At 71.1% G+C, this 57,671-nt stretch carries 38 protein-coding genes and 1 pseudogene (1 of these 39 running past the window's edge); 19 read left to right on the top strand and 20 right to left on the bottom strand.

The annotated features are described in order from the left end of the window. Nucleotides 1-917, bottom strand: the 5' portion of a protein-coding gene (locus VGZ32_RS09435; RefSeq protein ID WP_326885516.1) for a thaumatin family protein. The gene continues 10 nt to the left of window position 1, outside the view; the window shows 917 of its 927 coding nt (coding positions 1-917); the start codon lies at nucleotides 915-917; its stop codon lies beyond the left edge, outside the window. Between the two features lie 242 nt (nucleotides 918-1,159). On the opposite strand from VGZ32_RS09435, the gene VGZ32_RS09430 reads away from it, so the two are divergent. Further along, entirely contained in the window at nucleotides 1,160-3,085 is a 1,926-nt protein-coding gene (locus VGZ32_RS09430; RefSeq protein ID WP_326885515.1) for a sigma-70 family RNA polymerase sigma factor, read from the top strand. A gap of 55 nt (nucleotides 3,086-3,140) precedes the next feature. Here VGZ32_RS09430 and map read toward each other — a convergent pair whose 3' ends face one another. From map to VGZ32_RS28670, 3 genes and pseudogenes are all read right to left on the bottom strand, one after another. Then, a complete protein-coding gene (map, locus tag VGZ32_RS09425) occupies nucleotides 3,141-3,908 on the bottom strand; it encodes a type I methionyl aminopeptidase (RefSeq protein ID WP_326885514.1) in 768 nt (255 codons plus the stop codon). A 63-nt stretch (nucleotides 3,909-3,971) separates the two neighbouring features. Next, nucleotides 3,972-4,157, bottom strand: coding sequence for a hypothetical protein (locus tag VGZ32_RS28675; protein WP_349263545.1), 186 nt, complete (start codon nucleotides 4,155-4,157; stop codon nucleotides 3,972-3,974). Nucleotides 4,158-4,465: 308 nt separating this feature from the next. Beyond that, a pseudogene (locus VGZ32_RS28670) lies at nucleotides 4,466-4,645 on the bottom strand (PhzF family phenazine biosynthesis protein); the annotation flags it as partial. A gap of 158 nt (nucleotides 4,646-4,803) precedes the next feature. Here VGZ32_RS28670 and VGZ32_RS09415 point away from each other — a divergent pair. After that, nucleotides 4,804-7,959, top strand: a complete 3,156-nt coding sequence (locus tag VGZ32_RS09415) for a sacsin N-terminal ATP-binding-like domain-containing protein (RefSeq protein ID WP_326885512.1) — start codon at nucleotides 4,804-4,806, stop codon at nucleotides 7,957-7,959. Here the strand turns inward: VGZ32_RS09415 and VGZ32_RS09410 are convergent. After that, complete coding sequence (locus VGZ32_RS09410) at nucleotides 7,956-10,352, bottom strand: FUSC family protein (protein ID WP_326885511.1); 2,397 nt, start codon at nucleotides 10,350-10,352, stop codon at nucleotides 7,956-7,958. The genes VGZ32_RS09415 and VGZ32_RS09410 overlap by 4 nt on opposite strands. 106 nt (nucleotides 10,353-10,458) lie before the next feature. Next, the gene (locus VGZ32_RS09405) at nucleotides 10,459-10,656 is read right to left on the bottom strand and encodes a hypothetical protein (protein ID WP_326885510.1); all 198 of its coding nucleotides are present in this window, start codon (nucleotides 10,654-10,656) and stop codon (nucleotides 10,459-10,461) included. A gap of 333 nt (nucleotides 10,657-10,989) precedes the next feature. Between VGZ32_RS09405 and VGZ32_RS09400 the strand changes: the two genes are divergently transcribed. The 4 genes from VGZ32_RS09400 (at nucleotide 10,990) to ccrA (ending at nucleotide 19,606) form a co-directional block, all read left to right on the top strand. Then, nucleotides 10,990-12,798: a fatty acyl-AMP ligase gene (locus VGZ32_RS09400; RefSeq protein ID WP_326885509.1), complete on the top strand. Its 1,809-nt coding sequence runs from the start codon at nucleotides 10,990-10,992 to the stop codon at nucleotides 12,796-12,798. Continuing rightward, nucleotides 12,795-17,183: a type I polyketide synthase gene (locus VGZ32_RS09395; protein ID WP_326885508.1), complete on the top strand. Its 4,389-nt coding sequence runs from the start codon at nucleotides 12,795-12,797 to the stop codon at nucleotides 17,181-17,183. Before VGZ32_RS09400 ends, VGZ32_RS09395 begins: the two co-directional genes overlap by 4 nt. Nucleotides 17,184-17,377: 194 nt before the next feature. Next, a complete protein-coding gene (locus tag VGZ32_RS09390) occupies nucleotides 17,378-18,232 on the top strand; it encodes an alpha/beta hydrolase family protein (protein WP_326885507.1) in 855 nt (284 codons plus the stop codon). A gap of 27 nt (nucleotides 18,233-18,259) precedes the next feature. Further along, nucleotides 18,260-19,606 (top strand): crotonyl-CoA carboxylase/reductase, encoded by a 1,347-nt coding sequence (gene ccrA, locus VGZ32_RS09385; protein ID WP_326885506.1) that lies wholly within the window; start codon nucleotides 18,260-18,262, stop codon nucleotides 19,604-19,606. A 311-nt stretch (nucleotides 19,607-19,917) separates the two neighbouring features. Here ccrA and VGZ32_RS09380 read toward each other — a convergent pair whose 3' ends face one another. Beyond that, complete coding sequence (locus VGZ32_RS09380) at nucleotides 19,918-20,907, bottom strand: zinc-dependent alcohol dehydrogenase family protein (protein WP_349263547.1); 990 nt, start codon at nucleotides 20,905-20,907, stop codon at nucleotides 19,918-19,920. A 238-nt stretch (nucleotides 20,908-21,145) separates the two neighbouring features. On the opposite strand from VGZ32_RS09380, the gene VGZ32_RS09375 reads away from it, so the two are divergent. The 4 genes from VGZ32_RS09375 to VGZ32_RS09360 all read left to right on the top strand — a co-directional run bounded on the left by VGZ32_RS09375 (nucleotide 21,146) and on the right by VGZ32_RS09360 (nucleotide 25,722). After that, on the top strand, nucleotides 21,146-21,886 hold the full coding sequence (locus VGZ32_RS09375; protein ID WP_326885504.1) for a polyprenol monophosphomannose synthase: 741 nt from the start codon (nucleotides 21,146-21,148) through the stop codon (nucleotides 21,884-21,886). A gap of 156 nt (nucleotides 21,887-22,042) precedes the next feature. Further along, entirely contained in the window at nucleotides 22,043-22,717 is a 675-nt protein-coding gene (locus VGZ32_RS09370; RefSeq protein ID WP_326885503.1) for a response regulator transcription factor, read from the top strand. Further along, nucleotides 22,714-24,093 carry a HAMP domain-containing sensor histidine kinase gene (locus VGZ32_RS09365; protein ID WP_326885502.1) on the top strand — a complete coding sequence of 460 codons (1,380 nt, stop codon included), beginning with the start codon at nucleotides 22,714-22,716 and terminating at the stop codon, nucleotides 24,091-24,093. Before VGZ32_RS09370 ends, VGZ32_RS09365 begins: the two co-directional genes overlap by 4 nt. Nucleotides 24,094-24,237: 144 nt before the next feature. After that, on the top strand, nucleotides 24,238-25,722 hold the full coding sequence (locus VGZ32_RS09360) for an FAD-dependent oxidoreductase (protein ID WP_326885501.1): 1,485 nt from the start codon (nucleotides 24,238-24,240) through the stop codon (nucleotides 25,720-25,722). A gap of 277 nt (nucleotides 25,723-25,999) precedes the next feature. Here VGZ32_RS09360 and VGZ32_RS09355 read toward each other — a convergent pair whose 3' ends face one another. Genes VGZ32_RS09355 through VGZ32_RS09320 form a run of 8 tightly spaced genes read right to left on the bottom strand, consistent with a single transcriptional unit; the run spans nucleotide 26,000 to nucleotide 35,968 of the window. Beyond that, nucleotides 26,000-27,247: a glycosyltransferase family 4 protein gene (locus VGZ32_RS09355; RefSeq protein WP_326885500.1), complete on the bottom strand. Its 1,248-nt coding sequence runs from the start codon at nucleotides 27,245-27,247 to the stop codon at nucleotides 26,000-26,002. Next, entirely contained in the window at nucleotides 27,247-28,623 is a 1,377-nt protein-coding gene (locus tag VGZ32_RS09350) for a lipopolysaccharide biosynthesis protein (RefSeq protein WP_326885499.1), read from the bottom strand. Before VGZ32_RS09350 ends, VGZ32_RS09355 begins: the two co-directional genes overlap by 1 nt. Further along, nucleotides 28,616-29,428, bottom strand: coding sequence for a hypothetical protein (locus VGZ32_RS09345; protein WP_326885498.1), 813 nt, complete (start codon nucleotides 29,426-29,428; stop codon nucleotides 28,616-28,618). Before VGZ32_RS09345 ends, VGZ32_RS09350 begins: the two co-directional genes overlap by 8 nt. Further along, nucleotides 29,425-31,476 (bottom strand): hypothetical protein, encoded by a 2,052-nt coding sequence (locus VGZ32_RS09340; protein ID WP_326885497.1) that lies wholly within the window; start codon nucleotides 31,474-31,476, stop codon nucleotides 29,425-29,427. Before VGZ32_RS09340 ends, VGZ32_RS09345 begins: the two co-directional genes overlap by 4 nt. Then, the gene (locus tag VGZ32_RS09335; protein WP_326885496.1) at nucleotides 31,473-32,591 is read right to left on the bottom strand and encodes a glycosyltransferase family 4 protein; all 1,119 of its coding nucleotides are present in this window, start codon (nucleotides 32,589-32,591) and stop codon (nucleotides 31,473-31,475) included. The genes VGZ32_RS09340 and VGZ32_RS09335 overlap by 4 nt, the downstream gene beginning before the upstream one ends. Then, nucleotides 32,588-33,778: a glycosyltransferase family 4 protein gene (locus VGZ32_RS09330; protein WP_326885495.1), complete on the bottom strand. Its 1,191-nt coding sequence runs from the start codon at nucleotides 33,776-33,778 to the stop codon at nucleotides 32,588-32,590. The genes VGZ32_RS09335 and VGZ32_RS09330 overlap by 4 nt, the downstream gene beginning before the upstream one ends. Then, nucleotides 33,765-35,081: a GNAT family N-acetyltransferase gene (locus VGZ32_RS09325; protein WP_326885494.1), complete on the bottom strand. Its 1,317-nt coding sequence runs from the start codon at nucleotides 35,079-35,081 to the stop codon at nucleotides 33,765-33,767. The genes VGZ32_RS09330 and VGZ32_RS09325 overlap by 14 nt, the downstream gene beginning before the upstream one ends. Continuing rightward, complete coding sequence (locus tag VGZ32_RS09320; RefSeq protein WP_326885493.1) at nucleotides 35,081-35,968, bottom strand: glycosyltransferase family 2 protein; 888 nt, start codon at nucleotides 35,966-35,968, stop codon at nucleotides 35,081-35,083. Before VGZ32_RS09320 ends, VGZ32_RS09325 begins: the two co-directional genes overlap by 1 nt. 389 nt (nucleotides 35,969-36,357) lie before the next feature. Between VGZ32_RS09320 and VGZ32_RS09315 the strand changes: the two genes are divergently transcribed. After that, on the top strand, nucleotides 36,358-37,935 hold the full coding sequence (locus VGZ32_RS09315) for a hypothetical protein (RefSeq protein ID WP_326885492.1): 1,578 nt from the start codon (nucleotides 36,358-36,360) through the stop codon (nucleotides 37,933-37,935). Here the strand turns inward: VGZ32_RS09315 and VGZ32_RS09310 are convergent. Both VGZ32_RS09310 and VGZ32_RS09305 read right to left on the bottom strand, forming a co-directional pair. Continuing rightward, on the bottom strand, nucleotides 37,932-39,122 hold the full coding sequence (locus VGZ32_RS09310; RefSeq protein ID WP_326885491.1) for a glycosyltransferase: 1,191 nt from the start codon (nucleotides 39,120-39,122) through the stop codon (nucleotides 37,932-37,934). The two genes, VGZ32_RS09315 and VGZ32_RS09310, sit on opposite strands and share 4 nt — an antisense overlap. A 50-nt stretch (nucleotides 39,123-39,172) precedes the next feature. Then, nucleotides 39,173-39,835, bottom strand: a complete 663-nt coding sequence (locus VGZ32_RS09305) for a hypothetical protein (RefSeq protein WP_326885490.1) — start codon at nucleotides 39,833-39,835, stop codon at nucleotides 39,173-39,175. Nucleotides 39,836-40,050: 215 nt separating this feature from the next. Here VGZ32_RS09305 and VGZ32_RS09300 point away from each other — a divergent pair, with 215 nt between their 5' ends. Genes VGZ32_RS09300 through VGZ32_RS09290 form a run of 3 tightly spaced genes read left to right on the top strand, consistent with a single transcriptional unit; the run spans nucleotide 40,051 to nucleotide 44,802 of the window. After that, complete coding sequence (locus VGZ32_RS09300) at nucleotides 40,051-40,863, top strand: hypothetical protein (RefSeq protein ID WP_326885489.1); 813 nt, start codon at nucleotides 40,051-40,053, stop codon at nucleotides 40,861-40,863. 49 nt (nucleotides 40,864-40,912) lie between these two features. Next, nucleotides 40,913-43,939 carry an oligosaccharide flippase family protein gene (locus tag VGZ32_RS09295; protein WP_326885488.1) on the top strand — a complete coding sequence of 1,009 codons (3,027 nt, stop codon included), beginning with the start codon at nucleotides 40,913-40,915 and terminating at the stop codon, nucleotides 43,937-43,939. A 14-nt stretch (nucleotides 43,940-43,953) separates the two neighbouring features. Next, nucleotides 43,954-44,802: a glycosyltransferase family 2 protein gene (locus VGZ32_RS09290; RefSeq protein ID WP_326885487.1), complete on the top strand. Its 849-nt coding sequence runs from the start codon at nucleotides 43,954-43,956 to the stop codon at nucleotides 44,800-44,802. A gap of 83 nt (nucleotides 44,803-44,885) precedes the next feature. Here VGZ32_RS09290 and VGZ32_RS09285 read toward each other — a convergent pair whose 3' ends face one another. Together VGZ32_RS09285 and VGZ32_RS09280 are read right to left on the bottom strand one after the other, a co-directional pair. Next, nucleotides 44,886-45,932, bottom strand: coding sequence for a glycosyltransferase family 2 protein (locus VGZ32_RS09285; RefSeq protein WP_326885486.1), 1,047 nt, complete (start codon nucleotides 45,930-45,932; stop codon nucleotides 44,886-44,888). After that, nucleotides 45,929-49,657: a DUF4082 domain-containing protein gene (locus VGZ32_RS09280; RefSeq protein WP_326885485.1), complete on the bottom strand. Its 3,729-nt coding sequence runs from the start codon at nucleotides 49,655-49,657 to the stop codon at nucleotides 45,929-45,931. Before VGZ32_RS09280 ends, VGZ32_RS09285 begins: the two co-directional genes overlap by 4 nt. 212 nt (nucleotides 49,658-49,869) lie before the next feature. On the opposite strand from VGZ32_RS09280, the gene VGZ32_RS09275 reads away from it, so the two are divergent. After that, nucleotides 49,870-50,757, top strand: a complete 888-nt coding sequence (locus tag VGZ32_RS09275; RefSeq protein ID WP_326885484.1) for a glycosyltransferase — start codon at nucleotides 49,870-49,872, stop codon at nucleotides 50,755-50,757. 27 nt (nucleotides 50,758-50,784) lie between these two features. Here the strand turns inward: VGZ32_RS09275 and VGZ32_RS09270 are convergent, their stop codons facing one another. Next, nucleotides 50,785-52,482 (bottom strand): serine/threonine-protein kinase, encoded by a 1,698-nt coding sequence (locus tag VGZ32_RS09270; protein ID WP_414642520.1) that lies wholly within the window; start codon nucleotides 52,480-52,482, stop codon nucleotides 50,785-50,787. A gap of 75 nt (nucleotides 52,483-52,557) precedes the next feature. Between VGZ32_RS09270 and VGZ32_RS09265 the strand changes: the two genes are divergently transcribed. The 4 genes from VGZ32_RS09265 to VGZ32_RS09250 form a co-directional block, all read left to right on the top strand. Further along, nucleotides 52,558-53,712, top strand: coding sequence for a Xaa-Pro peptidase family protein (locus tag VGZ32_RS09265; RefSeq protein WP_326885482.1), 1,155 nt, complete (start codon nucleotides 52,558-52,560; stop codon nucleotides 53,710-53,712). A 263-nt stretch (nucleotides 53,713-53,975) separates the two neighbouring features. After that, nucleotides 53,976-56,252 (top strand): HelD family protein, encoded by a 2,277-nt coding sequence (locus VGZ32_RS09260; RefSeq protein ID WP_349263546.1) that lies wholly within the window; start codon nucleotides 53,976-53,978, stop codon nucleotides 56,250-56,252. 287 nt (nucleotides 56,253-56,539) lie between these two features. Beyond that, the gene (locus tag VGZ32_RS09255; RefSeq protein ID WP_326885480.1) at nucleotides 56,540-57,196 is read left to right on the top strand and encodes an ATP-dependent Clp protease proteolytic subunit; all 657 of its coding nucleotides are present in this window, start codon (nucleotides 56,540-56,542) and stop codon (nucleotides 57,194-57,196) included. Between the two features lie 2 nt (nucleotides 57,197-57,198). Then, on the top strand, nucleotides 57,199-57,671 hold a 473-nt coding region (locus tag VGZ32_RS09250; RefSeq protein ID WP_326885479.1), incomplete at its 3' end, for an ATP-dependent Clp protease proteolytic subunit.

Here is a 57,671-nt window from a genome sequence, read left to right as displayed (position 1 = left end):
AGCCCGAATGTGATGCGATAGTCGCATTCACCGCGGCACGCCATCGTCGCAGAGTCGTCATAAGCGTACGAATATGCGTACGGCTCGGCGCTCTTGAACACCGCCGCGTAGTCGACCGGCCACCTCGACGGCACGCAGTTCGCCCGCCCGGCCCACGCTCCGCGGCAGCAGTAGGCGTCCGTGTTGAACGCCGCGCACGCCGTCCGGCACGCGACCACCGCGCCGCCCGCCGTTACCTGCATCGCTCCGGGGCACGCCACCGGCTTCGTGCAGCCGCCGGAAGAGCAGCCGGTCGGGCTGAGCGGATCGCGCGTCGCGGTGTGCGAGATGTTGATGAACATGGGCAGGTTCGAGCCGTCGACCATGCTCACGTCGTAGAAGTCCATGCCGTCCCAGGCGTTCAGGTTGATCTCGGCCAGGGTGGCCGGGATGGCGCCGCTCCCGGTGCACTGGAACCGGCCGCCGCAGTCGCCCGTCTGGCAGGTGCCCGCGCCGGACGCGTCGAATGAGCATCCGGTCCGGCCCCAGATCCGCCCGCCCCAACCGTCCGGAACGGCGAACGCGACGCTGGCGCCCGGGGCCAGGACCCAGCCGGTCGTCGGCAGCGGATGCTGCGAGTTCTGGTTTGCCGCGACCCAGACAGTCTGACTCAGGGTGTTGACAATGGTGAAGAGGCGCTGGCCGGCCGCGACTGGTGGTGTGGTGCTCGGCGCAGTCTGAGTTTTGCTGGGCGAAGCCGCGCTTGGCGAAGGCGAGGCTGATGGCGAAGTGGACGCTGACGGTGAGGCGGACGGCGGCGGGGTTGGCGATGCCGAAGCCGATGCGGGGGTGGAGACAGCGGCGCTCGTGCTCTTCGCGTCGCCGGGTTCGTACAGCATCCAGACCGCCACGAATGCGATGACTATCAGGCCGATCAACGCTGCGGCTCGTGTTCGCGTGAAGCGCGCGAATCCGTGCGCCTGCCGCGCAGTGCGTCTGCCTCGTCCCATTTTCACCTTTCCGGCTGGTTCGAGTTCTGCCTTGGTGTCCCGGAGACGGCGCCGGGGGCGCCGGATTACGGAAATCCGTGCGACGATCGCGCCGGATTTCTGTAATCCGGGCCGCCACCCGGCGTCTCCGTGTACGCCCGGACAACCGAAACCGACGAGAGTGGGACCGCATGAGCACCGCAGGCCGCCGCGCCCCCGACCCACGGATGGTCATCGCCGCGCGCGACGGAGACGCGCAGGCGCTCGAGACCCTGGTCGCGGGCGCCCTCCCGCTCGTCTACAACATCGTGGGGCGCGCCCTGGACGGCCACGCCGACGTCGACGACGTGGTGCAGGAGACCCTGCTGCGCGTCGTGCGGGGCTTGAGCGAACTGCGCGACCCGGAGGCATTCCGGTCCTGGCTCGTCGCGATCGCCGTGCGCCAGGTGCGCGACCTCGAGCAGGACCGCCGCAAAGCCCGCAGCCGCACCACGGTCCTGGACACCACCCGCGAGCCGGCCGACCCCGACGCGGACTTCGTCGCGGCAGGGATGAGCGCGCTGCACACTACGGCGCGGCGGCGCGTGGTCGAGCAGGCCGCGCGGTGGCTCGACCCGGACGACCGCGCCTTGCTCGCCTTGTGGTGGCTGGAGGAGATCGGCGAGCTGGACCGGGCCGACGTGGCCGCGGCACTTGGGATCTCCGGCCGGCACACCGCCGTGCGGGTGCTGCGGATGAAGGAGCAGATGCAGATCTCCTGCATGGTCGTCAGGGCCATGAAAGCGGAGCCCGGCTGCCACGAGCTGCGCGAGATCACCGTGAGCTGGAACGGGACGCCGAGTCCGCTGTGGCGCAAGCGGGTTGCCCGACATGTGCGCGAGTGCGGCACCTGCTGGAAGGTGGTCGGCGACCTGCTGCCGGTCGAGCGCGTCGTACGGGCTCTGCCTTTCCTGCCGCTGCCCGCCGACATGGCGCAGCGCTGGACCGCGTTGGGCAGGCACGCGGCTATGTCCTCTCCGTCGGGACTGAACGGCACCGCGGTGAACGGTACTGCTGTCCATAGCAAAGGACTGAACGGCGCGCAGCAGGCGCGGGCGGTCTCCCGCGCGCGGCCCCGCGGACTGTTCGCGCATCTCGCGCACGGCGGACTGGTCCCGGTTTCGGTGTCCACGGCCGTCGTCGTGGCAGCCGTCGGCGCATTCGTCGCGGTGCGGCAGTCCACACCCGCGGCGCCCTCCGCTGCGGTTGCGACGCCGCGCCCCGACGCGAGTCCGTCGGCGTCGCCGTCGGCATCTCCGACTCCGACTCCGACTCCGTCACCTTCGCCGTCGCACTCCGCCTCGCCGTCCTCCGTGCCTGCCGCGCCCGTGGTGAAGCAGGTCTCGTCGACGAGGAAGGGCGTGGGCGTGTGGACCTTCAACGGTGTCGACGCCGCGCTTTCTGAGTCGGGGGCCGGGTGGTACTACACCTGGTCCACGCAGCACTCCGGGATCTCCGGAGCCTCCACGTTCGTCCCGATGATCTGGGGTCCGGGTTCGGTGACTGCCTCCGCCCTCGCTCAAGCCAAGAGCGAGGGTCCGGATCTGCTGGGCTTCAACGAGCCCGACATGGCGTCGCAGTCGAACATGTCGGTGAGTCAGGCCCTTTCACTCTGGCCGCAACTCATGTCCACCGGCGACACCCTGGGCAGCCCCGCGGTCGCCACCGGCGCGGCCACCCCGGGCGGCTGGCTCGACCAGTTCATGAGCGGGGCTAAGGCGCGCGGTTACCGGGTCGACTTCATCTGCCTGCACTGGTACGGCTCGGACTTTGTCACCTCGGACGCGGTCAGCCAGCTCGAGTCCTACATCCAGGCCGTTTACAACCGCTACCACCTGCCGATCTGGCTGACCGAATACGCGCTGATCGACTTCTCGCACGGGGCCCCGGCCTTCCCGACCGACCAGCAGCAGGCCGCGTTCGTCACCGCGTCGACGCAGATGCTCAGCAGCCTGTCGTACATGCAGCGCTACGCCTGGTTCGCCCTGCCCGCCTCGGACACCGCCGCCAGCAGCGGCCTGTTCCGCAGCGGCCCGGTCGCGACCGCCGCCGGGCGCGCGTTCGAGGCGGCGAGCTGAGCGGCGTCAGGGTTCGGTGCTTTACGGCCCGGTGTCTATAGCTCAGTCCTGTGTCTTATAGCTCAGTGAGGACCAGCGGACCGTCGGCGGTGACCGCGACCGTGTGCTCGACGTGCGCGGCTCGGCTGCCGTCGGCGGAGCGCAGGGTCCAGCCGTCGGGATCGACCCGGTACCGGTCGTCGCCGCCGGCCATGAACCAGGGTTCGATCGCGATCACCAGGCCGGGCCGCAGCGTCAGGCCGCGCCCGGGCCGCCCCTCGTTCGGCACCGACGGGTCCTCGTGCATGGTGTGGCCGACGCCGTGGCCGCCGAAGTCGGTGTTGAGCCCGTAGCCGCCGGCCCGCCCGACCGCGCCGATCGCCGCCGAGACGTCCCCGACCTTCGCTCCCGGTTGGGCCGCGGCTATTCCGGCGCGCAGCGCGTCCTGCGCCGTCGAGATCAGCTTTACGTCCGCCGGATCGGCCTGGCCCACGCAGAACGAGATCGCGGCGTCGCCGGTCCAGCCGTCGAGGGTCGCGCCGAAGTCCACGCTGAGCAGGTCGCCGTCGGCGAGCTGATACTCGGTCGGGATGCCGTGCAGCGCGGCGTCGTTGACCGAGGCGCAGATCACCGCTGGGAACGGCACGGATGCGAAGCGGGGCTGGTAGTTGAGGAACGGCGAGCTCGCGCCCGCGTCGCGCAGCACCTCGCGCGCCACCTCGTCTAGTTCGGACAGCGACACGCCGACGGCCGCCCGTGCGCGCACTGCCGCCAGCGCGCGCGCCACGACCCGGCCGGCTGCGCGCATGGCCTGTATCTCGGAGGGTGTCTTGAGTTCGACCACGGCTGCCGTCCTTATGCGTCGGAGTGCGCGAGATCAGCCTAACCGCGCTCCCTGGAAGGCGCGTCAGGCAGCCAGCGTGACGGACCGCTGCCCGTCTGCTACGACGCGGCCACCGATCTCCGACCATCCGGTCTGTTCGGCCGGCCGCGCGGTGATCACCGAGCCGCGCCCCTGACGGATGGTGATCGGCCGTCCGTGAAACTGCGCCAGGTGTACGGCCGCTGAGCCGGTCGCCTCGTCCTCCGGCACCCCGAACGCGGGGGCGAAGTTGCGGGCTCGCACCACCCCGGCCGGTTCGTCGATCCACGACCAGAACTGGTGAGCTCGATACCGGGCCCCGGCGGCACCGGCAGCGCCTCCACCGCAGCCGGGCTTTCCAGCCGCACCAGATCCCACTGCTGCGCGTCGGCCACCGAGCAGCGCGCCCACGTCAGCGAGTCGCGCTCCCAGACGGCTACCTCGTCCGCCAACCGGGGCCGCAGCACCTCAGGCGGTCGGCCGAGTTCCCGCGCCAGAACCCACGCGGTGCCCACGACCGGATGCCCGGCCAGCCGCAGCTCCCGGACCGGGGTGAAGATCCGGATTGTTCGGGCGGCCAGGTCGTCCACGAACACCGTCTCGCTGAACCCGAGTTGCGCGGTGAGCTGCGTGCCCACCTCGGACGGGAGGTGCGCCGCATCGAAGACGACCCCGAGCGGGTTGCCGAAGGCACCGTAGGCGTCGGCGAAAACGCGCACCACGCGTACGTCGAGGGTTGTCACGGCACCACTCCCGGTGGCTCGCGTCCGTCGTTCGGACGATCCGCCACCACGGTAATCGGTAACGCCCTGCGGGTCGGTACCCTTTCCCGGGCAGCCGTCTGGTTGCCTGGCACCGCCGAATGGAGTCCGCTGCCGTGACTGACGACCGGTTCGACACCGCCGCGATCCGGGCGCGGGTGCTCGACTCCTGGGCGGCCGCTCCGGTCCGCTTCCGCGAGGACGCGAATCTCGAGGAGGATCTGGTCCTCGGCGCGTACCGGGACCGGATCGTGATCGAGCTGGCGCAGAACGCCGCCGACGCCGCGACCCGCGCCGGCCGCCCGGGGCGGCTGCGGCTGACCCTGGACACCACCGGACCGCTCGGCGTCACCCTCCGGGTCGCGAACACCGGGGCGCCGCTGGACGCCGGGGGAGTGGTCGGCCTGTCCACCCTGCGTGCTTCGACGAAGCGCGACGAATGGGACGGACCCGACGCGGGCCCGGTCGGCAGATTCGGCGTCGGATTCGCCGCCGTGCTCGCGGTCAGCGACGAGCCGGCGCTGCTCTCCCGGCACGGCTCGGTGCGCTTTTCTGCGTCGCAAGCGCGTGACGCGGTGGCCGGGGCGGCCGAGCAGAACATTGAGCTAGGCGAGGAACTGCGCCGCCGCGAGGGCCGGGTACCGGTGCTGCGGCTGCCCTTCCCGGCCGACGGCCTTCCGCCGCAGGGTTATGACACGGTCGTCGAGCTGCCGCTGCGCGACAGCGCCGCCGAGGCGACCGTGCGCCGGCTGCTGACAGAGATCGACGACGCCCTGCTGCTGTCGCTGCCGCAGCTGGCCGAGATCGTCGTCGAGGTCGACGGCTCCGTGCGTACCCTGACATCCCGGCGCGGCGGCCCGGACGAGTGGACCGTCGTCGACGGCGACCACGCCACCACCTGGCGCCTTGCCCGCGCACACGGCGACATCGACCCGCTGCTGCTGGCGAACCGCCCGGTCGAGGAGCGCACCCGGCCTTTCTGGTCCATCACCTGGGCGGTGCCGGTCGGCGCCGACGGTGAGCCGCGGCGGCCGCGCACCGAACCGGTCGTGCACGCCCCTACACCGACCGACGAGCCGCTCGGCCTTCCCGCGCTGCTGATCGCGACCTTCCCGCTGGAGCCGACCCGCCGCCACGTCGCCCCCGGCGAACTTCAGGAGTTCCTGCTGGACAAGGCGGCCGATGCCTACGGCGAGCTGATCGAGCGCTGGCCCACGCGCACCCCCGGGCTGCTGCGCCTCGTCCCCGGCCGCCTGGCCGAAGGCGCGCTCGACGCCGGGCTGCGCGAACGCGTCGCCCAGCGCCTGCCCCTCATCCCGTTCCTGCCCGCAGCCGACGCCGCGCAGAGCCCGCTGCGCCCGCGCGACGCCACCGTCATCGTGCCCTGCGACGAGGCGCTGGTCGCCGCGGTCGTCGACGTGCTGCCCGGCTTGCTCCCAGCCGGTTGGGAAGCGGACCCGCTCGCCCTGTCGGCGCTCGGAATCCGCCGGATCGAGCTGGCCGAACTCGTCGAAACGCTCGCCGCGCTCGGCCGCGAACCGGCCTGGTGGGGGCGGCTGTTCGCGGCGCTGGACCAGGTGGCGGGCTACGACCCGGGCGTGCGCGAGGCACTGGCCGCCGTGCCGGTGCCGCTCGCCGACGGCCGGACCGTGCGCGGCGCGGTCGGCGCGCTGCTGCCGGACTCGGCACTCGGCGAAGACCGGCTCGCCGCCCTGCGGCCGCTCGGCCTTCGCGTCGTGCACCCGGCGGCCCTGTTCCCCGGCTCCGGGCCGTACGCGCTGCTCGAACGGCTCGGAGCCCGTCCGGCCCGTCCGCGCGCGATCCTCGCCGATCCGGCCGTGCGCGCCGCGGTCACCGCGAGCCGCGACGCACTCGCCCAAGCGGACGCGGACGGCTTCGACACCCCGAGAGCGCTGGCCGAGGCGGTGCTGACACTCGTGCGCGCCGCCGAGCCCGGCCCGGACGACCGGTTCGACCTCGGCGACCTCCAACTGCCCGACGACAACGGCGGCCACACCCCGGCCCGCGAACTGCTGCTGCCGGCCTCGCCGCTCGCGGACATCGTGCGGCCCGGATCCTTCGGCCGGGTGGACCAGGAATGGGTGCGCCGCTGGGGCCCGGAGACGCTGCGCGCGGTCGGCGTCCTCGACTCGTTCACGGTGGTCCGCGCCGCCGACGTGATCCTCGACTCCGGCCCGGACGAGCAGGTGTTCGACCTCGATGGATTCGAGGACTGGCTCGACGATCTACGGGACCTGCTGCCGTTGCCGGCCCGGGACGCCCCGCCCGTGGCGCCCGAACTGATCGCGGTACGGGACCTCGACCTCGTCGCGCCCGACCGGTGGGCCGAGGCTCTTGACCTGCTGGCCGGGCCCGCGCTGCGCGCCGCCGTGGTCTCCCCGATCAGAGTGCTGACAGGGGACGGCGAGCATCTGGAGGTGCCGTCGTACACGTCGTGGTGGCTGAGCCGCCGTGAGGTCCTGGGCGGGCGCCGCCCCGGCGAGCTGGCCACGGGCGCGGGGCTGCTGCGAGGGCTTTACGACGCCGCGGCGGAGGTCGAGGGCGCCGCGGGTCTGGACCCGGAGTTCCTCACCGGGCTCGGGGTGCGCAGCACCCTCGAGGCGCTGCTGGCCACACCCGGCGGCCCGGACGAACTGCTGGACCGCCTCGCGGACCCGGACCGCGAGGTGACCGCCGTTCAACTGGTCGAGCTCTACGCCGCGCTCGCCGCCGTGCCGAGCGACCGCCTCGCCCCGCCCGTGGAAGTGCGGGCCCTGGAATTCCGGGCGCCGCAGGACGCGGAGGTGCCGGAAGAGCCCGGGGCGCCGGAGCCGGTCGTCGTGGAGGCCGGGGACGCCGTCGTGCTCGACGCCCCCGACCTGCTCCCGCTGTTCGTCGACCGGCCGGTGATCGTGGTGCCGCACCGGTTCGCCGCCACGCTGGCCGACCTGCTCGACGTCGATCTCGCCTCGGAAGCCGTCGAGGGGCGGGTGACCTCGGAGGGCGAGCCGGAAGAGGTGCCCGAGGTCGTCAGGGACCTGATGCCATGGGTGCCGGAGACCTACGTCGAGCACGACGAACTCGTGCTCGACGACGAGGTCGAGGTCCAGTGGCGGGTGCAGGACGGCGTCGTGCACGCCTCCACCTTCGACGGCCTGGCCCGCGCGCTCGCCTGGGCGGCCGGCCGCTGGGACCGGCGCCACCTGATCGCCGCGCTGCTGGCCGAGCCGGAGCGGGCCGGGGAACTGGCCGTCGAGGCGTACTTCGACTAACGAGCTTCGGCCAGCACGCGGCGCGGCGGGCGACCTGCGGTGCGGTCGGTCGCCACGAGGGCCGACTGGACCAAGATCCGCTCCAGCCGGCGCACGGCGTCGAGATGGTCCCCGGTCCAGATCATCCGCACCGCCGTCGCCGTGGCCTGACCGTCCTCATCCCGGAGGTCCCGCTCGACCGCGCGCACCAGGCGGACGTCCGAGTCTTCGTCCCGGGCCTGCGCCGCCGGCACCGCGCCGTGCCCGTCCAGGCTCTCGGCCAGGTCGTCGTACCAGTCGCGGACCGTCTCGGCGTGTCTGAGCAGTTCGATCCGGGCCTCCGCGCGGTCGTCGAACGCGTGGTCGTCGCGGTCCCACAGGTCGCGCACCGCGTCGGCGGCGAGCCGCAGCCCGGCCACGCCGGTGACAAGCCGGGTGACCTCGGCGAGCGGCAGCGCCTTCGAGCCCCGCTCGGCCAGGTAGTTGCGGAACGTGTCGTCCATCCGCCGAGCGGCGGCCGCGGCGCGCACCGCCTGCTGGGCGGCAGCGTCTGCCGACGAGATTCCGTTCGCGCCGTTGCCCTTCGACCCGTTCCGCGGCGCAGTCGAGTCGCACTGCAGCACGGCGAAGTCCACCGAGGCGGCGAGATAGCGCGCGCTGTCCCCGTACGCCTCGGCCATCGCCTTGCTCAGCGCCGCCGCAGCGCCGCGTGGCCAGAACAGCAGCCCCACCACGAGGCTGACCGCGCACCCGAGCACGATGTCCTCGATCCGCAGCAGACCGACCTTCCATCCGATCGGCTGGATGATGTTGAACAGGATCACCAGCACGACGGTGAATCCGGCCTGACCGGCGGCGAACGAGATCGCGGCCGGCGCCACCCCGGCGACCAGGATCGCGAGCGGAAGGAGAAACCACAGCAGGTTCGTGTCGGAGCCGATGGGCACCAGCAGCGCCGACCCGACCGCGACGCCCACCGTCGTTCCGACCACGGCACGCAGCACGTTCTGCCCGGTGTTCAGTGCGCTTGAGCGCAGCACGGACAACGTGCCGAGCACGACCCAGAACGAGTGCTGCACGCCGCTCAGCTCCGCCACGAGTACGGCGAGCGCGAGGCCGACCGCGCCGCGCACGCTGTTGCGCAGCCACACCGAATGCGGGTCGAAATGCGCCAGCGCGCGCTCGTGGGCTGCGGACAGCGTGCCCGGCAGCGCCGCCCCCGGCAGACTCGGCACCGGACTGCGGCCCAGCAACCGGCCGATGAAGGTGCGCTGCTCCGCCCGCGCCGCCTCGTCGATGTTCCGCCCGATCAGGGACACCAGGAAGCTCAGTTCCTGCGTTCGGAAGCTTGGGTCGAGCGCGTCGATGACCTCGTCGACGTGGTCTTCCGCCATCGCCGCGACGCTGTCCGTCTCGGCGGGGAGGCTGGGCAGCTCGCTGCTCGCGTTGCGCTCAAGGGCGGCCAGCGCGGTGCGCAGGTCCGCCAACGCCGACTCCAGGGCCTGGGTGCTGCCGTGCGGGTTCTCCAGCAGATCCGCGCCGAGGTCGAGGACCGCGGCCGCGGCCTTCTTCGCCGCGCACGCGGGCTTGTTCACGGGCCTGCCCTGCTTCGGCTTGCGGCCCTCGAACAGGACGACGCTGAGCCAATTGAGTTGATCGACCAGCCGGATGACCGCGCGGGCCGAGGTGCTTAGGCCGGTCGGGCGATAGGGCGTGGCGAGAAAGAGCCGGTGCAGCTCGTTGACCGCCTGGTCCGCGGCTATGACGGCATCGCTGTGCGCCGCGAACTCCTTGCCCTGCTTCGCGGCCATCAGGTAGGCGACCTCTGAGTGCAGCCGCGCGGCCAGCGCCCGGCTCGTGGCCGCGGCCTTTGCGCGCAGCGGATCGTAGGCGGGCGCGGGCCAGAGCACCGTGATCGCCACCATCGCCGCGGCCGACGCCAGCGCCCAGCCCTCGAGCCGGTCCGGGATCGCGGCGGGCTTCGCGCTCAGCGACACCGGCAGGATGAAGGAGAGCAGAAGCGCCGTGGTCGCCCCGGCCAGCACCGAGCTGACGACGCCGATGAACAGCACGCCGAAGCCGACCACGCCCATCGCCACGGCCGCGAGCCAGTGGTTGCGCGAGGCGAGGGTGGCGACGGTGACGAAGATCGCGCCGACGACGACCAGCGACGCCTGGGCCCGCAGCCGGTCGCGCATGGTCCCGCCGAAGTCGACGAGCAGGAGCATCGCGAAGGAGCCGAAGGCCGCGAAGGTCGCCAGCTCGGGATTCTTGAACACCTTGTCGCCGAGCGCGAACATCGCGGGCATCACGATCGCGGTCCGGCCGGCGCGGCGCAAGGCCATCAGGCCGCGGTCGTGCGTGGTGAGCCAGTGCCACACCTGCCGCCACGGGAGTGCTAGGGGACGCGTCATGATGTAAGGAGTACCCGATCACGCGTCCCGTGAGAAGTTGAGCGGGCAAGTGTCTCGGCTCACATGAGCTGTAATTTCACACAGGCGGCAGGCCGATGGAGATCGGTCACAGGGTCTTGTAGACGGTCGAGGGCACGCCCGCGACCGGCGTGAACGGCTGTGCGGTGGTGGGTGCGCAGACCGGTTCGACCAGGTAGCCGTGTCCCGCGCGAACTAGCGCAGTCAGCACGTCCGCGGTGGTGGGCGGGACGACCACGTGCGGTGGCGGGCCTAGTGGGGGCGGCTCGGCGTAGCAATCGTTCACGAGGCATCCGGGTGCGCGCACCCGGTCGGCTGGCGGCGTGTTCTTAGTCGGATCGGCTCGGTTGGCGAACCGACTTCTCGACAATTGTCGACACGTTAACAATGCGGTGCATATTGAGCCCGCTGATCGTCGCGCGAACCTTATTCGCGATGCGGATCTTCACGACGTCTGCGCAGCTGACCGGCGTCTGATTCGGGCTCATTTCCCGCGTGGGGCGACACTTCCAGCCGATTCTCGTCACCCATTCGGTCAGCACATGATGCGATCTTCACGGAAATGACGTTCAGTTAGTTATGAAGATCATGCTCTTGTCATCGAGGGAAGTCACTCAACATGCTGCTTGAATCGACCGCGCAGGAGCCGTCGGTCACCGACCTGCTCCACCACTGGGCCGCCACCCGCGGGCACCGGCGCGCCTTCACGTTCGTGGACTTCCCCGACTCCCGCTCGGCCGGGCGTCACCGCACGCTCACCTGGAGCCAGCTCAGCGCGCGGGCGCACGGCGTCGCCGCCGCGGTCAGCCGCGTCGCCGGACCTGGCGACCGGGTCGCGGTGCTGCTGCCACAGGGTCTGGATTACGTTACCGGCTTCCTCGGCTGCCTGCTCGCCCGGGTGATCGCCGTCCCGCTGTTCCCGCCGGACCTGCCAGGCCACGAGAACCGCGTCGAGGCTGTGCTCGACGACTGCGAGCCCGCGTGTGTGCTGGTCGACGCTGCGGGGGCGGCTGTGGTGCAGGCCGCCGACCCGAACTCGGCGGTCGGCCGGACACGACTGGTACGCATGGATGAATGCGGTGCGCAGTCGGGGCGGCGGGAGGCGGAGCCGGTCGATCCGGACGAGATCGCGTACCTCCAATACACCTCCGGTTCGACCCGGACTCCGACCGGGGCCATGATCACCCACCGCAATGTGGTCGCGAACGGGAAGCAGGCCCTGACCGCGTTCGGGGTGTTCGACGCCCGGCGCGGAGCCGAGGACCTCGACGAGGTCGACGGCGCGAGCGCCCCGGTGGCCTCGGTCGGCTGGCTGCCGCTGTTCCACGACATGGGCCTGCTGCTGAGCGTCGCGGCGCCGCTGGTGGGCGGCTTTCCCTCGGTGCTCATGGACCCGATCGCTTTCCTCGCCCGGCCCGAGCGCTGGCTCCGGCTGCTGAGCACCTATCCGGGAGTGCTGTCGGCCGCGCCGAACTTCGCCTACGACTACTGCGCCGCCAAAGTCAGCCCGGCCGTCGCCGCCGAGCTGAGCCTCGGCCGGGTTCGCGCCCTGGTCAACGGGAGCGAGCCGGTCCGAGCCGACACCGTGCGCCGGTTCTCGGAGGCGTTCGAGGTCGGCGGCCTGCGGCCCGAAGTGCACTGTCCGTCGTACGGGCTCGCCGAAGCCACCGTGTTCGTGGCCTCCGACGGGCCGGCCGAGCCGCCCCGCGCCGTCGTGTGCCGCCGCGCCGCGCTGGCCGAGGGACGGATCGAGGTAGCAGACGACGCGACGGCCTCCGACGGGGACGGGGAGGTCACCTCCCTGGTCGGGTGCGGCGTGCCGGTCGGCCAGGAGCTGGAAATCGTCCGGCCCGGGACGTCGGAGATCCTTCCGCAGGACGTCGTCGGCGAGATCGTCGTGCGCGGGCCGAACGTCGCCTCCGGGTACTGGAAGCGCGTCGAACAGAGCGCTGAGGTCTTCGGCGCCGTGCTGCCCGACGCGGGCGACCGGCCGTGGCTGCGCACCGGCGACCTCGGGGCGATGCACGACGGCCGGCTGCTGGTCACCGGGCGTCTCAAGGATCTGCTGATCGTGGACGGCCGCAACCACTACCCGCAGGACGTCGAGGAGACCGTGCAGTGCGCCCTCGGCGGCGGCCACCACGGCCGGGCCGCCGTGTTCTCGGTGCCCGGCGACGCCGGCGAACTCGTCGTCGCGGTCGCCGAGCAGCGCAGGGACCTGACGAACGACGCGAGCCGCCGCGCGGTCGCCGAGCGGGCCGCCCGCGCTCGGGTCGCCGCGGCGCACGGCCTGCGGCTCGACCGGCTCGTGCTGGTGCCCCCGGGGTCGATTCCCCGCACGTCGAGCAACAAGGTCTCGCGCAGCGCCTGCCGCGCCGCCTACCTGCGCGGCGACTACACCGCGCGAACGAGGGAGGGGTTCCTATGAGCATCACAGACCTCGACGGCAGCATCCACCGGCTGGTGCTGGACCGGCTGCGCGACTGGCACGGCATCGACCCGGCGCAGGTCGGGTACGACCGGCCGCTGGCCGAACTCGGCGTCACCTCCCGCGACGCGGTCGCGCTCGCCGCGGAGATCAGCGAGCTGACGGGTATCGCGCTGCCCGCGACCCTGCTCTGGGAGGCGGGGACGCTGGACCAACTGGCGCGCCGGGTGCGGGTCGTGGGTGGAGGCGAGGACGCCGGCGAGCGCATCGCGGTCACGCCGGTGCCCCCGAGCCGCCCGCAACCGCCCGCGCCGGTCGCGATCGCGGTGGTCGGGATCGGATGCCGGCTGCCGGGCGGTATCGATTCGGCGGCGCAGTACTGGCACGCGCTGCGCGGCGGGCTCGACGCGGTCGGCACGGTGCCACCCGGCCGCTGGGACGGATTCGTCGCCCCGGACGACCCGGTGGCGCGGCAGGTCAGCCGGCACGGCGGCTTCCTGGCGGACGTCGCGGGGTTCGATGCCGAGTTCTTCGGGATCGCGCCGAGCGAGGCGGCCGCGATGGATCCCCAGCAGCGGCTGGTCTTGGAGGTGGCCCGGGAGGCGCTGGACCACGCGGCGATTCCGGCCGGAAGCCTGGCCGGGACGCGCACCGGGGTGTTCGTCGGCATCAGCGGGAACGAATACGCCCGGCTGACCACCGCGGACCTGGACCGGGTCGAGGGCTGGACGGCACCCGGCGCGGCGCTGAGCATCGCCGCCAACCGCCTTTCCTACGCCTGGGATCTGCGCGGCCCGAGTATGGCGGTGGACACTGCGTGCTCGTCGTCGCTGGTGGCGGTGCACCACGCGGTGCGCGCGCTGGTCAGCGGGGAATGCGATACCGCGCTGGTCGGCGGCGTCAACGTTCTGCTCTCGCCGATGGTGACCTTTGCCTTCCAGCGCGCCGGCGCGCTTGCCCCGGACGGTCGGTGCAAGCCCTTTGACGCGTCGGCGGACGGCATGGTGAGGGCGGAGGGCTGCGCGATGGTCGCGCTGCGCCGCCTTTCCGACGCCGAGCGGAACGGCGACCGCGTGCTCGCGGTGATCCTCGGCACGGCGGTGAACTCCGACGGGCGCTCCAACGGACTGCTGGCGCCCAACGCCGAGGCGCAGCGCGCCCTCCTGGCAGAGGTCTACCAACCCGGCGGAGCGGTCGCACCGCACGCCCTCGACTACGTGGAAGCGCACGGCACCGGGACCGCGCTCGGCGATCCCGTCGAGGCCGGAGCGCTGGGCGCGGTGCTCGGCCACGGTCGGGCGTCGGACCAGCCGCTGCTGATCGGCTCGGTCAAGAGCAACCTCGGCCACCTCGAGGCGGCCGCCGGCATCGCGGGGCTGGCCAAGACCGTGCTCGCCCTGCACCACGACGAACTGCCCCCGCAGCTGCACTTCAGCAGCCCCAGCCCGCACATCGACTTCGACGCGCTGGCGCTGCGCGTCGTGAGTGAGGCGGAGCCCTGGCCACGCTATTCGGGCACTGCGACGGCGGGCGTCTCGGCGTTCGGATTCGGCGGCACCAACGCGCACATCCTGCTCCAGGAGTACCGGCCGGCGCCGTCCGCTGTGCACATCACTGCGCACACCACGCTCGTCAGCCGGGCATCGGTCTCGGGCGCGGTCACCATCACCGGCGGCCCGGCGGTCGGCGTCGCGCCGTCCGTGCTGGCACTGGACGCGCCCACGCCCGAGCGTCTGCGCGAGGACGCCGCGGAGCTGGCCGACTGGCTGCGATCCGGCGACGGGAGCCGGGCGCGGCTGGCCGACGTGGCGCACACACTCTCCGGCCGACTCGGCAGAGGCCGGCACCGCGCGGCCGTGGTGGCCCGCACCCGAGACCAGGCATGCGGGGCACTGTCCGCGGTAGCAGCCGGGAAGCCGGACCCCGCCACAGTAAGCGGAGTGATTCGTCCGGCAGCCCCGCAGGCGGTGTGGGTGTTCTCCGGCTACGGATCGCAGTGGCCTGGGATGGCTCGGCGGCTGATCGCGGAGGAACCCGCCTTCGCCGCGGCGCTCGACCGGCTCGACGCGCTGCTGCGCCGGCACGCCACCGGGCTGTCCGTGCACGCCCAGCTCGAACCCGACGCGGAGCTCACCAGCCCCTCAGTCGTTCAGCCGGTGCTGTTCGCGCTCCAAGTCGCGCTCGCCGAATTGTGGCGCGCGCACGGCTTCACGCCCTCAGCGGTGATCGGACACTCGATGGGTGAGGTGGCCGCCGCCGTAGTCGCCGGATCGGTCGACGAGGAGGACGGGGTCCGGATCATCGCCGCGCGCTCCCGCCTGCTCAACGGGCTGTCCGGCGGCGCGATGGCAGTGGTCGACCGCACGCCTGAGGAAGTCGAGAAACTGGCGGAGCGGCTGACCAGCCTGCGCATCGCCGTGCACTCCTCGCCGCGCCAGTGCGTCGTGGCGGGTTCCGCGGAGCACGTCAGCGAGCTGATCACCGTGGTGGCCGGCGAGGGAGGTCTCGCCAAGGCGCTGCCCGTGGCCGTCGCCGGACACACGCCTCAGGTCGATCCGATCCTCAAGCCGTTCGAGGCGCGGCTCGGCGCGGTGCCGCATCGCCCGCCCGCCTGCCGCCTCTACACGACCGTCGACGAGGACCCGCGCCGCACGCCGGACCTCGGGACCGAGTACTGGGTGCGGAACCTGCGCGAGCCGGTGCGATTCCGGCAGGCGGTCACCGCGGCGGCCGAGGACGGGCACCGCGCGTTCATCGAGATCTCGCCGCACCCGACGCAGCTGTACCCGCTGGCTGAGACGTTGCGCGCGGCAGGGATCGAAGACGCGCTCGTGCTGCCGACGCTGCGCCGGGACACGGACGAAGCGGTCACCTTCCGCTTGTCGCTGGCATCGCTGCTGGTCAACGGCGCGGTGGATCTTGTGGAGTCGCGGCGCACGCTGCACCCGCGGAGCCGGATCGTGGACGTGCCCTCGGCACGCTGGCGACACCGGTGCTACTGGGTCGACGCGCCCGTCGAAGTCGCCGTTTCGCAGGCACCTGCGGTGACGGTACCAAGGCGTCGGGAACTCGGCACCCGAGACCGCCTGCGGGCATGCGTCGCGCAGGTCATGGGTTACCGCCCGGAGAGCATCGGCGACGACACCCCGCTGACCGACCTGGGCCTGGACTCGCTGCACGCGGTGCGCATCATGTCCGCCGTCCGCCACGAATTCGGCATCGAACTCGCCGCCGGAACGCTGCTGCGCCGGGGGACGGTCGCGCAAGTGGCGGAGCTGCTCGAAGAGGGTCAGGCACCGACGACGGTCCAAGCGCGCGGAGTGCTGCCGCGCGATGCGACGGAGCGGTTGGTGGCCCGAGCCTGGGAATCCGTGACCAGCGGCGAGGTCGGCGGAGTCGAGGACGAGCTCGTCGCGCTCGCCGCCGATCCCCGGTTGGCGGTCGATCTGGCCCGCGCACTGACGGAACGCATCGGCCAGGAGGTCGACCCCTCCGCGCTCGCCGAGGGCCCCGCCACCGTGGCCGCGCTCGCCGACCGGATGCGGCCGCTGGTGGAGACGCCGGTCGAGGGACCGCTGCGGGTTTTTCGCGCCGGGGGGACGCAGCCACCGCTTTTCCTGGTCCATCCGGCTGGCGGATCGGCCGCCGTCTACCGCGCGCTCGTCGACCGGCTCGGTGCCGACGTGCCCTGTTTCGGGCTCGAACGGCTGCCTGAGTGCGATGAGGTCACCGAGCAAGCGGTCGAATACGCGCGGCTGATTCGCGAGCTGCGCCCGGACGGGCCGTGGGCGATCGGTGGCTGGTCGTTCGGCGGGGTGGTCGGCCAGGAGACTGCGCGCCTGCTCGCGCCGCACGGCCTGGTGAGCGCGGTCGTGTTGATCGACAGCGTGTTGCCGCTTCCGGACCCGGGGCTGGATCTCGGGCAGGAAGCCAGGAGGCGCTTCGCCGGATTCGCGGAATACGTGGAGCGCGTCTACGGCAGCCCGCTGATCCTCCCGTACGACGAGCTGGCTCGACTCGATGACGTAGGACAGATCGACCTGCTGATCAAGATTCTGCGAGAGACGGTGGATCTGCCCGCGGCCGTGCTAGAGCACCAGCGCGACTCGTATCTCGACCTGCGCAGCGGGGAAAGGCACAGCCCCGCTGCGTACTCGGGGCGCGCCCTGCTCTACCGCGCCACCGAAGCCGCGCCGCACACCGTCCGGGACGCCCGGTACGAGCGCGACGACGACGCCCTCGGCTGGGACCAACTGTGTCCCGACCTGTCGGTGCGCCCGGTCCCCGGCCACCACCTCTCGCTGCTGGACCCGCCCGCCGTCGACGAGCTGGCCCGGTTACTCGACGCCGACCTGCGCGGAGTTCCGGCCGCGCCGCGCTCATGAGGATAGCCATGGCCGCACAGCGAATGATCAGTGTTCTCGGGTGCGTCATCGCGCTCTGCGTCGGTGCTGTGGCAGCTCCCGCAGCCGCGACAAGCTCGCCGCAGCCCGCGCCGTCGGCGAGCGCCACGCACGCGGCGGCTCCGACGCCAGCACCGACACCAGCGCCGAGCGTCGCGGCGGATGATGGCGCGTTCGTGGCCACCGAGACGCAGCTCGACCCGCGCATGGTGGACCTCGAGATCGAGTCGCCCGCGGTCGGGGACGCCGTCCCGGTCAGGATGCTGCTGCCGCTCGGCTGGTCCGCGCACGCCAAGCGCACGTGGCCGGTCCTCTACCTCCTGCAGGGCGCACACGACGACTACACCTCGTGGACGCGCGAGACCACCATCGAGTCCTTCACCGCCGACAAGGACGTGATCGTCGTCATGCCGTCGGCCGGTCCGACCGGCTTCCCCACCCGCTGGTGGAGCGGCGGCAAGGGCGCTCCCGACTACGAGTACTTCGAAAGCACCGAGCTGATGCAGCTGCTCGAGCGCGGCTACCGGGCGAGCACGGTGCGCGCGGTCGCCGGGGTGTCGACCGGCGGCTACGGCGCGATGGCGATGGCGGCGCACCACCCCGGCTCGTTCACCGCCGCAGCGTCCTACAGCGGCATCCTCGACACGACGTACCCGGGCATCCCGGGCGTGATCCAGGCGATCGTGTCCAGGGAGAAGCTGCAACCCGACTCCCTCTGGGGCGACCCGACCGGCGAAGCGCAGGTCTGGACCGCCGAGAACCCCTACGCGCTGGCCACCGAGCTGCGTTTCACGTCCCTGTTCGTGTCCGCCGGCAGCGGGGTCGGCGAGCCGGCGGACAACCAGGTCGGCGCGACGCTCGAAAGCGCCGTCTGGCCGCAGGCGCAGGCCTTCGCGGACCGGCTGAAGGTGCTCGGCATACCGGTCCAGACCGATTTCTACCCCGGCGGGGTGCACGACTGGGACTCCTGGCGGCGCGAGTTCGTCACCTCGTGGCCGCTGCTGGCCGCGGCGCTCGGCCTGCCCGGCTGAGTGCAAAAGTGGAAGGGATATGCAGACATGAGCAACGCCGTCAGTGCCCTGAGTGAGGCGGTCCTCTCCGGGGCGGACCCCGGGGAGCTCGAGGCCTGCCCGCTGCCCGACACCTACCGGGCCGCGTTCCTGCGCCGCGAGGACCAGGAGATCTTCACCGGCGCCAAGGACAAGGACGTGCGCCGCAGCATCCACGTCGGCGACGTCCCGACACCCGAGCTCGCGCCCGACGAGGTGCTGGTCGCGGTGATGGCCGCCGCGGTGAACTACAACACCGTGTGGTCCGCGACCTTCGAGCCCGTACCCACCTTCCGCTTCCTGCGCGATCTGGCGCGGCACGGCGGCTGGGACGCCCGGCACGACCGGGACTACCAGGTCATCGGCTCGGACGCGGCCGGCGTCGTGGTGCGGGTCGGGGCCGCGGTGCGGCATTGGAAGGCCGGCGACAAGGTCGTGATCGCGCCCCCGGTGATCGACGAGCAGGAGTCCGGCGCCCAGCAGGACGGCATGCTCTCCAGCCGCCAGCTGGCCTGGGGCTTCGAGACCAACTTCGGGGCTTTCGGCGACTACGCGCTGGTGCGGGCCACCCAGCTGGTGCGCAAGCCGGCGCACCTGACGTGGGAGGAGGCCGCGTGCAACACGCTGTGCCTGGGCACGGCCTACCGGATGCTGATCGGGGACCACGGCGCCCGGATCAAGATGGGCGACGTGGTGCTGATCTGGGGGGCGACCGGCGGCCTCGGCGCGTACGCGGTACAGCTCGTGCTGCGGGCCGGCGGCATCCCGGTCGGCGTGGTCGGCAGCGCGGACAAGGCCGACCTGCTCGACCGCCTCGGCTGCCGGCACGTGATCAACCGGCAGGAGCTCGGGTTCACCGACGGCGGCGCGGAGGCGGACTCGACGCAGGCCTGGCGCGAGCTGGGCTCGGCGATCCGCAAGCGGGTGGGGGAGGACCCGCACGTCGTCTTCGAGCACGTGGGGCGCAACACCTTCGGCGCCTCCGTGTTCGTCGCCCGGCGCGGCGGGGTCGTCGTCACCTGCGGATCGAGCACCGGATACACCCACCAATACGACAACCGCTACCTCTGGATGAAGCTCAAGCGGGTCATCGGCAGCCACGGCGCCAACTACCACGAGTCGGTGGAGGCCAATCGGCTGCTCGAGCTCGGCTTGATCGTTCCGGCGCTCTCGCGGGTCCATCCGTTCGAGCAGGTGGCCGAGGCGACCCGGGCGGTCCAGCTCAACACCCACGCGGGCAAGGTCGGTGTGCTGTGCCTGGCGCCGCGCGAGGGGCTGGGCGTCGATGATCCGCTGCTGCGCGAGCAGGTGGGGGAGGAGCGTCTGCGCACCTTCCGCGACCACGCGAGCTGCTGAGCAGCCGGTGGGAATTGCGTTGCACAGGACCGGACCCGCGTCTAATGTTCAACGCACACCGAAAGGAGGTGATCCTGACTTGAGTAGTTTCAGGACGCGTGAGGTGGCTGTCCGCTAGCCGCCCTGCCCGCCGATGAGGTTCGACCTCGCCTGAAGGCTAGGGCGGCGGGCGAATAACCAGCAGTCACCCGGCCCGCAGGTTCACCGGCATCGTCCCCGGTGCCTGGTCGGCGACCGCACGTGGAGGAATCCGCGGCGGAGCCGACCGGGAAGTAACCTGCGGGCTGCCTGCTTTTCGGGCTCGGATCAGGTCAGACAACCAGCACGGCGACGCCCGTGACCATTCCGGCGGCGAGGTCGGCGAGGGCCTTGTCGGCGTCCCGCATCGCGTAGCGGGTCACCGCGAGGCGCGGCAGGGATTCCTGCGCGAGAGCGAGCAGTTCGCGCCCGTCCTCACGGGTGTTCGCGGTCACGCTGCGCACGGTGCGCTCCTGGAACAGGTGCCGCTCATAATCGAGCGGCGGAATCGCGCTCAGGTGGATCCCGGCGATCGCGAGCGTGCCGCCGCGGTCGAGCGCCTCGAGTGCGATCGGCACCAGGGCGCCCGCCGGAGCGAACAGGATCGCCGAATCGAGCGGCTCGGGCGGCGCGTCCCCCGCCGAGGCCGCACCCAGGTCCAACGCGAGGCGGCGAGCCTCCGCCGACCGCGTGACCACGTGCACCGTGGCGCCCGACGCCATGGCGAGCTGCGCGGTGATGTGCGCTGACGCGCCGAATCCGTACAGGCCAAGTCGTCCGCCGGGCGGCAGATCGGCGCGCTTGAGCGCGCGGTACCCGATGATGCCCGCACACAGCAGCGGTGCGAGCTGTTCGGCCGGGACGTCGTCGGGCAGCCGATAGGCGTAGCGGGCGTCCACGGTGGCGTATTCGGCGTAACCACCGTCGATATCCCAGCCGGTGTACTGGGAGTTCGGGCACAGATTCTCCGCGCCGCGGCGGCAGTACGCGCACACCCCGCAGGTGTGCGCCAGCCAGGCGATGCCGACCCGGTCGCCGGGAGCGAAACCGGCCGTGTCGGCGCCGAGCGCGACCACGCGGCCGACCGCCTCGTGGCCCGGCGTGCGGTCGGGGGAGCGGGGTGGCAGGTCGCCCTCGGCCAGGTGCAGGTCGGTTCGGCAGACACCACAGGCCTCGACCTGCACCAGCAGGCCGCCAGGGTCGGGCTCGGGCACCGCGCGGCGCGCCCGGTGCAGCGGTTTGGAGGCGATCGGGCCGGGTTCGTGTACGGCCCACGCCTCCATCGTGTCCGAGCCGGTCATGCCCCCATCGAAGCACGCGGCCCGGCCGGGCGCACGCGGGCGGGCGCCCGGCTCCGGGCGCCGTCTGACTCAGACGTCTGCGGTCGGTCGGGCGAGCCTGGACCTCCCGGAGATTTTTCACTCCCTACGTGTAAGGTCTGCGCACAAGAAGAAACCGCCGCGCCACTGGCTCGGCGCCGCGGTTCGTGTGTTACGCAGATCTGACAAGGGGCCATCGAACATGACGGAGTCGACCGGCGGCCACATCACGGTCGTCGTTCCCACCTACAACGAGAAGGACAACCTTCCCAAGCTCGTTGACCAGCTCCTGGCCCTGCCGCTGGAGGGCCTGCGGATCCTGGTGGTGGACGACAGCTCGCCGGACGGGACGGGCGAGGTCGCGGACAAGATGGCGGCCGAGACGCCGAACCACGTCGCCGTGCTGCACCGCACGGTGAAAGACGGCCTCGGCCGCGCGTACATCACCGGCATGACGCACGCGCTCGAGGACGGCGCGGACATCGTCATCCAGATGGACGCGGACCTGTCCCACCCCTCCTCCGTGCTCCCGCTCATGGTGGAGACCCTGCGCACCACCGACGCGGGCGTCGTCCTCGGCTCGCGCTACGTGGCCGGCGGAAAGGTCGCCGCCGAGTGGCCCTGGCACCGCCGCGCCCTGTCCGCCTGGGCGAACTTCTACGTGAACGCGATCCTCCGCCTGCACGTGCGCGACGCCACCGCCGGATTCAAGGCCTGGCACGCGGCGACGCTGCGGAAAATCGACCTGGAGACCATCCGCAGCAACGGTTACAGCTTCCAGGTGGAGATGAACTACCGGGCCGTGCGCGCTGGCTACTCCATCGCCGAGGTCCCGATCACCTTCTCCGAGCGGGCCGAGGGCGTGTCGAAGATGAGCCTGAAGGTCCAGCTCGAGTCGGCCCTGACCCCGTGGCGCCTGAAGTTCGGGCGGCCGGTCAAGTAGGCGCATCCTGACGCGGCGGCGCGATTCGGATACCGTGCTGCTCGGGCCGGTGGTCGTCTCCATCTCGAACGCATTCGCGTATGTGAATGTTGTTCGGAACGCGTAATATTGTTCAGTATGGCGTGCACTGTGCGTCGTCATTACGATATGCACACCATGCGCGTACTGATCGTCGAGGATGAAGATCACCTGGCGGGGCTGCTCAAACGCGGCCTCGCCGAGGAGGGCTATACGGTCGACCTGGTCGGCGACGCGGCCCGGGCGCTGGCCACCGCGGGCTCGGCCGACTACGACGCCGCCGTGCTCGACGTCGTGCTCCCGGACCTCGACGGCTTCGAGGTGTGCGCCCGGCTGCGCCGCGCCGGCTGGCAGGTCCCGGTGCTCATGCTGACCGCGCGCGACGCCGTCTCCGACCGGATTCGCGGCCTGGACGCAGGCGCCGACGACTACCTCTGCAAACCGTTCAGCTTCGGCGAGCTGTGCGCGCGGGTACGAGCCCTGATCCGGCGGGCCGGAGTCGCGCGCGGCCAGCCGGTGCGGCAGCTGCGGGTCGGCGAGATCCGCCTCGACCCGATCTCCCGGCGCGTCTGGTCCGGCCCCGCCGAGGTGTATCTGTCGACCAAGGAGTTCGTGCTCCTCGAGCTGATGATGCGCAACCACGGCCAAGCCCTCGAGCGCGCAGGGATCCTCGAGCTGGTCTGGGGGACGCGCCACCCGATCACCTCCAACGTGGTCGACCAGTACGTCAGGTACCTGCGCAGCAAGCTCGGCCAGGACACCATTGAGACGGTACGCGGCATCGGGTACCGCATGGCCTCCCCGGCGCCTTGAAGCTGCCGATCCAGGTCCGGCTGACCGCCGGCTACGTGTTCACCGCGGCCCTGCTCACGGCGATCGGCGCGATCCTGTTCCAGCGCAGCGTCCACATCGGCCTGACCCACCACCTCGACGTCCAGCTCAAGTCGCGCGCCATCCGGGTCTCCCGGACGGTGGAGCGGGCGGGCCCGGCCGCGGTGCACACGATCACCCCGGCCGGCTCGAACGTCCTGGTCGAGGTGATCGACCCCAAGGGCCGGATCGCCACCGGCTCTCCCGAGCTGGGCGGGGTGACGCTGCTCGACACGGCTCAGCAGGCCACGGCGGCACACGAGCCCGGCGGCTATCAGAACGTCGGCGCCGGACCCGACTACCGCGTCTACGTCCAGCCTGCGGCCACCTCGGACGGAGTCTTCCTCGCCGTCGCGGCCACGCCGCTGGACACCCAGAACGAGCTCACGAACACCGTCACCGGCTACCTCGCCGTCGCCGCGGTGATCGTCGTGGTGCTCGGCGGCGTCGGCGCCTGGCTGCTCGCCGGGGCCGCGCTGCGCCCGGTCGAGCAGTTGCGCCGCCAGGTCGCCCAGCTCTCCGGGAACGACCCGTCCTCCCCGCTTTACGTGCCCGGCACCGGTGACGAGATCGCCGCGCTGGCCGAGAGCGTCAACGGTCTGCTGGCGCGGTTCTCCGCCGGGCTCGCCCGCCAGCGCCGTTTCGTCGCCGACGCCTCGCACGAGGTGCGCGCGCCGCTGGCGAACCTGCGTACCACGCTGGAGCTGGCCACGCGGCGGGTGCGCACCGCGGACGAGCTGACCGAGGCGGTGCGCTACTGCGAGGGCGAGGTGATCCGGCTCGGACAGCTCGTGGACGACCTGCTGGTGCTCGCTGCGGCCGACGAGAAGGTGCCGCTGAGCCTGCTGCCGGACCAGCGGGCGCTCCCGCTGCTCGAGGCGGCGGCGATGGCGGCGCGCCCGACCGCGGACGCGAAGTGCGTGGACGTGGTCGTGGACGCGGACCCCGACGCCGGCGCCGCGATTCATCCCGGGATGATCCGCCAGGTGCTGGACAACCTGCTGAGCAACGCGGTGCGCCACGCCCCGCCCGGGTCCCGGGTCGTGCTGACGGCGGAAGCGCGCCCCGACAGCCTCCGGATCTCCGTCGAGGATGAGGGGCCCGGCTTCCCGGAAGGCTTCGCGGAGCAGGCCTTCGAGCGGTTCCGGCGGGCCGATGCCGGAACGGCTGACGCGGACGCCGGCGTGGGTGTGGGCGGAACCGGCCTCGGCCTCGCCGTGGTGCGGGCCATCGCGAGAGCCCACGGGGGCGAGGCCGAGGCCGGGAACGGGACCTCGGGCGGAGCCGTCGTCAGCGTCCGGCTGCCGCGCGGTTTCTGACGGCTCATCCGGGTTCCTCGAAGAGCGTTCATTGCTCCGCGTCGGCCGGCGCCTGTTGACTTTTGCGGGCGAGGTGCCGTCGAATCGATCGGGGAAACAGGGGTCGAAGAGCGATTCGAAAACGGGACGCGCGGGAGGCAGCGGATGACAACGCACACGGACGTGGTGATCGTCGGCGCCGGACCGACCGGCCTGCTGCTCGCCGGGGACCTCGCGGCGCGGGGCGTGGCCTGCACGGTTCTGGAGCGCCGCGGCGAGCAGACTGCCAACACGACCCGGGCCTTCGCGGTGCACGCCCGGACCCTCGAGCAGCTCGACGCTCGGGGCCTGGCGGACGAACTGATCGCCACCGGGGCGACGGTCGACGAATTCCGGCTGTTCGGCAAGCTGGCCGTCAGTCTTTCCGACCTGCCCAGCCGGTTCCGGTTCGTGCTGATCACCCCGCAGAACAACGTCGAGCGCTTGCTCGAGCGGCGCGTGCTCAAGGCCGGGGCGCGGATCCTGCGCGGCGTCCGGTTCACCGGGCTGGCTCAGGACACTGACGGCGTCGACGTGCACGCCGACGCAGCCGACGTCGAGACGCACCTGCGCGCTTCGTATCTCGTCGGCACGGACGGCGTGCGCAGCGCCGTGCGCGAAGCGGTCGGCTTGCCCTATCCCGGATCGCGGGTGGTCAAGTCGCTCATGCTCGCGGACGTGCGGCTGCACGAACCGCCGAGCGAGATCCTGACCGTGAACGGAGTCGCCGAGGGGTTCGCCTTCGTGGCCCCGTTCGGCGACGGCTGGTACCGGGTGTTCGCCTTTGACCGGGCCAAGCAGGTCGACGACAGCGAGCCGGTGGACCTGGAGGAGGTGCGCGCAGTGATGCGCTACGCCTTCGGCACCGACTTCGCGATGGGCGAGTCGCGATGGGTCTCCCGCTTCCACAGCGACGAGCGGCAGGTGCCGCGGTACCGGGTCGGCCGGGTCTTCCTGGCCGGGGATGCCGCGCACTGCCACTCGCCCGCGGGCGGCCAGGGCATGAACACCGGCCTGCAGGACGCTGCGAATCTCGGCTGGAAGCTCGCCGCGGCGGTGCAGGGCTGGGCGCCGCGAGGATTGCTCGACAGCTACAACGACGAGCGGCACCCGGTCGGAAAGATGGTGCTGCGCAGCAGCGGCGCACTCGTCCGGATGGCGCTGGTCAAACCATACCTGGCCCGGATGGCTCGCGTCGTGGTCGGCGGCGCGGCGCTGCGCATTCCGGCGGTCAACCACCGCGCGGCGGGAACGGTCACCGGGATCGGAATCAGCTACGGCCGTCCGCACGGCGCACACCGGAGCGTGGGCACGCGGGCCGATGACGTGGAACTGACCGGTGCGGGCGAATCCGCGACGCGGCTCTACGAAGCGCTGCGCACAGGGGCGTTCGTCCTCGTCGGGCGGGAGGCCGAGGCGCCCGTGCCCCTCGATGCCTGGAAGAGCCGAGTCGAGTACGCGACCGCCGCCACCGACGCGCACACACCAGCCGCGCTCGCTCTCGTGCGCCCCGACGGCTACATTGCCTGGGCAAGCGACGAGGGCGATTCGACGGCCCGCGCGGCCATGGTCAACGCCGCGCTCGCTGAGGTGTGTAGCTCAGGCCAGTGAGCGCGCGCCACGATACAAATGGGTGCGATATCGCACGAGGGTTGCGAGACGGCGCAACTCGCCCTTACGCTCGCTCACCGTTTTGGCACTCGGGTCGGGAGAGTTCGGCATGGAGAGTGTGGTCTGCCGGTGCGGCCATCCGCGCGAGGCGCATGAGCACTACAGGCCGGGCAGCGAGTGCGCGGCATGCGGCCCGGAGGTGTGCGCCCGGTTCCGGCGGGCGCGGTGGTGGCGGCGTGGCCTCAGGAAGGTGGCGGCGCATTAAGGCGAATCGGAGTCAGGCGCGGCGCTGCGTCTGGCGCTTCTCCAGCATCCGGTTGAACAGCTCGACCAGACGCGGCGCGACCGCCCCGACCTCGAAGGCCCGCGCCCGATCGCGTCCGGCCGCCCCCATGTGCTCGCGCCGGTCCGGGTCGGCGAGCAGTTCGTCGAGCGCCCCGGCGAGGGCGTCCGGGTCGCGCGGGGGCACCAGCAGCCCGGTCACCCCGGGGTCGACGACGTCTTTGAGGCCGCCGACGTCCGAGGCCACCACCGGGCGCCCGGCGAGCATCGCCTCGATCGCCACCTGGCCCAGCGGCTCCTCCCAGGCGGACGGTACGACGCCGATCGACGCACGCCGCCAGGACGCCATCACCGCCGGATTGGGCTGATTGCGCGCGACCGTCACGTCCGGGCCGGAGAAGTCCAGGCTGTCGCCGGTCGGGGCGCCGACCAGGACGAGAGGGAGGCGGTGCTTCATCCGGCGGTGCGCCTCCAGCAGCACGTCCACGCCCTTGTGCCGGCCAAGTGCGCCGACGAACAGCAGATAGCCGTCGTCGGGCGGAAGGAAGTCCGGGCGCGGCTCGCGCTCGGCGATCTGGTCCATCCCGTTCGGCACCATGCTCGGTATCACGGTCAACGCGGTATGCGCAGGGAGCGCCGCGCGCGCCGCCTCCGCCACAGCCGTGCTGATGGCGACGTATGCGTCGGCGCGAGCGTGCAGCGGACGGCTCGCGCGGAGCCCGGCCGTCAGGATCGCCGATTTGGCGGCGCCGTATTGGCCGGTGGCGCAGGATACGCATTTACGCGGCGAGGGTCCGGTGCACGAACCTCCGCCGGTGTACTGGAAGTTCTTCTTCACGCAGGCGAGGCCGTAGTCGTGCAGGGTGACCACGTGTACCGGCCCGCGCGTGCGGCGGTACAGCGGGAAGTACGAGTACTGCAACCAGCTGTGGCTGTGTACCACGTCCGGGCGCTCCTGCGCCACCACCTCGCGCAACCGCCGCACCAGCCCGGGATCCGGGGCGGTCGGGTGGAACGGCCGGGCCTGGTCGGCGTAGAACGGGGTCAGCGCGGCGCTCCAGCCCTGAATCCGGCGCACCCTCACACCGCCCATCTCCTCGAACTCCGGCCGGTCGCCGACCTTGAGGGTGACGACGGTGGTCGAGTGGCCGAGCCGCACCAGTTCCTTGGACAGGGTCTCCACGTGGCGCTCGAGGCCGCCGATCGTGGGCCGGTAGAAGTCGGTGAGCTGCAGGATATGCATCAGCGCGCTCCATCGGCGAGGACGGTGGCAGTGTTCATGCCCGAGGCGTTCATGCTCGGCGCCGCGGCGGGATCCTTCGGCGGCCATAGCACCTGGCGCAGCGCTACCACCGCCACCGCACCCGCGGTCTGCGCGCCGAGCCAGGCCAGTCCCGCGCCGACGATCCCCAGCCGGGGCGCGGCGATCCAGGCCCCGCCGACGGAGATCACAGCCATGCACCCGTTCAGCGCGGCGGCCGTGCGCAGTCGCCCCCGGACGCGCAGGGTGGCGACCGCGATGTTGGTCACCGTATCCGGGAACGAGGAAAGCAACAGGATGATCAGCAGGCCGTAGCCCGCCGACGCGTATCGGGGCCCGAAGATCTCGAGGATGGGAATGCCGGCGGCGGCGACGACGAGTGTGGCCGGGCCGACCATGGCCATGATGATGCGCAGGGAGCGCAGGGCCAGCCGACGCAGACCCCTGTCGTCGTGGCTGCCCTCGGCGAAGATCGCCGACGAGACGGCGGGGCTGATCATGAAGATCGAGCTGCCGACCATCCAGGTGACGTAGAAGTACGCGTTGTCCTGCGTGCCGAGCCGGGTGGTGACCACCACCGGGAGCAGGTAGGTGGGGATCAGGCCGCCGACGCTGATCGCGTGGTGTCCGAAGCTCGGGCGCGCGAGCAGCATGAGCTCGGCGCCCGATGAGCGCCAGCGCGCAGTGTTGATTCGGACAGTGCCGAGGCGGTGGAATCGGCGATGGCAGATGACCAGGCCGTAGACCATCCCGACCAGCGCGCTCAGCGACCAGGTGGCCAGGATGTCGGTGGCCCCCGGGTGCCCGAACGCGGTCACCGCGAGCAGCGCGGCCAGCTTGACCGCGGAGGCGACCGCGTTGCGCGCGAACATGAAATTGCTGCTGCGCTGCGCGATGAAGATGTAGTCCAGCAGCCCCGAACCGGTCCAGCCGGCGGCGCCGAGCACGAACCAGACGGCGAGGGCGGGGTCCGTGGCCAACGCGTGCAGGGGCCCGAGCGCGAACGCCAGCGGGAACAGCGCCGCGGCGGCCAGCGCGAACGTCACAGCGGTACACGCGCCCAGCGCCGAGAGCACCGTGAGCAGCCATTCCTCGCGCGATGCGCGCCGAGGCAGCCGCGCGGTCAGGCCGCCGCCGACACCCATGTGCACGGCCAGCGAGAGGATGACCATCGCCGACACCATCGCCGAGCCGAGCCCGACCGCGGAGGCGGGCATCAGCCGGGCGGCCAAGGTCCAGTAGATGTATCCGAGCCCTGCGTTGACGACGCTGGTCCCCATGATCCCGACGCTGTTGCGGGTGAGCGAGTCGGCCCGCACCTGGCGCACCAGTCCTACGGGGCTCAGCGTGCTAGACATGGCAGCCGGCCGAACTGCTGCTTGTCACGTAGAGGTCGAGCAGGCGCAGCGAGGTCGCGTCGTGCTGCAGCGTGAAGCTGTACCGGCTGATGCAGGCGGTCGCGATCGGGAGTTGGACGTGCGCGTATCCCTGTCCTGACGCGTCGATGAGCACCGGGACGGGATCAGTGTTCGCGATCGGCTTGCCGTCGCGGGCGACGCTCACCGTCAGCCCACTGAGGTCCTGTCCCGAGCCGGTGACCGAGACCGGGATATCCAGCATGCCGCCCGCCTGCGCGCGTACCACCCCCGGAACGTCGGCGAAGTCTCCGCCGAAGGAGAAGGCGAGGTATCCGGGCTGCTGCTGGCTCGGCAAGACGTGCACGAGCCCTGCGACGAGGGCCGCCACCGCCAGCGCGCCGGCGCCGAAGGCCGTGCCGAAACCGAGCGCGCGCACGGTCTCGCGCGGCGTGGCTGCCGGGGCCGGTGCTCGGGGTGCCGCGAGGAGCAGCGAGCCCAGGCTCACCCACAGCGGCATCGTTCCGAGCGGAACGTATCCGAACCCTGCGTAGGACACGAGCGCGGCGGCGATCGTCACGATGATGCTGAGCAGCACGGCGAGCGGCGCGGACCACCGCCCAGCGGCCGCGCGCAGCCCGAGGGCGCCCACCACGCAGTGCCCCGGAACCCAGAGCACCGCGGGCGCGACCAGGACGGCACGCAGGACCGGCCAGGGAACCGCATACCGGCCGACGAACCCGACGGCGACCAGTGCGGCGGGCAGGGCGAGGGCGCGCAGGCGCGGACTGCGGATCAGGTCTCTCATCGGCCGGTCCCCGTTCCGGTGGCGTGCGCGCCGATCGCGCCGAAGTCGAAGCGGTAGATCGCGTAGTCGTCGCTCTGATAAAGCAGCGTGGTCCACGGATAGTTCTCGTACTGAGCCAGCGCCCCGACCGTGATCGGGTCGCGGCTCGTGTACGCGAACGGCTCGTCCGGCTCGAAGAACACGCCGATCGCGGGCAGCTCGGTCGCCATCCTGCGGTCGATCACCAGATAGGCGTAGTGCGAGGACGACAGCTCCTGCACGAGGCTGCCCGGTGGCCGGCCGTCGTGGAAGTAGAGGTCGTAGGTCGGGAACCCGGCCGACGGCGCGGCCGTCCAGGCGTCGGCCTCGCGCACGAACGCCAGGCCGGTGTAGCGGTCGGTCACGATGAGCTGGTTCGTGCCGATGTGCTGGCCGAACCAGTCGGCCGTGCCGACCAGCTCAGGGGTGATCGAGCGGGTGTCGGACCCGAACACGTACGGACCGGGGAAGCGGTAGTCCTCGTTCAGCCCTGCGGCCACGTTGCCGATCAGCAGCACGCAGCTTGCCGCGAGAGCCGCGACCGCGGTGACCCGCCGTCCGGCGCGGGCCCGCCATCGTGCCGGATCGAGCCAGCGGGTCCGGTTCAGCCAGGTGGCCTTCTCGAGCAGTCCGGTGGAGTCGATCAGGCCCAGCACGACCGGCGTGATCAGGATCGCCAGGCCGAGGTAGGTGAAAGCCCAGCTGCGGCGCGCGCCCTCGGCCCCGGAGGAGACCAGGATGAACGGCACCGACGGGAAGTACAGCAGGCCGAAGAGGCCGAGGCCGATCCGGGTCGGCGGCCAGTCCGCCATGTGCTGCGACCAGGCGTCGCCGCTTGACGGACCCGTGTGCCTGGCTCGCCCGGCACGCGCGCGACGCCGCAGCACCAGGAGCCCGGCCAGCGCGAGGACTCCGACGATCAGCGGTGAGGCGAACGCGGCCAGGCGCTCGTAGGACGGCTCGGTGCTGGCGCTGAAAAGGGTGCGCCCGCCGCCCGAGCCGGAGAACAGGTGGGTGAGCTGACTCAGGCCGCTGCCGAAGTAGGGCGACAGATAGCTGACGGTGTCCGGCGCGACCAGCGCGATCCACAGTCCCGCGCTCACCGCGACCAGCCCGGTCACCGCCAGCGTCGGTGCCAGCACCCCGGCGGGGGCGTCCTGCCAGCGCCGTCGCACCGCTGTTGCGATGCTCACCACGGCCAGTGCGAGGACCAGGATGAGCGAGGTCAGATGGTGGATCGGGACGACGCCGCAGCCGAGTGCCGCGGCCGCGGCCGTCCATGCCAGCCGCCCGCGCCGGGTGCGTGCATTCTGGAGCTTGGCGACACAGAAAAGGCACCAGATGAACAGCACGATGGCCAGCGACTCGTAGCCGAGCTGGGTGTCGAAGTACATGAAGCTGGAGTTGAAGCTGTAGATCAGCGCGACGACGGTGCCCGCGCGCAGCGAGCCGAGCACCGCCTCGCCCAGCGCCACCGCGCCGAGCAGAGCTGTGACGTGCGCGATCAGCAGCAGCACCACCGCGCTGCGCCACACCGACAGGCCGCTGACATCGCTGATCGTCGCGACGACGATGTGCAGTCCGGGGAACTTGCCGATGATTCCGATCAGCGGGTCGGGCTGGAACAGCTGGCCGCTGGCGGCCAGGTTCGCCGACTGGCGCCAGTGCGCGATCTCGTCGTGGAAAAGCGGCTGTGACGGGTTGCGCAGCAGCTTGGGCAGGAAGCTGAAGACGGCGTACGTCAGGATCCAGATCAGCCGGGTGCGCGGGCTGGTCCGCCGGGCGCCCGCAGCAGTCGCGGCGGGCACGGCCACGGTGAGCATGCCGAGCCAGAAGACCAGGTAGTGCGTCTCGTCCGCGCCGCGCGTCGCGGCCAGCGAGTAGCTCCAGGTCACCAGCGCCGCGCCGGCAGCCGCCGTCGGCAGAGGGGCCAGCGCCAGGGCCGCGCGGCGCGCGGTGGTCCGTCGGCGCGGCGGGTCCTGCGGAGTCGGCGCGGTGGCCGGCTGGTCCAGGACTCCGGTAGTCGTCATGCAAGGGCTCCTGTGCGCAGTGGTGCGATTTGGCTGTAGATCTCGGTCAGGCGCGCCGCGACCTCGTCCCAGTCGGGCAGGCCGAGCAGGCTGGACGCCGACGGCGGCTGTGCGAGCGCGGCGAGCAGGCGGGCGGCCAGCGCCGCGGCGTTCTCGTCCGCGCCGACGAGGCTGACCGCCCCCACCGATGTCGCGGCGAGCTCGGCGTGGGCGGGGATGTCGGACAGCACCGCGCGCGCCCCGGCCGCCAGCGCCTCCGCCGGGGCCAGCCCGAATGCTTCGTGCTCGGACATGCTGCACAGCGCCCGGCAGGTGCGCAGCCATCGGTGCAGTTCGGTGTCCTCGACGCGGTTCAGGAAGCGGGCCCGCCCGCCCGGTACCAGGTCGCGCGCCAGCGCCTCGAGGCGGGGCCGGTCAGGGCCGTCGCCGACCACGACGAGCTGTTTGCGGTCCTCGGGCCCTGACATGTGGGCCAGCTGAGCGAAGGCCCGCAGGACCCGCTCGACCCGCTTGTAGCGCTCCATCCGGCCGACGCAGAGCACTGTGGGCGGCTCGTCCTCGAACGGCGCGGCGGCGCGGATCGTCGCCGCGTCGACCGTGTTCGGCACGATCGACGTCTTCGCCGCCGTCGCCGGGAAGTGCTCGGCGACGAGCCGGGCCTCGACCCGGGACACGCAGACAACCGCCGCCGCGCGTGCGATGGCGATGCGGCCGACCGGCTTGTACACGCGGTGCAACGCGGCGCGCAACGGCGAGTGGCCGGTGCCGTGGTAGTGCGGGGAGAACACCAGCGGTGCGCGTGAGCGCAGCGCCGCCGCCAGCCCCGTGAGCGTGTGATAGCTGTGTGCGTGTACGACGTCGAACTCGGACGTCTCGGCGGCGAGCGCCCGCCAGAGCCGCGGCGCGACCGGGTAGTTGTGCGGCCCGGACACGGCGTAGCGGTGCACCATGATGTCACCGTCGGCGGCGGTTCCCACCGCCTCGGAGCGCCGCTCCTGCGCGAACACCTCGACGGCGTGACCCAGCCGGCTCAGCGCGCGCGCCTGGTGCGCGACGACCATCTCGATGCCGCCGCGCGCGGGTGGATAGCCGGGACTGACCAGAGCGATTCTCACGGCCGCGCCTCGGTCGGGGCAGGGGTGGGGGCGAAGGCGAGGATGGCGTCGACGTTGCGCTGCCAGGTGTGCCGCTCGACGTATACGTCGCCGGCGCGCGCCCGAGCCTTGCGCAGCGCCTCGGTCAGGCCCGGCGGATCGCCCGGCTCGACCAGGATCGCCCCGTCGTAGTCCGCGACCGCCTCGACCAGGCCGCCCACCGCGGTGACCACGACCGGCAGGCCGTTGCTCATCGCGATGTGCAGCGGCCCGCTCGCGGACGAGCGCAGGTAAGGGAGCACCACGACGTCGGCCCGCGCGAAGTGTTCGGTCACGTCCTCGTCCGAGACATAGCGGTTGACCACGGTGATGCGATTCCGGTGCGGCGACGCCTCGATCAGGTCGAGCGGCCGCGTCCAGCCCTCCCAGGTCTCGCCGACGACCGCGAGCCGGTATCCGGACGCCTCCTCGGCGGACAGCGCGTTGAAGGCCTCGACAAGATACTCAAGGCCCTTATACGGGCGGATGGTCCCGAAGAACAGCAGCCGGCACACGCCCTCCTCGCCCGGTGTGCGCTCGGCGCGGTGGTGCGAGAACGGCCCGTGCGGCACGACCTCGACGGGCCGGCCGGACAGGTTGTATGCCCGGCCGAGGTGCTCGCGGTCGTGCTCGGAGTGGACCAGGAATGCCTCGGCGCGGCGCAGCACCCCGCGCAGCGCCCGGCGGGTGTAGGAGGAGACCAGCGGGACGCGCGCCTCGCCGGTGTCCTGGACCTCGTGGAACTCCACGATCACCCGGGCGCCGACGGACCGGGCGGCCAGGGCGAGCGCGAAGTAGCTGTGCACGACGGTGCCGGTCCACCACTGGAGCACGACCAACGTCGGCCGGGTGCGCCTGATGTGCCGCACCGCGCCGATGATGCTGGGAATCCAGAACCAGTCGACGCCGTCGAAGACCGCGACCCGCTCGTCATACTCGAGCGCTGCCAAGCGTTTGCCGACGCGCGCCCGGCCCGGATACAGCATCTTGGGAATCATCCGGCGCATCAGGATCGCGGACACGGTCGCCCGCTCGGCCAGCGCCCCCGCCAGATGGCAGGTGTAGTAGCTGATCCCGCTGGTGAAGCGCCATCCCGAGCCGACGACGCAGACCCGCGCGACGCCTGCCTCCGACGCCGGCGTCCGGTCGTCTTCGCTAGTCGCGGTCATGGGCGTCTGCTTCCGTTCCGGTGCGTCTGACCTGGTGCCGGCCGGCCTCTCGGCGGACCGCCGCGACCGCGCCCGCCGCGGCGTAAGCCGCGAGCCGCCGGCGCGAGCCGGGCCGTGGGCCGCAGACCACGAACTCGGGGTGCTGCACGACGCGGTCGCTCCAGCGCAGCTTGGAGATGTCCGGACCGACCGACAGGTTCACCTCCGCGTCGCCGCGCTCGGCAGCCCGTTCGATCGCCGCGTACTGAAGAAGGGTGACCGGACCGACGTGCCACCAGTGCGGATCCACGCCGCTCAGCGCCAGGAACGCGGCCCGAGGCGCCCGCAGCACGAGCAGCGCGGCGATCGCGGTCCCGTCCACGTCGAGCGTGAGCAGCTCGACGCGGTCGTTCGCCGCCATCCGGCCCGCCGCGTCGGCGACGAAGGCATACCGCGCCGGGTCGCCGAGCACGTCGGGATGGACCCGGCGCCCCGCGATCGACGCCCGCGCCCCGTGGAGGCGGCGCAACACCGGCAGCGCGGCCGCCACCTCGTCCGGCGCGCGATGCACGACGACGCGCCACACGCGGCCGGATTTGTCGAGCCGGTTGCGGGCGCGCTTAACGCTTTCCCAGACGTTGCGCTTAAGAGCGGTACGCACCGATGCGGCGGCGCCGTCAAGCGGCAATACCACGGCGGCGCGCGTCGTCTTGTGCTGGACCAGCCCGGTGAAAGCCTCGCCCTCGCCCAGCCACTGTGGTTCGAACCAGCCTTGTTCGGCGTCCAGCGGAAGCTCGAGCCAGTCCCAGCGTTCGGGGGCGGCGATCCAGTGGCCGACCACCGCGCGCAGCACCGAGCGCGTCTCCCCGCGCGCCGCGAGCGCCTGAGGCAGCTCGGTCAGGCCGGGGAAGCGGATCGTCCCGGCGAGCTGGACGGTCCGCGCCGCGGATGCCCCCAGCACGCGGGCGACGGAGCGCAGGTAACACGGGGCGACGCCGATGAGCCGGCCGTCGCGCCGCACCGTGAGCACGGCGAGTTCGTTCTCGTGGACGAGGTGTTCGAGCCATGCGATCACCCAGTCCGGCGATGCGTACGGATTGCGTCCGGCAGCCAGCTCGTACAGTTCCCGCCACTCCGATTCGAGCGCCGCGACGTCGGCGTGGCGGGAGAGCCGCTGGACTGAAAGGTGGGCGGTGTCGCGCGGTCGGTGGCCGCGTCCGCGCACCGCACTCGGGCTGCGTTCCACCTGTGCCGAGGGCTGCGCGGCCAGCGCCTCAGGCAGCTGCGTCGCCAGGCCGACAGCCGAACTCTGCAGGGCGGGCATCACTGTCCGCTCGCCGTGGCCTGAGCATCGATCGGCGCGTGCTGATGGGGGAGCTGGTGCGGCAGGTGCGCGTGGTCCAGCTGGTCCACGGCGTGGTCGACCACCGCCGCGATCCGCCGCCGCGCCGCACGCCCTGACGCGGCGCGCCGCTCGCGCACGATCGTGCGCAGCACCCGCCATCCGTCGCGGACCGCGTTGAGGTTGCTCTCCCCGTGGATCCGGTCGTGCTCGAACGAGGGCACTTCGGTGACGCGCAGCCGGGCCGCCGCGACCCGCAGCGTGATCAGCGTCTCGATCTCGAAGCCGTCGCCGAGGGCGGGCTCGGTGCCCTCGACCGGCGGAAGCTCGAACACCTTCACGCAGCGCTTCCAGAACGCGTTGTAGCCGTAGCACAGGTCCGTGTACGAGGTCCGGTACAGCCGGTTGGCGAGGAAGTTGAGCACGGCGTTGCCGGAGCTGCGGAATCGGGTCAGGTCCGAAGAGCCGCCACCAGCCAGGTATCGGCTGCCCTTGGCGAAGTCGGCACCCCCGGCGAGCGCCTGCACGAAGTCCGCGATCTCACCCGGATGCGCCGACCCGTCGGCGTCCAGCATCACGATCACGTCCCCGGTGCACGCGGCGAATCCGCAAGCGAGCGCATTGCCCTTGCCACGCCGGGTCTGCTTGACCACGACGGTGTCCGGCCGGTGCCGCAGCGCGGTCCCCACCGTGTCGTCCACCGAGGCGCCGTCGACGAGGACCACCTCGTGCAGCCCGTCGGGCAGATTCTCCAGGACCCAGGTCAGATTGCGGGCCTCGTTCTTCGCCGGTATCACGACACTGACACGCGGCGAGCCCGGCGGCAGCGCCCGGACCGGTGCGCGGTTGTCTCTGGTGCTGGTGCTCATGACCCCACCCGTCGAGTCTTGTCGGTACGCGGTCTCGTCCCGTCGAATCCGCTGAGCCCCACGCGGGTGCGCGGCGTCCTCGGGCGTCGTCGAAGCGGGTTAGTGCCCCGTACGACTGCTCGATGAATGATTGACAGCGTGACGGTGGAGAATCCGGCCGTGCCCCTTTACACCCCCGCCGGATCACCTGATGAACGCGACGCTACCGGACCATGGAGAACGCTGTCACCGCTTGTGCTGTTGAATCCGTGTGAACTTTATCCGTACTCGGACCGGCACCATCCATCAGGGCTCGTTGACCGGTCGAGCCGGGGGATTACCCTCTAGGCAATTCGGGTGGGAATTCGGTAAGGTCTGCCGCCGCCCCACCCTTCCGGGAGGAATCGCCGGTGAGCCCACGACGCCCTCCACGTCCGCTGATCGCCTTGCTGGTGCTCGCCCTGGTCTTCGCCGTGGCAGTGTTCGTGCGCGGCGGCGCCCAGGGCGAAAAGTCGGCTCCGCCGGCGTCCGGATGCACCGGCAGCCAGACGTCGACCGCCGTGCCCACTGCTGCGCCACGCCCTCCGATCGCCAAGCAGTTGATGAGCCTTCGGCTGGTGAGTTACTATCCGGCGGACGCGGCGTGGACGAACATGTGGACGAACTGGCAGCCGGACCGGATCGACCGCGATCTGTGCGGGATCGCCGCGCTCGGCGCGAACGCGGTCCGGATCATCGTCCAACCCGGCGTGTTCGGCTTCCCGCGGCCCGCCGCCGCGATGCTGGACCGGCTCTCGTCGGTGGTCGGGATCGCCGCCGCGCACGGCCTGCGAGTCCAACTGACCCTCTTCGACTGGTGGTCGGACTACTCCGACCTCCCGGGGAGCGACGCCTGGGCGAAGGCCGTCCTGCAAAGGTTTCGCGGTGATTTCCGTATCGCTTTCTGCGAACTGAAGAACGAAATAAACGTCGATGATGTCAACGCTATGTCGTGGGCGCGGCACGAAATTCCGGTCATTCGCGCGGCGCTCGGTTCCGTTCCCGTCACGGTCTCGGTTTCCGGGGATTCACCCGCGATGGCGCTCGCCGGACTGAAGGCCGGATTGGGGTCGCGGCAGCCGGATTTCTACGATGTGCATTATTATGGCGAGCCCGGAGCGGCATTCGCACAACTGTCCGCAGCGCGCGCGGAAGTGGCGCCGGCCGCGCTCTTCGTCGGTGAAACCGGGGAATCGTCGCAGGCCGCGGATTCACCGGCGGGCGACGCGCAGCAGGATCTCTACCTGCGCGCGGTCGAGTGGGCGGCGATGCGGGCCGGCCTGCCCCTCGCCGCTCCGTGGATGTACACCGACCTGGTTCCGGCGGCGGTCCCGGCCGCGGCGGCTACCGACGCTGCGGGCGGGATCGCCGCGGACCAGCTCTACTTCGGCCTGATCCGTGCGGACGGCGCGGCCAAACCGGCGGCGCAGTCGATGCGGCGGATCTTCTCCGGCCAGACGGTTCCCCTCGGCTTCAACAACGGATTCTCCGTCGGCCACGCGGGGCTGCCCGACGGCTGGCAGAGCACTGCGGCCGAGGCACCGCCGGGGACGGGCATGTTCGCCTGGGATCCGTCCGTCGGACACTACGCGCCCGGCTCGGCGAGGTTGAGCCGCACCTCGGCGGCGGCGAACCCGGTCCCCGCCTTCTATACGACACCGGTGACGCAGCCCACCCACGCGGGGGAGAAGTTTCGGCTGACGGCATGGGCCAAGGGAATCCGCACGACCGGCTCAAACCGCGTCGCCATCTCATGGTTCGCCGACGATGGCACATTCCTGGGCGAGAACGACTCCTCGTCGCTCCAGCCCGGCATCGTCACCTGGACCACGCTCTCGGTCACCGCGGACACACCGTCCGGCGCCGCCTACGCGCAGGTGAGACTCCAGTCCGAAGGCAACACAGGGACGGTCTGGTTCGACGACGTCTCCTTCACCGCAGTGAACTAGGCGCGGTAGGCGCGGGCCGGTGACACTGCAGCGACGTAACGCCGGCCCGACTGCTGCCAGTCCAATTCGCGGTCGAAGATCTCACGCAGGCGCGCTCCGGTTTCCGCGCGTGCCTCGGGTGACAGGTCGAGCAGTTCCTGTATCGCATCCGCGAAGGCCGGCAGCGACATGTCCTTGGCGAGGATGCCCTGGCCGTCCACGAGCGCGGTGTTCTCACGTAACGGCCGCAGGACGACGGGCACGCCGCGGGCCATCGCGTGTGTCACCTTGTTCATCGCGCAGTAGTGGTTGAACGGGACGTCCGGGTCCGGCACGAGCATCGCGTCCAGCTCGCCGAGGAACGCGTCCACCTCGCCGCGCCCGAGCCAGCCGCGGAATCGCACCACGTCACCGAGGCCGAGCCGTTCGGCCCGCTCGCGTGCCTCCGGAAGCGCCGGGCCGTCGCCCGCGATCTCGACCCGGAAGCCGCCGACGCCGCGTCGGCGCAGCAGGTCCACCGCCTCGAGCAGTTCTCCGACGCCGTCCTGCTCGCCGATCACGCCGAGATAGCCGAGCACTGTCTCGCGGTGCTTTTCGCCACTGTCATCACGGTGGGCGCCGCGAGTCTGCGCGTTGTGTTCGGGTTCTACATCGGCGGTCACGGCCGCCGTGCGCACCAGCACCGAATCGCTGCCGAAGAGCGCGCGCAGCCGCGCGGTCTGCTCGCCGCTCGGGGTCAGCACGACGTCGGCCGCCGCGACCATGCGCCGCTCGCAGGCGAGGAACAGCGGCTCGAGCCGGTCGAAGCCAGACCTCGATGCCGCGAGCACGGTTGCCGCGTCGCGCTGGTCGTACACGGTCGTGTAGCCGCGCCGCCGCGCCCACCGCAGCAGCGGAAACAGCAGGTCCGGGGGATTGCCCACTTGGAGCATCCGGCGCGCCCCCGGCATGCCGCGCAGCGCCCGCCGGGCCGCGCGCCCTGCCGCCACGGCCGTCCACACGCCCTCGAAGACCGTCGCCAGCTTGCCCTCGCCCTCGAAGGAGGCGAAGTAGACCACGTCGATACCGTCGATCGTGACGGTTCCGGGCCGCTTGTCCCGGATCGCCGGGCATACGACCGTCACCCGCACCCCGTCGTCGCGAAGGGCCTCCGCCTGCGCCCAGGCGCGCTGATCGTCCGGCACCGGCAGATTGAGTATCACGAGCACTGCGCCCGCCGTGTCAGATCGGATACCACTGCCCATCCGCCCTGCGCCCATCACACAGCCTTCCGGGTCGTGGTTCGCCGATGCAAGAACGCGAATCCCCGCCGGCCGCGCCGCGCGGCCCAGCGGTCGAACCAGATCGGAAGCAGTACGGTCGCTCCGATGCCGAGTACCCCCACCCCAATGACGGCCCGGCTCTTGGAGCCCAGGACCTGCTCGGCCGCCGGCGGAACCAGAACCTCGGTGGTGATGCGCTGCGCCGCGGGAACGCCGTCAGCAGCCTGAATTGCGTCGAACCGGCGTGCGTACTCGGATTTCAGAGCCGTCACACCGCTGACCGCAGTCGTCGGATCGCCCGTCTGCACGGTGAGCACCTCGGAGGGCAGGTCGTACTGCGGGGTCTCGGCGGTGCCGTTGTTGTTGGGGGTCACCGCGTAGTCGCCGACCACTCCGGCCCGCCGCAGCGCGCCCGCCTGCGACGAGTCCGACACGGCCAGATCCACCAGGTAGCCCGCGGTGGCTATCGACGCGGTGACCGCGGCGAGCTTGTTCGGGGCCGTCGGATCCGCGGGCGGCACGAGCACGACGACGCAGGTACCGACGAAAGTCGGCTTCGGGTGCCGCACATGCCAGCCGGCGACCGCCGTCGCCAGAATCACCACGGCCGCGACGTACCACCGAAGCCTGATGACGGCCAACAAAGCGTGCAGCGACACCCGCTCTACCCCCCGGGTCCGCGAATCCTGTCGGGTTCAGGGTAGCGCGCGTTCGGCCGCCCGCTCCGGGATTCGCCGAACGTGCCACGAAAGATCGCACGCTCTGCCACGATGAGGTGGCTGGGCGTGGCGGAGCGCCTTATTCTTCGTTGAGGGCATCGCGGACCTCTGGCATGGGAGAGCCGGAATAGTCGGGTGTCCGTGGGGAGGGGAGAATGAACGTGCACGATGCCGTCTCGGTGCTGCGTAGACGGTGGTACGTCGCGCTCGCGCTCCTCCTCGTCGCAGGCGTCTTGCTCGCCGGAGTGGATAAGTCGGTCGCGAAGAAGTACCAGGCCACCAGCACCATATCGCTGCTCGCCTCGCGGCAGGCGACTGAGGGCACCGCGGCAGATCCCGGCACCCGGAATCCCTTCCTCAGCTACGACCCCTCACTCAACGCGACTGCCGACTTCCTGGTGCGGCGCCTGGACTCGCCGGACGACGGATTGCAACTCCAGGGCGCCGGCGTGACTGAGGCGTACTCGGCCGCGCTCGCCGCCTCCGCGGTCGGCCCGTTCATCACGCTGACGGTCACCGGCGCCAACCCGGCGCACGTGAGCGCGTCCATGAACACGCTGATGACTTTCACCAGCAAGCAATTGTCCACCATCCAGACTCAGGCCGGCGTGCCTCCGGCGGCGATGATCAACTCCATCGTGGTGGTAGCGCCCGGACCGCCTTCACCCCAGAGCAAGTCCAAGACTCAGGCGCTGCTGGGCGTCGGGATCGGCGGCCTGGTGCTCGTGTTCCTCGGCACGCTCATGGCTGACAACCTGCTGAACGGGCGCCGACGCCGCCGCGCCGAACGCGCGGCGCGCGCCGGGGCGGTGGCCGCTGACAGAGCCGCTCCCGAATCGAGTGGACCGGAGCAGACCGCGCGACCTCTAGGCCCTGACATCGCGGCATCGGCCGAGGAAGGGGACCCGCAGGAGGCTGACGAGGCCTGGTCTACCGTGCTGGCCGGACCTCAAGAATCCCGCGAATAGCGCGGTGACGGTCGAACCCGGGCCTGCCCCGGTCTCCGAATCTGCGCAGGTGAGGCTGGCGAAGGGCCTGCACACGCGTCAGCTCGCCTCCGCGCCCGGCGGACCGGCCGTCTTGGACGGGTCCGCGGCGGCGGCCGTGCTTTCGACTGCTGATACAGGCGGCCACGTCGGCGGGGCCGCCGCATCCTCCGGCGCTCGGGCGGCTCACGGCGGCAGGACCCTGACGGTCCTCACCACCTACCTGGTGCTGCTCGAGCTGGTGCCGTCGTCGTGGGTGGTGCCCGCGCTCGGCGCGGTGGGTACGCCCTCGAACATCTTCGCGCTCGTCATGCTGCTGTGGTACGTGGGTTCGTGGCTCGTCGGCCGGTTCACGCTCGCGCCCGAGACGCGCTCGCCCCGCGTCGCCATGTGCTTTCTGGCTGCTTCGATGCTCCTGGCGTATATGTCGCTCGGGCAGTCCGACCGGGCGCCGATCGCGCTCGAGACGCAGGCGGCCGACCGGGGCCTGATCGGGCTCGTCGCGTGGATCGGCGTGGTCGTCGTCTCCTCGGCCGGGATCGGCGACTACGAGACCCTCCAGCGGCTGCTGCGCCGAGCGGTGCTCATGGCCAGCGCGGTCGGCGGCCTCGGCATCTACGAGTCCTTCACCAAGTCCAATCCGATCGCCACGCTGCACATCCCGGGTCTGACCGCGGTCAGCAGTTCGGACGATTATCTGGTGCGGGCGGGACTGGCCCGCCCGTCCTCGACCGCGTCGCATCCGCTGGAACTCGCCGGCGTCCTCACGATGATGCTGCCGTTCGCGATCCAGCAGGCGTTCGACCCGGCGCGGCGCGGCCGGGTGCGCAAGTGGCTGCCGGTGGCGCTCATCGGCGGAATGGTGCCGCTCACGGTCTCGCGCACCTCGATCATCGGGCTCCTGGTCGCCCTGCTCTTCCTCATCCCGACCTGGAGCCGCTCGCGCCGCTGGGGCGCTCTCGGCGTCATCGCGCTCGGCTCCGCGGGGGCCAAGTTCGCGGTCCCGGGACTCGGCACGACGGTCGTCAACATGTTCAGCGCGTTGCTCGGCGGCGGCGACAACAGCACGCAGGCGCGCACGCAGGACTACGGCGGCGTCGCGCAATACATCGAGCAACGCCTTTGGTTCGGGCGCGGTTACGGCACATTCATCCCGTCGCTGTACCGCTTCACCGACAACATGTATCTGCACGCGGTGATCGAGATCGGCGTTTTCGGCACGGCCGCCATCGTCGCCCTCTACCTCGTCGGCTACCGGAACGGGCGCGCCGGGCGCAAACTCGCCGTCGAGGAGACCCGCCGCGAGCTGGGCCAATGCTTCGCGACCGCGATGGTGGTGGCGGCCGTCGTCAGCGCGACGTTCGACTCGCTGACGTTCCCCATGTTCGCCGGGATAGTGCTGTTCCTGCTCGGCTGCTCGGGCGCGTATCTCGGCATCGTGCGGCGCGAAAGCGAAGCGGGACCGATTCCGACCGCGGTCGCCGCGCCGCCGCCGGCCGTCCTTTCGACCCCGGCCACGGCCCTCATCTCGAGGGTTGAATCTGTTTCGACTGCTGATTTCGTTTCGACCGCCGAATCGGTGTCGATCGCTACTCCGGAGGCGCGGCCGGCCAAGCCCGGCCCCGAGCCGGAGCCCGCGGGCCTCGTCCAGAGCGTGCGAACCGGTGTTCGCTGGAGCCTGATCAACTCGCTCGTCATCCGCATCGGCACGTTCCTGACCGGCATCGTGCTCGCCCGCGGGCTGCTCACGCCGCGCGACTGGGGCTTGTACGCGATCGGGCTGACCGCGCTCGCCGTGCTGCTGTCAGCGAACGAACTCGGAGTCAGCCTCGCGGTCGTGCGCTGGGACGGCGAGGTGCGGCAGTTCGCGCCGACCGTGGTCACCCTCTCCGTCGCGTTCAGCAGTGCCCTCTACGTGGCACTCTTCGCCGCCGCGCCAGCCTTGGCGAGCACTCTGCACGCGCCGGACGCGGCGCCGATGCTGCGCGTGCTCGGACTCTCGGTCGTCGTCGACGGGATCACCTGCGTCCCGATGGCCTTGCTGACCCGGCAGTTCGCCCAGCGCACGCGCATGGTCATCGATTTCGTGAACTTCTTCGCGACGACCGCGTTGACGCTCGCCCTCGCAGTCCTCGGATTCGGCGCGATGAGCTTCGCCTGGGGCTCCCTGGCCGGGCATGCCGTCGTGGTGGCCGGCTGCGCGATCGCCGCGCCCGGGATGATGCGCCCGGGCTGGAATCGCGAGCAGGCCCGGCGGCTGCTGGTGTTCGGCCTGCCGCTGGCCGGGGCGAGCCTGCTGGTGCTCGCGATGCTCAACGTGGACTCGCTCGTCATCGGCGCCACGCTGGGCCCGGTGCAGCTGGGGCTGTATCAGATCGCGTTCAACGTCTCGAGCTGGCCGGTGCGCGCGGTGTCCGAGGTCGCCCGACGGGTCTCCTTCGCCGGGTTCTCGCGGGTCGCGAACGCCCCCGAGGCTCTCGCCCGAAGTTTCGGCCGCGGCCTCGAACTGCTGATGGCCGCGGCAGTGCCCGCCTGCGTGATCCTCACGATGCTGCCGAAGCCCTTGCTGCACGTGATCTATGGCGACAAGTGGACCAGTGCCTCCGGGGCGCTACGTTTTCTCGCGCTGCTCGGCTTGCTGCGGGTGTCGTACGAGCTTGCGTATGACTGCCTGGTCGCGGTCGGCAAACGCAGGGCGCTGCTGATCGTTCAGGGCTGGTGGCTCGCGGCCCTGGTGCCCGTGCTGATCTATGCAGCGCGCACCCGAGGCATCGCGGGAGTCGGCTTCGGGCACATGATCGTCGCCGGGCCGCTGGTCGCCCCGCTGTTCGTCTGGGCTCTCGGGCGCGGCGGCGTGCCGGCCAGGGTGGTCCTGCGCGCTTGTGCCCGGCCGTTCCTCGGCGGCGCCGCGATGGCCGGGGTGTGCTACGGCGTCGGTCGGCTGAACCTCGGCTACACGGCCACGTTGCTGCTCGCCGGGATTCTGGCGACGGCCGTATACGTCCCCTTTGTCTGGCCGCTGCGCACGCTGGTGCGCGGCGGCCCGGACCCCACGTGAGGAAGGTCCCGGCGATGGACCGCAAGACCCTGATCCGCCCGGTGAAGCGGGTGCTGCGCCGCCGCTTCGGCTGGCTGCCGCTTTACGAGCTACGCAACAAGGTCCGCTACGGCCACACGGTTCCGCGGGTCTGGCTGTTCGAGAAGGCGGAAGTGCGCAGGCTGCGCGGCGCTGTCGCGCACACCGACCCCCCGCCCCTGGTGACCACTGTCATCCCCACCTACCGCCGGCCCGACGGACTCGTCGCGGCGGTGCGCTCGGCGCTCGACCAAACCGTGCGCGACCACCGCGTCATCGTGGTCGACGACGGGGGAGGCCTTCCGGCGGACCTGCCGGACGACCCGCGGCTGCGCGCGGTGAGCCTCGCCCGGAACACGGCCGTGCTCGGCGTCGTGCGCAACGTCGGGATCCGGCTCGCGGACTCGCCGTTCGTGGCGTTCCTGGACGACGACAACCTGTGGGAGCCGAATCACTTGGAAACCGCTCTCGCGCAGCTCACGGCCGCCGGGGCTGGAAGGCGGGGCCTGTCGGGGGTCTACACGGCGATGCACCGGGTCTTCCCGGACGGGCGCGAGCTGGACGTGCTGTCAGTGCCCTTCGACCGGCGCGCGGCTCGCGAGGACGGATTCCTGGACGCGAACGCGTTCGTCGCCCGCCGCTCGCGCGCCCTGTGGTTCAGCAGGCTCAGAAGGGACCGCGGCGTGCTTCCCCGGGAGGACTGGGCCACCTTCTACCGGTACAGCCGCCGCCACACCGTCCGCCACATCCCCGTTCCCACCGTCCGCTACCTGGTCAATCCGGCCACGTATTACACAGTCTGGAGTGCGGAAGCGCAGGCGGGCGCAACCGCCGACGCGGGCTGACCTCGCGAGAACCACGAGCGACAACGCCCGGCCCGGATTCACGTCAGAGAACGTGAATCCGGGCCGGGCGTTCGACTCGATCGTCAGATACCGCGGCGGCGCCAGGACTTCCACCACAGCCACTCCCGGCCCTTGTGCGCGAAGGCCGAGAGAATCAGCGGTTGGAGATACGGCATGACGGCCGGACCGATGCGGCGGCGCATGGACAGGCCGCGGTACTCGGGCAGCCGCTGGTAGTCCGGCCAGCATTCGGCCGCGAACCCGACAAGCTCGTCCACGGGCACCAGCGCGGTGCGACCGCGGTCGTACGCGCGGGCCGCCCGCCAGAGCGCCTGGCGGGCCAGCTTCGCGTGCACCGTGTCGGCCATCGCCTGCGCGTCGGGCAGCTGGTCGGCGCAGCGTTGCAGCACTGCGTCATACGCCGCGGCCCGCTGACGAAGGTCGTCGAGCTGTCCGGAGAAATCGGTCTTGGACATGCTCGCGGCGTGCACCCGGTAGTACGCCTGGTCCACGCCCCGCAGGTAGCCGACGTCGGCGTGTGCGGCGAACCGCATCCACATCTCGATGTCGCCCGAGTGCGGCAGCGCCGGGTCGTAGCCGCCGAGCTGCTGCTGCAGCTTGGTCCGCACGACCACCTCCGGGGAGGTGATGCACCCGTTGGCGGCCTTGAAACGGCGCTCCAGCCACTCGTGCCCCGGCCAGACCGTCCAGCCGCGCACCGAGGTGCGCGCGGCCGGGATCGGTCCGCCGTCGGTGTAGTGGACGGGGTGGCCGTATACGAACCCGACTTCCGGGTGCGCGTCGAGCAGCGCGGCCGCCCTGGTCAACGCGCCGGGGGCGAGCCGGTCGTCGGCGGACAGCAGCACGGTGTAGTCGCCGTCCGCCCACTCCAACAGGCCCTCGTTGTAGGTGGCGATGTGCCGCTTGTTCTCGGTGTGGACGAGGACTTCGATCCTTGGGTCGTCGGCGGCCATCTTCTTGGCAACCTCGGCCGAGTCGTCGGGCGAGGCGTCGTCGATGATCAGGACTCGCACATCGACGCCGTCCTGGTCGTTCAGCGCGCTGCCGACGGACTGGGCGAGGAAGTGCCCGTACCGGTAGCAGGGGACGATCACGCTGACGGAGCTCACCGCGCGCTCCTCTCCTCGATCTCGGACGCGAGCGGCGCGGCCGGCAGCACCCGTCCGTTGAGCGGCGCGGGGGCCGGCGACGTCGGGCTGGTCGTCGACGCGACCGTGAACGACCAGGTGATCGGGGCCAACGCGATGCCGATGGCATTGCGCGCTGTGGCCACCGCGTTGTAGGTGGAGCCGGGGTTGAGCGGGGCCTGCGAGTGGAACACCGCGCTGTGCGTGGTCGGGTCGTACACCACCGACCCGGGCACGAGGGTGTGCGCCGGGGACTCAGAGCCCTCGGCCGCGACCGTTGTGGTCACCTTGATCCGCAGGCTCTGCGGCTGGATCGGTGCGGGGAAGCTGACCATGACCGGCTGCACATTGCCCACGATCTTGTTGGTGATCTGCGGCGTGGTGGCGGTGTCGTCCGGGGAGGCGCCGTTGACCTTGGCGGCGAGGCTGTTGGTCGCGGTGCTCGTGTCGGCCAGGGTGGTGGTGACCGCGGAGGCGCCGCCCGGTGGGCTCGTCGTGAAGGTCGGGTCCACCCAGTAGTTGGTCGCGTTGTAGGAGTTGGTCGGGAACACCGAGGTCGATCCGTATGCGTAGACGCCGTTCCCGTGCGCCGCGCTGGCCGACGCCAGAGCCGTGAGTGGATAGTTCGACACCGCGCCGTTGAAATACGCTGACGTCGAGGAGTAGAACCCGTTCGGCGCGTGGTACGAGACCACGTACGGGGTGTTCGCGCTGATCGCCACCGCGCTGGAGAAGGTCAGGCTCTGCCAGCCGGAAGCCGTCTCGCCGGTGAAGGTGCCGGTGGCCAGCTGGGTGCCCGACGCCGACCAGAGGCTGCCGGTGTGCGTGCCGGTGTTCTGGGATCCCTTGTAGAAACTGAGACCCGTGATGTATCCGGCCACGGCCGACTCGAAGACCGTGCCCACCTCGACCGAGTTGGTGTCATAGGTCGAAGGGACCGCCGGTGTCGCCGTCCCGCCCCAGAGCGAGCAGGGGCAGCTGAACGACGGTGGCGTGCTCGCCGTGGTGAAGGTCCACGTGTACGGCGATGCCATGGTGTTGCCCCACAAGTCGGTCGCCTGCACGGACGCGGTGTACGTGGTGCTCATGGCGAGCTGGCCGTTGGGTGCGAAGGTCGCGACGTGGCCGCTCTGGTCGTAGGTCGTCGTTCCGTTGACCGCGTTTCCGCTCTGGTCCTTCAGCGTGAAGTTCAGTGTGCTGGGATCGACGCCCTCGCTGAACTTGGCGTTGATCGCCGAGTTGATCGGCACGTTCGTGGCCGACGAGGAGGGCGTGGTGGCCGTCACCGTGGGCGGCGTGGTGCTGCTCACGTCCAGGAACACCGGGTCCACCCAGTAGTTGCTGTTCTCGTAGGACTGGGTCGGGAAGGCGGTGGTCGATCCGTAGCCGTAGACGCCGTTCGCCCCGGTCGCGCCGCCCGCCTGCAGGGCGGTGATCGGGGGCAGGCCCGCGCCGTGGTTGGTGAAGTAGTTGGTGTCCACCGAGTAGTGGCCGCTCGGCGCGAGATAGGAGATCACGTATTCGGTGTTCGCCCTCACCGGGATCGGCGAGGAGAAGTTCGCGGTCTGCCACCCGGAGGTGGTCTCGCCCGAGAACGTGACGCTGCCGAGCAGTTGGCCGGTCGAGGTCCAGAGGCTTCCCACGTGCGTGCCGGTGTTCGTGGCGGCCTTGTAGAAGCGCACCCCGGTGATCTCGCCCGCCTTCGTGGCGGAGAACTTGACCCCGACGTTCACCGACGACCCGTCCGAGCTGTCCGGTGTGCCCGGGGTCGCGGAGGTCGGGAAGATCGTGCAGGGGCAGGACTCGGGGCCGACCGTGATCGGGATGCTGACCGGGGTGCTGGTGTTGTCGCTGTCGTCCTCGGCGCGCACCTCGATCGTCGCGGAGCCCAGCGCTGTCGGGGTCCAGGAGTAGGACCAGCTGCCCAGGCCTGTCGCCGGGTTCCAGGTGTTGCCGCCGTCGACGGACACCTCCACCCGGGCGACGACCCCGCCGACATCGCTGGCGGTGCCGCTGATCGTCAGCGGCTGCATCGCGGGAACGGTGGATCCGGACGTCGGCGAGGTCACCACCACGGTCGGCGGTGTGGTGTCAGCGGACTGGGTCGGCATGACCAGCCCGGACTGCAGGGTCAGCGGGAACACGCCCATGTCGGCCAGCAGATTGGCGGTGGCCTGCTGCATCACCGGGTCTTCGTGGGTGGTGATGTCGTCGTAGTGCACCGTCGACAGGCCCCACGACCACTGCACCGTGCCGGAGCTGAACACCAGCGCGTGCGAGTGCGGATCCCGGTACAACGTCAGATTGTGCGTCGCGACGCCGTTCCCGTAGGTATTGCCGTCGTCGAGCATCAGACTGCCCTCGGTGATCTGGATGGTCGTCGAGGACAGGTCGATCTCGCCGGACGGCCGCACCGAGTTGGCCACGTCGCTGTCCCACTCATAGCCGAGCGTGCCGGTCTGCATGGCGTAGCTCTGCCCGGGGCCCAGGGCCGCCACCGAGGTGTTGCGCCAGATCCGGTCGGTGCTGTACGGATACGCGACGGTGATGGCGTCGCTGCGATAGCCGTTGACGTCGAACAGGGTGCCGGTGAGCTGATTCTGCGGCGAGTTGCCGCCGATGCCGGCGCCGGCCGGGTCCATCCAGGTGCCGGTCCACGTCCCGCTCGGGTCGGCGACTCCGTCCGGCGGGTTGAACTCCATCTTCGTCATCTTGTACTCGTCGACGGTCCGGTTCGCGGCCCCGTCGGCGATGCTGGGCTGCAGCTGCGTGCGCCAGAACACGTCGTTACCGGAGAAGAAGGCCAGGTTCACCCCGGCCGCGCGGGCGCTCGTCGCGGCGTTCCACTGCTGCTGGTCCCAGTACTCGTCGTGTCCGTCCGACATGAAGATCTTGTGGTTGAGCAGCAGGCTGCCCTGCGTTGAGACGTCCACGCCGCTCAGATAGCTGGTGTCGTAACCGTTGCGCTCGAGCCACTGGATCATCCCGTATTCGGAGCCGAACACGCCGTTGTCCCCGGCGACGTCCATCGGCCGGTTGTAGCTGACCGAGTAGTCACGTCCGTCAGGCGCCGGGCCGCTTCCGACGTACAGGTCCGCGTTGCCCGGCCCCCAGGTGTTGTAGGCCTGCCAGGTCTCGTCATCGGTCTGCACGACGATGTCCGAGTGGCTCGACGGGTTGTTGACCACGAACGGGTACGGCATGTACCCGGCGCCCCCGGTCTGGTCGAACGCCGCGATGTAGACGCCTGAGACCGCGGTCGAGGGCACCGCCCAGCTGTTGGTGACCCTCCAGTTGCCGCAGTCCACCATGCCGGTCGACGTCTGCGTGTCGCACGCGGGCTGGCTCACCACCCCGAACGTCGTGGTCGGCGAGGTCGGCATCAGCCGCGCGCCGTCCCCGCCGTACCAGCCGAGCCGGTAGATCTCGATCGTGTACGTGGTCGGAGACGAGATCTTGAAGTTGACCGTCCCGCCCGGGGAGACGCTGGTCGTGGTCGGGAAGCCGGCGATGTCGCCCCACGCGTTGGGGGAGTACCAGTCGCTCATCGGCGTGCCCGGCTGGGAGTTCTCGCACACGATCGGGTTCGACCCCGCGCCGCAGGGGTCGCTCGCCGCCGCGGGGGCGGCGGGCACTGCCAGGGCCGCGACCAGCGCCAGAACGACGGCGAACACGTACTGCCGTGCTCGCGAGACGTTCGGAGACATGGTTTTGAGAAGCCTCATCATTGAATCCCCACCCTTGAGCCCAAATGAAGTGCACTGACGATGTGCGGGCATGGCGATGCAGGGGGAATGAGGCGTCCGTCTCCCCTCGTCGCCGTCTCTTGCACGATAGCGCCGTTTGCCTGAAGCCCCGGCCGGATTCGCGCTACCGTTGTAAAGTCTCAATATTCAGCATTCTGCGAAAATCGGTATGAATGAGCGGACACCGGGGGGAATCGGTGATCAGTGTGGTCGTGCCCGCCCACAACGAGGCGGCGGTGATCGGCCGGCTGCTCGCCGGCCTGCTGGCCGGCGCCCGGCCGGGCGAGCTTGACGTCCTGGTCGTGGCGAACGGGTGCACCGACGAGACCGAGCGCGTCGCCGCGTCGCATGGCCCTGGTGTGCGGGTTCTGAGCACGCCGGATGCGAATAAGTTCCGCGCGATGCGGCTGGCGGACTCGGCCGCCGACGGTTTCCCACGCTTCTATGTGGACGCAGACGTGGAGCTGGATACACAGGCGGTGCGCGAAATGGCGGCGGCGCTGGAGGAGCCGGGCGTGTTCGCGGTCGGGCCGGAGCGGGCGCGGCTGGCCAAGGGCGTGCCGTGGACCGTGCGCTGGTACTACGACGTCTGGCACCGGCTGCCGGTGGTCCGCGACGGGCTGTTCGGGCGCGGCGTGGTCGGGATCTCGCGCGAAGGCCACGCCAGGCTGCGGGACCTCCCCGAAATGATGGGCGACGACCTGGCGGCCGCGCTCGCCTTCACTCGCGCGGAGCAGCGCGTGGTAGCGAAGGCACACGTCGTCGTGCACCCCCCGCGCACCCTGCGCAACCTTCTGCGCGTCCGTGAGCGGGCCCTGGTTTCCACCGAGCAGATGGCCGGCGCCGGCCTGTTCCCGGAGGCGGGTGCCGCGGCCCGGACGACCCGCGCCGACCTGCTCGACGTCGTGCGCGCCGCACCGCTGCGCACCGCGCCTAAGACGGCCTGGTTCGTCCTGGTGACGGTGCTGGTACGCCGCCGGGCCGCGCGCCGCCTCAGCTCGCGCGATTTCCAGACCTGGCAGCGCGACGACAGCAGCAGGCAGCCTGAAACAGCCGGGTGAGCCGCGCCGGAATGGGCTGACGCGCCGTCAGCTGAACGGATAGACCCTGATGATGTGGCCTTTGAAGTCAGTGGCCATATACCCGCCGCCATAGTCGTTCGACGAGTAGACGCGCAGTGTGGGTCCGTAGTCGAACCAGTTCGGATCGACGATGAAGTAGTGGTCGTTCGCGTTCGGCGTGCCGACTTTGGCGTCCACCTCGGCGAACAACGTAGGCAGCACGTTCCAGTTGACGGTGTTCAGGTCCACGGTCCCATCGGTCGTGTCCATTGTGCCGCCCGGTGTCGGCGCGGACAGGACGCCGCCGCTGTAGTCGTAGTTGTCGTACACGCGGGAATCTTTCCTGTTCGGGGCCTCGATGGTCGCGTGGTCGGAGTACACATCCACCTCGGCGACGACCGTGCTGCCGAGCGTCGACCGCAGGGTGGCGACCAGACCGCGCATGCCCGCGGCGGTGAAGAGGCTCTGGTCGGCGCCGGACGTGTCGGGTGCGCCGGTCGCGTCGGCTGCTGCACCCGCACTCGCTCCGGTCGCGGCCGCCGCGTCGGGCGTGATTGAGGGTCCTGTCTGCGTGCCGCCCGAAGAACGTGCACTGCCACCGACAGGCGGACCCTGGGTTTTCGGCGATCCCACCGCGTAGAGGCTCCAGGCGAGTGCTCCGATCACACCGGCCGCGGCGGTTCCGATGATGACGCCGGTGAATCTGCGGCGTAGGAGAGGCCGGGGCCGGCCAGGCCCGGTACCCGAATCGGCGGGTGACCATTGGGCGTGCGGCTGTGGGCCGCTGGTCGCATAAGGTTGATTCCCCGTGGCTCCGAGACTGGATCCCGGAACCGACCCCGAACCCGACGCCGACCTCGGTCCCGGCACGTACGGAGCGGCCCATCCCGCCTCGGCCGCCGCGAGCATGCGATCGAGCGTGTCGGGATCTGGCCGGTCCGCCGGGTCCCGTTTCAGGACCGCGGCCAGTACACCGGTGAGCGGCCCGGCGTGCGCCGGCTCGGGGATCGGCTGGTCGAGGACCGCGGCCAGGGTCGCGATGCTGGTCGGGCGGCGCAGCGGGTTGTACCCCTCGACCGCGACGTACAGCATCATGCCCAGCGACCAGAAATCAGAGGCCGGATTCCCCTCCTCGCCGCGCAGCCGCTCCGGCGCGATGTACTCCGGCGAGCCGATCAGCGAACCGGTCGCGGTCAGACCGGTGGCTTCCTGCAGCGCGGCGATGCCGAAGTCGGTCAGCACCGGCGAGCCGTCCGGGCGCAGCAGCACGTTCGCCGGCTTCACGTCCCGGTGCTGGATCCCCGCGTCGTGCGCGGCCCGGAGCGCGGCGAGCACGCCGCGCCCGATCCGCGCGGCCTCTGTCGGCGCCAGCGGCCCCAGGTCGAGCCGGCTGGCCAGCGAGCCGCCCGGCACCAGTTCCATCACCAGCCACGGATACGGCAGGTCCGGCCGGTCGACGATGTGATGGATGGTCACCACGTTCGGATGGTGGAGTCGGGCGAGTGCCCGCGCCTCCCGCAGCACCCGTTCGCGCATCAGGCGCTCGGCGGCCGGGTCGCTGCCCGCGCCCGAGTGTCGCACCTCTTTGAGCGCGACTTCGCGATGCAGCACGGTGTCGCGGGCACGCCACACCATGCCCATGCCACCCCCGCCAAGCTGTTCCAGCAGCTCGAAGCGGTCGTCGATGAGTCGCCGGTCGATCCCCCACGCGGACATGGCGGCCATTCTAGAGACCGCGCGCCCAGCGCATGTGCACGTGTGTTTAGATTGCGCCTGAGCGAGCGGGCAGGAGCGATGACCATGGGGAGAGAACCGATGCGCGGCCAGACCGACGCTGCCGAACACGACGAGAACCTCTACCCGGCCGCGCGTCTGGATGCCGCCCGTGAGGCCGCGACCCGCGCCGGGCTTGACGCGCTGCTGATCTGCCCTGGGGCGGACCTACGCTATCTCACCGGTTACGCCGCGCTGCCGCTCGAGCGGCTGACCTGCTTGGTCCTGTCGGCTGAGCGGGAGCCGTTCCTCGTCGTGCCGGCGCTCGAAGAACCCGCGGCGCACGCGTCTCCGGCCGGTGCGCTCGGCATCGAGATCGCCGCGTGGGACGAGACCGAGGACCCGTACGCGCTCGTCGCCGCGCGCCTGTCCGACCGGATCGGCAGCGTCGGCATCGACAACCACATGTGGGCCGAAAAGGTGATGGCCTTCCGCGCCGCGCTGCCGGGCGCGCGGCAGGAGCTGGCCGGCGGCGTGCTCAGCGAGCTGCGGATCCGCAAGTCGCCGCGGGAGGCCGAGGCGCTGCGCCAGGCCGGCGCGGCGATCGACCGGGTACACGCGCGCATGAGCGAGTGGCTGCGCCCAGGACGTACCGAGCGGGAAGTCGCCCGGGATATCGCGGAGGCGATCGTGGCCGAGGGGCACGTGCGGGCCGACTTCGTGATCGTCGGCTCGGGCCCGAACGGCGCGAGTCCGCACCACGAGGTGTCCGACCGGGTGATCGAGGCGGGCGACCCGGTCGTGGTCGACATCGGCGGCACCACCCGGGACGGCTACTGCTCGGACTCCACCCGCACCTATGCGGCGGGAGAACCGCCGGAGGAGTTCCGCCGCCTGTACGAGGTGCTGCTGACCGCGCAGCGAGCCCAGACCGAGGCGGTGCGGCCGGGTATCACAGCAGAGCGGCTGGACGCGGTCGGCCGGGAGATCATCGCGAACGGCGGATACGGCAAGAACTTCGTCCACCGGACAGGCCACGGTATCGGCCTCGAAGGCCACGAGGAGCCCTACATCGTGGCCGGCAATGAGCGGCCGCTGGAACCCGGAATGGCCTTCTCCATCGAGCCCGGCATCTATCTGCCCGGCCGGTTCGGGGCCCGAATCGAAGACATCGTGCTCTGCACCGAGGACGGCGGGGAGCGCCTCAACCTCACGTCCCGTGAGCTCGCCGTCCTGGAGTAGGACACCAGAAGTCTGATTCGGGCGGCCGCGCGCCGGTCGCCCCGGCACACGCGGTCCGCCGCCCCGTGCTCGCGCATCAAAAAAGGCCCCGTCTTTGACGGAGCCCCTTCACCTGCACACGCATTCACGCTACGCTAGTGAATCCGCGTAACCTGCGCACAACAACATAGCCGAAGTCCCGGCTACAGTTCAAAACTACGGGTGCTGGAGGGGCTTTGTCAAGGGAAGCCGAGGAAATTTCTCGGGAGCAGCAGTACATCTCCATGCTCTATGGCCGCCTCGACGGCCTGCGCGAGCGCGCGTCGAACCAGCTGAGCCGTGTTCTGCTCGAAACCGGCGGCACGCCCGCGCAGCGCACTCAGCGCGAGGCTATGTCCGTCGAATACGCCGACCGGCTCGGCCAACTCGACGCCGCCGAGAACGGGCTCTGCTTCGGCCGCCTCGATCTTGCCGACGACGCGCCCTGCTACGTCGGTCGGCTCGGCATCCGCGATGAGGACGCCGACTACGAACCCTTGTTGATCGACTGGCGCGCGCCGGCCGCCCGCGCTTTCTACGTCGCCACCGCTGCCGCGCCCCTCGGCGTGCGGCGCCGGCGCCACATCAGGACCCGCCAGCGCACGGTCGTCGGGCTCGACGACGACGCGCTCGACCTCGGCTTGGCCGGATCCTCCTCCCGCGGCCTGGTCGGCGAAGCCGCGCTGCTCGCCGCGGTGAACGCCGGTCGCACCGGGCGGATGCGGGACGTCGTCGAGACGATCCAGGCCGAGCAGGACCACGCCATCCGCGCCGACCTGAACGGCGTGCTGGTCGTCCAGGGTGGACCCGGGACCGGCAAGACCGCCGTCGCGCTGCACCGCGCCGCCTATCTGCTCTACACGCACCGGGACCGGCTCGCGCGGCGCGGCGTGCTGATCGTCGGTCCGAACACAACCTTCCTGCGTTACATCTCGCATGTCCTGCCTGGCCTCGGCGAGACCGGAGCCGTCCTGTGCACGCTCGGCGAGCTCTTTCCGGGGGTCGTCGCCCGCCGCGCCGAGTCGCCTGAGGCCGCCGAGATCAAGGGCCGCACCGTCATGGCCGAGGTGGTTGCCGCGGCCGTCCGGGCCCACCAGCGGGTGCCCGACGAGGAACTGGAGATTCTCGCCGACGGGATGACGTACCGGCTCGATCCCGAAACCGTCCGGCAGGCCCGGGACAACGCGCGCCGGTTGGGCAAGCCGCACAACCTCGCCCGGCCCGCGTTCGCCGCTGCCATCCTGGACAGCCTGGTGCAGCAGGCGGTCGGGTACTTCAATGAGGACCCGTTCGCCGAGCTGACCCGCCAATTCGCCGCCGAGATCACGCAGCAGTTCGGCGGCTCCGACTCGGCGTCCGACGAATCCTTCCTCAACCCCCTGGACGCCGCGGACATCCGCCGCGAACTCGCCGAGTCGTCCGCCGTGCAGACGGTGCTCAACTGGCTGTGGCCCGAGCTGACCCCTCAGCGCCTGCTCACCAACCTGTTCGCGTCGCGCGGCCTGCTGCGCCAATGCGCGCCGCAGCTCACCCGGGACGAGCGCGCCGCGCTGCACTGCGAGCCGGGCCGCGGCTGGTCCGTCGCCGACGTCCCACTGCTGGACGAGGCCGCCGAACTGCTCGGCACTGTCGACACCGAGGCCGCGGCGTCGCGGCGTCGTCGGCAGCAACAGGTCGCCTACGCCCAAGGCGTATTGGACATCGTGACCGGGTCGGAGACGATCGACCGCGAAGATCTGCGTGAGTTCGACCAGATCACGACCGCCGCCGACCTGGTCGACGCCGAGATGCTGGCCGACCGCCAGGAGGAGACCGTGTACCGCACGGTCGCCGACCGCGCCGCCGCCGACCGCGCCTGGACCTTTGGCCACGTGGTCGTCGACGAGGCCCAGGAGCTGTCCGCGATGGCCTGGCGCCTGCTCATGCGCCGCTGCCCGAGCCAGTCGATGACCGTCGTCGGCGACGTGGCGCAGACCGGGGACCTCGCGGGCACCTCGTCCTGGGCGAAAACGCTCGAACCCTACGTCGGGGACCGCTGGCGGCTGGCCACGCTCACCGTCAACTACCGCACTCCCGCCGAGATCATGGACTTGGCCGCGGCCGTGCTGGCCCGGATCGACCCGACGCTGCGGCCGCCGCGGTCGGTGCGCGCATCAGGCGTTGAACCGTGGCGGGAGGCGGTCGCCGCCGACGAATTCGGCGACCGCCTCGGCGAGCTCGCACGGAAGGAGGCCGAGGAGGTCGGGGAGGGGCGCGTCGCAGTGATCGTCCCGGCGAGCCGGTCCGACGAACTCGCCGAAGCCGTCCTCGCCGCCCTGCCCGACGCCGCGTACGGTATCGACCCCGATCTGGAGTGCCGGACCGTGGTCCTGACCGTCCGTCAGGCCAAGGGCCTCGAGTTCGACACGGTGATCGTCGCCGACCCGGACGCCGTCGTCCGCGACGCCCCGCGCGGCGACGGAGACCTCTACGTCGCCCTCACTCGCGCCACCCAGCGGCTGGGTGTGCTCGCGGTCGGCTAGGGGATGACGACCGGTCGTCTTACTCGGCTGCCTCGGCTGGTGGTCGCGCTGCATGCATGACGGCCGGTCGTTTCAAACCCAAGATGACGCTGCGAACATGACGACCGGTCGTCTTAGTTCCGGCTGGCAGTCGCGTCCGCGTACCGGTGCAGCGGCGTGGAGTCCGGCGGGCCGCTCTGTCGTGGGCGAATCTGCTTTCGGCCGAGATCCAGGACCCCGCGCCGCGCCCGGGCCGACAGTGGAATCAGAGCGCGGCGCACTGGCCGCCCCACCCCCGTGGAGAAGCGATGACACCACTGATCACCGGTTGGAATCCGGTCCTGGACCCGAGGGCTTACGAGGGCGAGACCACCGCGCCGACCCGGTTCGACGACCACCTGGCCGCGCAACTGCTGACGCAGCGGATCATCTTTCTCGGCACTCAGGTCGACGAGGTCACCGCCCACCGGGTCTGCGCACAGCTTCTGCTCCTATCCGCGGAGGACCCACGCACCGACATCAGCCTCTACATCAACAGCCCCGGCGGGTCGGTCACCGCGGGCCTGGCGATCTACGACACGATGCGGCTGATCCCCAACGACGTCGCGACGCTCGCCATGGGCTTCGCCGCGAGCATGGCCCAGTTCCTGGTCACGGTCGGCACCAAGGGCAAGCGCCATGCCCTGCCGAACGCGCGGATCATGATGCACCAGCCGTCGGCCGGAATCGGCGGCACCGCGGCCGACATCGCGATCCAGGCGGAGAACCTGGAGTTCATGAAGAAGGCGATCGAGCGGATCACCGCCGAGCACACCGGCCAGAGCGAGCAGACCATCTCCCGGGACGGCGACCGCGACCGCTGGTTCACCGCCGCGCAGGCGAAGGAGTACGGCCTGGTCGACCGCGTCGTCGAGTCGCTCACCGACGTGCGCCCGGCCGGTTCGCGGCGACGGATGGGGCTGTAGCCATGGGCCAGTACACGATCCCGACCGTGGTCGAGCGCACCTCGGAGGGCGAGCACGCCTACGACGTCTACAGCAGGCTGCTGGCCGAGCGGGTCGTCTACCTCGGCACCGAGCTCGACGACGGCGTCGCGAACGTGGTCATCGCGCAGCTGCTCCATCTGGAGTGGGCCAATCCGGAGCGGGAGATCGCGCTCTACATCAACTCCCCGGGCGGCTCGTTCACCTCGCTCATGGCGGTCTACGACACGATGAGCTTCATTGAGGCGCCGATCGCGACCTACTGCGTCGGGCAGGCCGCCTCGACCGCGGCGGTGCTGCTCGCCGGGGGAGCGCCCGGGCGGCGGTTCGTGCTCAGGCACGCGCGGGTGCTGCTCAGCCAGCCGTCCAGCGCTGGGCGGCAGGGGACAGTCTCCGACCTCGGCCTCGAGGCGCGGGAGATCCTGCGCATCAGATCCCAGGTCGAGGAGGTCCTGTC

The organism is Actinocrinis sp., assembly GCF_035938995.1.
In the GTDB taxonomy this organism is placed as follows: domain Bacteria; phylum Actinomycetota; class Actinomycetes; order Streptomycetales; family Catenulisporaceae; genus DASZGI01.
The sequence above is the reverse complement of the archived record's forward strand: the minus strand, read 5'-3'. Positions and strand labels throughout refer to the sequence as shown.

Bases quoted from the DNA above. Each gene is read 5' to 3' on its own strand.
- VGZ32_RS09430 (WP_326885515.1), top strand. From the start codon at position 1,160: ATGAGCACCGCAGGCCGCCGCGCCCCCGACCCACGGATGGTCATCGCC.
- VGZ32_RS09410 (WP_326885511.1), bottom strand. From the start codon at position 10,352: ATGACGCGTCCCCTAGCACTCCCGTGGCGGCAGGTGTGGCACTGGCTC.
- VGZ32_RS09400 (WP_326885509.1), top strand. From the start codon at position 10,990: ATGCTGCTTGAATCGACCGCGCAGGAGCCGTCGGTCACCGACCTGCTC.
- VGZ32_RS09395 (WP_326885508.1), top strand. From the start codon at position 12,795: ATGAGCATCACAGACCTCGACGGCAGCATCCACCGGCTGGTGCTGGAC.
- ccrA (WP_326885506.1), top strand. From the start codon at position 18,260: ATGAGCAACGCCGTCAGTGCCCTGAGTGAGGCGGTCCTCTCCGGGGCG.
- VGZ32_RS09380 (WP_349263547.1), bottom strand. From the start codon at position 20,907: ATGGAGGCGTGGGCCGTACACGAACCCGGCCCGATCGCCTCCAAACCG.
- VGZ32_RS09375 (WP_326885504.1), top strand. From the start codon at position 21,146: ATGACGGAGTCGACCGGCGGCCACATCACGGTCGTCGTTCCCACCTAC.
- VGZ32_RS09370 (WP_326885503.1), top strand. From the start codon at position 22,043: ATGCGCGTACTGATCGTCGAGGATGAAGATCACCTGGCGGGGCTGCTC.
- VGZ32_RS09360 (WP_326885501.1), top strand. From the start codon at position 24,238: ATGACAACGCACACGGACGTGGTGATCGTCGGCGCCGGACCGACCGGC.
- VGZ32_RS09355 (WP_326885500.1), bottom strand. From the start codon at position 27,247: ATGCATATCCTGCAGCTCACCGACTTCTACCGGCCCACGATCGGCGGC.
- VGZ32_RS09350 (WP_326885499.1), bottom strand. From the start codon at position 28,623: ATGTCTAGCACGCTGAGCCCCGTAGGACTGGTGCGCCAGGTGCGGGCC.
- VGZ32_RS09345 (WP_326885498.1), bottom strand. From the start codon at position 29,428: ATGAGAGACCTGATCCGCAGTCCGCGCCTGCGCGCCCTCGCCCTGCCC.
- VGZ32_RS09340 (WP_326885497.1), bottom strand. From the start codon at position 31,476: ATGACGACTACCGGAGTCCTGGACCAGCCGGCCACCGCGCCGACTCCG.
- VGZ32_RS09330 (WP_326885495.1), bottom strand. From the start codon at position 33,778: ATGACCGCGACTAGCGAAGACGACCGGACGCCGGCGTCGGAGGCAGGC.
- VGZ32_RS09325 (WP_326885494.1), bottom strand. From the start codon at position 35,081: ATGCCCGCCCTGCAGAGTTCGGCTGTCGGCCTGGCGACGCAGCTGCCT.
- VGZ32_RS09320 (WP_326885493.1), bottom strand. From the start codon at position 35,968: ATGAGCACCAGCACCAGAGACAACCGCGCACCGGTCCGGGCGCTGCCG.
- VGZ32_RS09300 (WP_326885489.1), top strand. From the start codon at position 40,051: ATGAACGTGCACGATGCCGTCTCGGTGCTGCGTAGACGGTGGTACGTC.
- VGZ32_RS09290 (WP_326885487.1), top strand. From the start codon at position 43,954: ATGGACCGCAAGACCCTGATCCGCCCGGTGAAGCGGGTGCTGCGCCGC.
- VGZ32_RS09280 (WP_326885485.1), bottom strand. From the start codon at position 49,657: ATGTCTCCGAACGTCTCGCGAGCACGGCAGTACGTGTTCGCCGTCGTT.
- VGZ32_RS09275 (WP_326885484.1), top strand. From the start codon at position 49,870: ATGAGCGGACACCGGGGGGAATCGGTGATCAGTGTGGTCGTGCCCGCC.
- VGZ32_RS09270 (WP_414642520.1), bottom strand. From the start codon at position 52,482: ATGGCCGCCATGTCCGCGTGGGGGATCGACCGGCGACTCATCGACGAC.
- VGZ32_RS09265 (WP_326885482.1), top strand. From the start codon at position 52,558: ATGGGGAGAGAACCGATGCGCGGCCAGACCGACGCTGCCGAACACGAC.
- VGZ32_RS09260 (WP_349263546.1), top strand. From the start codon at position 53,976: ATGCTCTATGGCCGCCTCGACGGCCTGCGCGAGCGCGCGTCGAACCAG.
- VGZ32_RS09255 (WP_326885480.1), top strand. From the start codon at position 56,540: ATGACACCACTGATCACCGGTTGGAATCCGGTCCTGGACCCGAGGGCT.